Below are 57,671 nucleotides of genomic sequence, written 5' to 3'. Positions count from 1 at the left end.
TGAATGGTTCGCTGCACGACGTCTGCGGGTGACAAACGCAGTATTACCTGTTTCGGATCTTGTGCGGCTTTGCCGAGCAGCAATCGTCTAATTCCCGCGACCTCATCGGGCGTCGCACCCGCCCTCAGAATACCGAGGCGCGTTACCGGGCCGTTCGTCTTGGTGAAAATTTCCAACCCTTCCACTGTGTGAAAAAGCATGGTCCGCCACGGGCGCTCGGCCGTCCGCTTCGGCGTCAAGAAATTACTCAACTCGCGAAGCCATCGCGAATAAGCGCGGCGAATTCGGCTCTTGTGAGCGTCATCTCTCGTCATCGTGTTTTCTCCGCAGCCGTATTCGTCGTCGGCCACTTCGCCAGCAATCTGTAAGGAGCACGGGGGTCGATCCCGGTCGCGATCACGAAGGTTCTATCGGTGCTATAATTGTCGTCGGTTCGATGCGCGCGAACGGAGACGAGATACGCGGGGCCCTTTTGATCGGTCAGATAGGATTGGGCTTTCTGCATGAGGTCGGTAAGGGCGGTCTTGTCCGCGTACTTCACTTTCTCGATGTCGGCTCTGTTGAGATTCGGAATTGCCTCCAGAACCTCCGCAGGGGCGGCCACAGGATAGATCATTCCATCACGGCTATAGACGGTCAGGAATGGGGCTACGCGAGCAAAGACATCGCGGGGGATTCCGCCGGAACGGCCAAGCTGCCATACGTCGATGAACGCCGGGTGAGATCCCGGAAAGCTCTGCGAGCCTCCAGTCACCGTGTTGCTGACCTCGGTCTTTTTATCCCCGGAGGCAGCTTCGCGGGCCCGTAGGATAACATCGGTGTATTGTGCCGCCTTCGCTGTGGAATTTGTGAATTTCTGAAAGAAGGCGCGCAGCAACTTCTCGTCGCTCTTGTTCAGATCGATCAAGCCGTTTGCCTCTGTCACTGTGAGGGTCAGATCCGCGCCGGCAAAGGCTAAACGATGTTTCGATCCATCGCCGGGCCAACGGCGCTTTTCGTCCTGATCTATCAAATGCACAGCCGCAACTTCGAGACCCGCATCAAGCAATGCTTCCGATTTGGTCAATCCGATTTCGGATACGGCTGAAGCAGCGCCGCTGCGCACGGCGGCATTGAATGAGGCAACGAGCAGAACTGCCGAAGTGAGAACCCACAGAACGACCAACAGCACAAACCCTTGCTCGCGCGCCGGCTTCAGTTCGCCGTCACGCTCAAACAATTTCAGTGTCGTGCCGCTTTTCACCCTTTACCTCCCGGCTTGCCCAAGCATTGCATTCTGGGCGCCATCTTGGCTGATCTGGCCGCCAGTCTTCGCGCTGCACCTATCCGAACCCTCTGCCAAACAGCCGAACTCCGCATCGGTTCGAAGCGCGACGACAAAAGGTTGGAAAACATCGGTCCCTCTTTCCGCATCGATGATTTCGAGACGGATTAAGTCCGGCAGCCTGTTCTGCTTCCGCCACGATGCAAGCCATGGTCCATCCGGTGTCCCCTTCTGCGCGTAGGAGAACTGATATTTGAACCGGCCCTGCAGCAGCGGAACGATGTTGGCCGGTGTCGCTCCGGGAAAGGCCTGCATTTTTGTCTGATACGGAGCGCGGGCACGGACGAGATCGAACGCCGGTCCATTGGGGACCACGGAATAATCCACGAAATAAGCGCCCGGCGAGGTCGGATAGGGCGGCTCGATCGTTACGAACGACAGCCGATTTTGCGTTCCGGTAAAGATAAAGCGCGGCTTGTCGTTGGAGGTGCTGATGAGGCGCTGAAAACCGGAAACGTCTCTCGTAAAAATATCGAACGCACGCGAGACCATTTCCAGTCTCTCGATGCGATCCGCGTTCGCATTCCAATTTTGCGATAGCGTCCGCAGTGCGGAACTGAGGAGTCCCAAGACGACCGTCAATATCGTCAAGCTCACGAGCAGCTCGATGAGCGTGAACCCGTTCTCGCGGCCGGATGAACCAGACGATGGCGTGTTGCTAGCCATTCGTGCGACCGAGTTTCAAGGAGTCGAGTTCGATCTGGCGGCCGCCAGCCCAGCTCACGATCACGCGAACGCGCCGAAGCCTCCAATTGTCTTTCGTTTCGACTTTGGCCCACGACGCATCTTCCGGTGCGACATTGATCGACCAGGAAAAACCGTCGTCAGTTCCCGCTTTGGAGATGAGTTTTCCACTCCACCCTCCAACGGTGTCCGCGAGCAACCCCTGAGCAAAAATTCTCGCTCTCGCATAATTGGCCGCGGCTTCCGCGGTTCTCAGCGCGTGCGAATGCGCTTCAAAAAGGCTGACGAGGCCGATCGACATGACCAGCATAGCAGTCAGAGTCTCGAATAGCGTGAAGCCGGACTCCGTATCGACGACCGGCACTTTAATTGATCGAGGCTGTGGAGACTCGTCCCGTAAGCCAGTTGACGCGGATTTCATAAGCCCGCTCTCCCATTTTCAGATTTATAGTGGCGCCTGTTGAGCTGCCGTTCGGATAGAATCGGACGCCCGCAACCGAGGGGTCCTGCTTCTCGCTATCAGCCGCCGTCACCTCAATTTCCATCAATCGAGAAAATGCGATGGGCGCGCTGCCGTCGCTGAACTGCATCGTGTGGCGATCGACGTCGATTGCCGCGAAACTCTCGCTCCCGGAGGTCATTGCGTTGGAGCGCATATCGCGGAGGCGCGACGCAGCAAGAAGCGCGGCCGTCTTGATCTGAGCGCCGCCCGACGGCGAACGATAGAGCGTCGATATCGCGGCGGCGGTCATCGCGATGATAACCAACACCGCCAGCACCTCTATGAGCGTAAAGCCCGCACTTCCGCTCGCATCCGTTTGGCTACTGCCAGCTCGCAATGTCCTGATCCTCACCTTGCCCGCCCTCTTTCTTGTCGGCGCCAAGCGTCAAGATATCGAACGGTCCGTGCTGCCCAGGGTAACGATAGATGTAGGGTTGCCCCCACGGATCGAGCGGCACCTTGTCCTTCTTGAGATACGGTCCGTTCCAGCTCGGCAAATTGCCGGGCCGTTGGACGAGCGCGCTCAGCCCTTCGCGCGCGTCCGGATAGCGTCCGGTATCGAGCTTGTAGAGTTCGAGCGACGTACTCAGGCTTTCGATCTGCACCTTCGCCGATTTCGTACGCGAGCTGCCAAGGTAGCCGATGACGCGCGGCGCGACGAGGCTCGCAAGCAGAACAAGGATCACCATCACGACAAGAAGCTCGATCAGCGTGAACCCAGCTTCTCCGGCACGACGATTGGGTCCAGGTACCTTGCGCCCGCGTCTCAGCTTGTTTGTCATGCGTACGATGTCGTCGATATTCATTGATCTTGCACTTTCCGTCACATGGCCAAGTCGTTGATGCTGATAACGGCACTCAAGATCGAGACGATAATGAATGCGATAACGCCGCTGACGAGCAGGATGATCAGCGGCTCGAAAATCGTGAACGTACGCTCCACGGTTCTTTCCAACTTCTCTTCGAAGACCTCCGACATGTGGAGCAGGGACGACGACAGGCTTCCCGTTTCCTCGCCGACACGAAGCATGTTGATCAAGACGGGAGGGAAGAGACGGGACTGCGATAGCGGCTCGAGAAAGCTTCGCCCCTTTCTCAACGCGTCGTAGGACTGATCGAGCGCCGCGGCCGCCGGCTTATTGCCGATCACATCGCCGACGAGCTTCATCGCAGCGGGAAGATCGATGCCATTTTCGAGCAGCATCCCAAGGGTGCGGCAGAACCGGATTGTAAGATTCAATTGAAGAATATTGCCAACAAGTGGAACCCGCATCAGCAACGTCTGCACATCGCCGCGGATCTTTGGCCACGTCCCGACGACGAGGATCACCGCGCCGACGATGCTTCCCAGCAAATAGTCCCAGTTGGCAAGAAGCCAGTCCGAGGCACCGATCACGAAACGCGCCTGCTCGGGAATTTCGGTGCCTGCGTTCGAGATCATGTCCTTGAAGCGCGGAACGACGAACGTCAGCATGATCGTTACAGCCGAGATCGCCATCACGATTAGCAAACAAGGATAGAGCACCTCAGAAAGCGCCATGCTTTTGAGCTTTTGGGCCTTCTCCCGACCGTGTGCGATGCGTTCAAGAACCGTTTCAAGCGTTCCGCTCGCCTCGGCGACCCGTACCATTCTCGAGTAAATCGGCGGGAATGCCTCGCCCTGCATCTCGAGCGCCTCGCAGAGGCTTTTGCCGCCGCTGACCTCGTTGCCGATACGGCCCACTAGCCGCGCGAGGGACTTCGATCCTGCATCGCGCTCGATAAATCCCAATGCCTGATCGAGCGGCAGACCCGCCTTGAGAAGCATGCCGAGCTCGCGCGTAAAAAGCGTGATCTGGCGTGGAGACGGAAGGCCCGAGAATAATCCCGAAGCGACGCGTACGCCGCCGCCTGCGGAGCCGTTCAGCTCCGTCACTTCGATCGGAAAATGGCCAAGCTGGTGCAGGTCTTCCAGGACGGTCGCGCGACTAATCGCTTCCATCTCGCCGGAAAGACTGGCCCCCGCACGGCTGAGCGCCTTATAGCGATAGAGCATCGTCAGTCGGCCCGACGAGGGCCACCCAACCGATGCTCGTTGATCTCAGATTTCATGAACGCGTCCTCCACTTTTTTGTTTTTTTTGTCGTGACGGCGCTTTTTGAGCGTCGCTAAATATCGAGTGCTACGCGGCGAACCTCCTCTTGTGTGGTCACGCCCGCGCGGCACTTCGCGAGGCCGTCCAAAATCATTGACGTCATACCCTTGCGCCGTGCGGCCGCCTCGATTTCCGCGGTTCGCGCGTTCGGTTGTATCAGCTGGCGAATTTCATCGTCGACGCTCAGAACTTCCGCGATCACGATGCGTCCGCTGTAGCCGCTGCCAAAACAGCGCTCGCACCCGACGGCGCGCCAGTGACCTTTGTCTTCTCCCGTGTGGCTGTCTTGAGCACCACCCAACGATAGCTCCTCGTCGGAAGGTTGCTTGCAATGCGGACAGAGCACCCGGACGAGCCGTTGACCGACGACACATCTCAGCGATGAGGCGAGGAGAAAGGCATCAATGCCCATGTCGAGCAACCGCGGAATGGCCCCAGCCGCCGTATTAGTATGTAGCGTCGAAAGCACGAGGTGGCCGGTCAGCGCGGCGTGAATGGCTATGCTCGCCGTTTCGCCGTCGCGCATTTCGCCGACCATCAGAACATCAGGGTCGTGCCTGAGGAAGGACCGCAAAGCGTCGGCGAAACTCAGTCCAATGGACGGCTTTGCCTGTGTCTGGTTGACGCCGTCGAGCTCATACTCGATCGGGTCTTCGATGGTCAGGATCTTTCGATGAGATTTATTGAGCAGCGACAGGGAGGTGGCAAGCGTGGTCGTCTTGCCTGAACCCGTCGGCCCCGTTACCAACATCAGGCCATAGGGCGCCGAGAGATGGCTTCGTATTTCACGCTCGTCGCGCGGTCCAAATCCCAGTGGGGCAAAATCGAGCATTCTCCTGACGTTGTCGAGCAGGCGAATCGCGACCGCCTCGCCGTGAATCGTGGGGATGGTCGCGATACGAAGATCGAGCCGGTGCTCGTTCAGCCTGATGCGCGCGCGACCGTCCTGGGGTAAGCGCCGCTCGGCAATATTGAGCCCCGACAAGATCTTCACCCGCGATACGACGGCTTTCGACATCTGAGCAGGCGGCGGGGTAACGTCGCGGAGCATGCCGTCGACGCGCATCCGGATGGCGACGCGGCCATCGAATGGTTCGATATGGATGTCGGTCGCCCTCGCATGCACCGCATGCTGGATCATCTGATTGACAAATCGAACGACGGGCGCACCCAGTGCCATATCGCGCAGGTGTTCGACGTCGTCGCCGACGGCCGCCTCTTTAGATGTGTCCTGCCACATGGATGAGCTGCCGCGTTCCCGAGCGGCACGCTCGATGGCAGCCAGGATGTCTTCGGCCGAGGCAACGCGCGGAATGATTTCTCGCTGAAGGGCGATGCGGACCGAGTTTATTGCCTGGATGTCCGATGGATCCTCCATTGCCAGAAGGATTCCATCGTCAATGTCTCCGAACGGAAACACCTTATTCTCGCGCAAGAACGCGTATGAAATGTGGACCTGAGGCGGCTGATACTTCAGCCAATCGCTTTCTTCGACCTTCGGAACATTGTGGAAGTCCGCCACCGCACGGACGAGGACTTGCGACTGCACACCGGACGCCTTTCGCAAGGCCGAGAATATGGACGCGCCCGTCTCCTGGCGAAACTTGCCGACGCTGTCCAGATCGCTTCGCGAAATGAGCCGCTCACTGAGCAGGTACTCTTCGAAACTCCCACTCACACTGGCCGCCCCTGCCTTTGAGTATAAGCGTCCTAACGCCAAGAACTCCGGAGCATACCAACAAAGCTTGCCTCTATAAATCCCAATTTTTTTTACACGACGCTGTTAAGGCTATTTATCGGCAACCTTTTGCGCGCTCGTCCATTACGGAACCATTGCTCAAAATCTGCAACTACCGTGAATGAGTGCACTGTAATCCAATTTAGTTCTCTCTATGCGCATTCGCGACTATGGTACGCGTGAGCTTAAGTAACACGTGGGCAACAGAGAACGATTCAAAGACAGTCGGGCCGCCGAAATTTTGTTACGAAGTTCGTCCTGAAGCTATTGTCGCGACTCAAAAAATACTCCGTGCTTACCTGTGGATGCGGTGGGGACCGCAGTCGGCAACGGAGAAGCTTTCTTCGCAGCTGTGCATGCGAAGTCCAAACAAAAACAATGCCGGATAGACAAGCGTCCTAGGGGAAGTCGTTCATGATTCGCTGGTTGATTCTGGTAGCTGTATGGCTTGCGTCGCTTAGCACTTCGGGTTGCTCATCCCTTGATAAGCCGCTTATCGAACCTCCAGACGAGGTCGGAAAGCTTTCCAATGCGAATCTCGCGCCGGCCAGTCCGGAAAATTATCAACCGCAATATAATTCCAACGGCAATACCAAGGTTATTTCCGAAAAATATCTCGGAGATAATCGAGTAGCCGCTCCCCCCAGGCAATTAACACCGGGAATAAGCCAGAGCGAATCCGGATATGAACTCAATTTCAACGATACAGAGCTTTCAGAACTCACAAAGATCATTCTGAAAGACACTCTTGGAATTACATATGTCTTCGATTCTCACGTCGAAGGCCGCGTTACGTTATCGACCGGCGGACCGGTCTCGCGCACCGAACTGATTTCTATCCTGGAGAGTGTTCTGGCGACCTATCACGCCGCTCTCTTGATCGAAAATAACGTTTATCGAGTCGTTCCGGAGGCCGATGCGCACCAGCAAGGAATCTCCGCGTTCGACTACGTCAGGGAAAGCCGCGAGGTCGGAGCCGGCTATGGCGTTTCGATCTTTGCACTTAAATACGTTTCGACCGATTCAATCATGCGCATGCTCGATGGGCTGCTGGTCAAGCAGGACGATCTGCGTGCGAGCGTTTATAACAACCTCTTGTTCGTGCGCGGCACGAGCCAAGTACGGCAATCGGTCGTCGATATCATCTCTATGTTCGACGTGGATTGGATGAAGGGTCAGTCGGCTGGCCTGTTCAAACTCAACAACGCGCAGCCTGACGACGTCATCCGCGAATTGCAGCAGGTATTTCAGACCGATCGGCAAGGCCGGGGTCTGATCAAGTTTCAGCAGATTGCGCGCTTGAACGCCATCCTGGTCCTCTCTCCAAAGTCGCAGATGATCGATAAGGCTGCGGACTGGATAGCGCGACTCGATCACAGCGGCGCAGATGACGACAACTATTACGTTTATCGAGTGGAGAATGGCCGAGCGCGCGATTTATCGCGTCTGCTAATGGCGGCATTCTCAGGATCAAGCAGCGGCTCGAGTCGAGACGCCGAAGAAAAGGAGGTTGCGCCCACGCTCGGCGCCTCCCGAACGAGTTCGAGCAGCAGCACTGGAGCCGGCAGCTCTGGTGGTGGCGGTTTGGGAAGTGGCTTTGGAAGCAGTTTCGGTAGCAATAGCAGCGCGGGAAGTGGATCGGGTTTCGGCGGCGGCGGCGACTCATCTTCAAGTAGCGGTCCGTTGAAGAGTGCCTCCCCGACTTCGACTGCCGACGACACGTCATCGGATGATATTTCTACATCCTCGGTTTCGTCGTCATCATCGTCCGGAAACCAGGTGCGCGTCACTCCCGACGAGCGCAACAACAAGTTGCTCATCAAATCCTCGGAGCGCAATTACCGGAAGATTCTTCAAATCCTCCAGCGCATAGACCAGCCGCCTCTGCAGGTCCTTATCAATGCTACACTTGCCGAGGTAACGCTGAACGACAACCTGTCTTATGGCGTGCAATTCTATCTGCAAAAGAATGGCGGCAGGTCTGGGCTTCTGGGGTTCAGCACGGGTGATGCACTATCTATCAGTCCCGTCGCTCCTGGCCTCAACCTGATCGCCGGCAACATTGCCTCCAATCCGCGCGTCATCCTCGACGCGCTGGCGCAGGTGACAGCGGTCCGCGTGGTCTCGTCGCCATCCGTCGTTGTTCTTCACAACCAGCCAGCCACCTTGGAAGTGGGGGACGAGGTCCCGATCATCACTCGCCAGGCGCAAAGCGTAATCAACCCGGACTCCCCTACGGTCAATGAAATTGAATTCAAGAACACCGGGGTCATTCTCAACGTGACGCCGCGCATCAATAGCAACGGTCTCGTGACAATGGAAATTCAACAGGAGGTCAGTGCTGTCGTGAATCCTTCCGGCCCGAATTCGACGTCGACAACACTAACGCCGACGATCTCGCAGCGGCGCGTCACCAGCACGGTTGCCGTCCAAAGCGGTCAGATGGTGGTTCTGGGCGGCCTCATTCGAGAGGAAGTAGATCACTCAAAATCCAGCATCCCCGTACTCAACAAAATCCCATACCTCGGGGACGTCCTCGGCGGAAATACAAACAACACCAAGGTGAGGACGGAGCTCATCGTCTTCATTCGCCCAACCGTCATTCGCAACCCGGAAGATGCGAGCAACGCCGCCGAAGCATTGCGTGCTGGTATGCAATCTCTCGCGCCGCGGCCTACTGCCTGGGATGTAGAGGTTCAGGAACCTGGGCACGGCGGACGACAATCATCCATCAAATGAAGGCGGTCAGGTATTGCCGATTGACCGTTGTCAAGGCGTCGCCGCAAGAAGGTTAAATTTTGTGCCCACGGCCAGAAAATCGATGCACCAAATGACCCAAATCGAAGGAGCGAGAAAAATACCGAATGGCACAGCCGTCATCGCGGTGATGGATGATTTTTTATAGAACCTGAGCAGCACGACATAGGATATCGCCAGCACACACGCCAAGAGCAGAACGTTGCTCAGCCCTTGCAATCCCGTCCACGCGCCCGCGGCAGCCCCGAGCTTGACGTCTCCGAGCCCGAGCCCTTCGCGGTCGCGCCAAAGGTAGTAGCCTTGCCGAACTGCGTATAGGAGTCCGCAGCCAGCGATGGCCGCTGCAATGTGTTCGAGCACCGATGCTTGTTCGGCATCTGCACCATCCAGCAGCCACACTGCGATCAGGCCGAATGGGATTAACGGCAGCGATAGCACGTCTGGAATGATCAGGTTTTCTGCGTCGTAGACGGCGATCGCGAGCGCCGTCCAACCGAGTAGGCAGGATACCGCGGCGCGATACGGCTCAAACACGTAAAGGGACACTGCCGCAATGGCGCTTGCCAAGATGAGAAAAATCGTTAACGCGCGGCGTGACGTCATCTCATCCCAATCGGTAGCGAGTTCACATACCAGGCGGCGACCCGCTCGAAACAGCCTTGGTAATTCAAGAGACGGATTATGACCAGCAGCGGTCGAACGGTCCGAAGACTTCTACAGTGTCCGATCAGCCTCGACGTCGAACACCGTCAAAAAATTGAGTTAAATTCTTTCAAGATTCTCGCGATCGCCGACGTCAAAATTCTTGCATCGCAATGCGACGAAGGTTTTTTGTGCGCGCCATCGCGATAACAGTTCACTCAGTGCCAAGCGAGTCATGCAAGGTTCTGCTATACAGCCATGTCACAGTTCGTTGCGAACACGTTTCAATAATTTTAGCATCAACCACAAAATGGTTTTCTGCCGGCGCGCGGAGATGAAATGAAAAGCGGGCACTCATCAAAGCGGCGATAGAACCGTAGATGGGAGGAAAAAAATGTCGAGTATCTCGGTCGGCGCGCCCGCACGCGCTGCTCGACTTTTCGTTTGGGACAGCCGCTTAGGTCCGCCCACGAGAGCTTTTGGCATGTTTCGCGAGACGATCTGCAGCGAATTCATGCCGTGGACGCCCGAATACTCGGGCGCGGAGTTTCAAGGTCGCGTAGAAAGCCTCAGCTTTGATAACGGCACCGTCGGCCGCGTCAGGATGAGTCCGATCACCGCCACGAAGACAAAGTCGAATATTGCGAATTCGGTCTTTGAATGCATCCACGGCAACCTGATCATCGGCGGCGAACTCAAAGTCGAGCAGGCTGGGCGTACCAACATAGCGAAACCCGGCGAGCTTGTGCTCTATCAGAGCTATGATCCCGTCGTTTTGACCGAGAAGCCAGACGTCCCGTGCGATAATCTTGCGTTCATCATTCCAAGGTCGGTGTTTGCGGACGACAGCAATGTGGATGATCTTTTCCGCAACGTCGTCGTGAGTTCGGAAAGACTTTCCGGTCCCCTCGGCAGCTCCCTGAACCTTATGGTCAAGGGATTGTTGACATCGTCAGAGATTGAAATTTCCGGCCTCTTCGATGCCTGCATCGCACTGCTTCCTTTGGTCATCGGCACGGGCTTTGGCGAACACTTGGAAAGTGGAGCAGCAAAAGGCAATCGAAGACTGCGCGAGGCTCTGCGCTATATCGATCGGAACCTTTCAAACCCCGATTTGTCACCCGCGCTCGTCGCGGCGCATCTTGGCGTATCGGTTCGCTATATCCACAAACTCTTCTCAACCACCGCCGAGACGTTTGGTTCGTATGTCACCGGACAGCGCCTCGAACGGGTCAAGTGGGATTTGCTCGCCTGCTCCCAAAAGCCGCCGATAGCCGCAATGGCCTATCGTTGGGGTTTTGGAGATCTCTCGACATTCAATCGTGCCTTCAAATCCCGCTTCGCATGCGCGCCGAGCCGCTTCGGAACGCGCATTGATTCCTAGGCTCGATTCGTGGGGAAAAAAATTGGGCACTTCCGCAAACACGCAAGACGCGCCGAAAACATGCTTGTGGGACAGCCATTATGGACCCTCGACGGCAGCCTTCGGCGCTTTCCGACAATTCATCTGTGGCGCCTTTTTTCCGTGGTCGATCGAGCGACAATGCGACGATGCCTTTCATGGACGCGCGGAAGGTTTGATCCTGCCGACCGGTGCTATCGCTAAAACCAGGTCGAATCCCATTACCGCATCGCGGGACAGAGCCGAGCTCAACGGCTCACCGACAGAATGCATTTACGCAAATTACGTCATGTCTGGCGAACTGCATGTTCAGCAAGGCCAGCACGACCTCGTCGCAAAGCGCGGGGATCTCATCATTTATGAGAGTCGTCATCCCGTCATTGCGAAAGAGAAAAGTGATGGGCCGTTCGAGAACCTCTCGTTTCGTATCGATAGGGATCAATCTGCATCCCTCGAGAAGGCGGATGCCGATCTGAGCTGCGCTCTTATTTCGGCCGAGACTATGATTGCGCCACTGGCCGCATGTCTTTTCTATCTCTCGGAGAATTTGCTCGCCATTCCGACGGGCGAAGCTGCCGCGCTCTTCAATGTCTTCAGCTCTCTGCTCCCGGTCGCAGCGTTGGCCATTGCGAAGGATTACGGAACGCAACCGCAGAAAAACTCCGCACAGAGATCTTTGATGCGCGAACTCTTGGAATACATCGAGACGCACCTGAGTGATCCTGATCTTTCACCCAAGTCTGCAGCAGCCGAACTTGGAATCTCTCTCCGTTATGTCCATAAACTCTTCGCTGAAAAAGCCATGACCTTCTGTAGCTATGTGACGTCGAAGCGGCTGGATCATATCCGGAGAGATCTCTCCGCGGATGCGCTTCGCAACGAACCCGCTTATGCCGTGGCGGCGCGATGGGGTTTCGAAGATCCTTCGGCATTCAATCGCATCTTTAAAGAGAAATTCGGTGTGACGCCGGGGCGAGCGCGAACTATCGACTCCTGACATCAGGCGCTTTTGCATCACAATGGCGGCTGCACCTCGAAGGATGCAGCCGCTGAACTTTCCGTCTGTCTTCGATGGTTACATCGTTGGGTACACGATCTGCGTATCCCAGAAATCGCAATTGTATGCGGATCTGTATGCAGCTTCCGATTCCGTCGCGAGCGGTGTGTTCTCGTTCAAGAATTGGATCGATGAGCCGGCGACCTTCGGCCATGGCGAGTTGCCTGAGCCGTTCGGATTACCGTTTGCGGCAAAGTTCGTCCAAGCCGCAACGAGCGAATCAGACAGCCCGACCTCTGCACCCTGGATTTCGCGCGGTACGCCTGTGGTCTGGTCAAGATTCACACCCAACGATCCGCCATGCCAGTTCTGGAACAGAAATTGGATATCGATCGTGTGCGCGGCCAGAGCTTGGAAGCCCGGCATTTTCGGGAAGTAGTACGGCGCGTTCTGGTAAGTGAAGTCGTAGCCATAAGTCGGCATCTGCGGTCCCCACTCCTTCAGGACGTGCAGACCGCTGCACTTGCCGCGATCCGTGGAGACGCGATCATAGGCAAGCTGCGTGTTGCCACCGTAATTGCTAAGCGGGTACTGCTGGGCCGTCGCTCCTGTGACGCGGGCATTGTACTGATCCGCGGTCATCGGCACCTGCGGGGGGCCCGAGAAGTATTCCGTGATGCCGATGCTGAAGTTACCTTCATCCTTCACGGCGCCGCCCATTGTCGGCATCTTGTTGAAACGGCCCGTCGTCCAGGCGGCTTCGGGCTGTATCGGGACGATGGTGCCATCGACGAACGGTCCGGTGATGTACGGGCCGTTGGCATTCGGCGTTCCCTGCAGCTGCAGAATGCGCGAGGCAGGCAGGTCGCGCAGGCATTTTGCAACGTTTGAACCTGTGCATCCGGCCGCCGTTGCAAAGTTGTTACCGTTGGTCAGCGCAGTCGTCGCGTTGGCCAACGAGGCGAGAGGTGCGCTTTCGTAGATAGCCCGGTTGAACAATCCAGCAGCTAAGGGCGAAAGCTGATTGGCGCCTGTGTCCTGTGCACCGGCGGATTGGCCGCCGAGAGCAACTTTGGTCGGATCTCCACCGAAGGCTGCGGCGTTCCTCTGAACCCAGCGAAGGACCGCTTGAATGTCGAGGATGCCGTAGTTGCCCCACAAATGACCCTCGTTGTTGAGCGCGGCATGGGAGAGGAAGCCGAAAAGGCCCAGACGATAGTTGATCACGACGACGACGGTATCTTTTCCGTTGGGGCCGCCGGTCGCGAGCTTGCTCGCGTCATAGTCATTGGATTCGCCATCGACGTTGCCGCCGCCGTGGATCCAGACCAAGATCGGCTTCTTACCGTTTTTCTTGTTTGACGTGAAAACGCTGAGGTAAAGGCAGTCCTCGTTCACGCTCGCAGGACCGGCAAAGGCGCCGAGTTCGGTGACTTGCGGGCACGAGCTTTTATAATCTGTCGCGTCGTAGGTATCTTTCCACTTCTTGACGGCCTGCGGCGGCTGCCAGCGCAGCTTCCCGACCGGCGGCGCGGCATAGGGAATGCCGAGAAAGATGCTGACGCCGTTTTTGGTCAGCCCACGAACCGGTCCCTCTGCGGTTTTGACAACCGGACCGTTGTTATTGTCGTCAGAGTTATTGGCGAGCACCGGCACCGTCGTAAATGCTGTCGCTGCCAATAACGTAGACGCAAGGATACCAGTGCGCCACGACCTTGGTCGCGCGCTCGAACTTGGGACGGTTTGCATAAAAATCTCCTTGAGCTTTGTCTTTTTTGTTTTTGCGTCGATCGTATGCGTTACTCTTCCTCTGGAAGAGCAAATCCACCGCGCATGGCGTAAGCGAATGAGCGGTGATTGACGGCACACCGCCCGCTGACAAAACGCGGGAAGGAACACCGGCCGTCTTTTTCACGCGATCCGGAAAATAGCTCTACGGTGAGAAGGAACGGTTCTGGCTGAGGCGTGCACTGGAGCGAAATTTATCTCGACGATGGTTGATCCGCGTACATCTCGTGTCTCGGCCTAAGACGACTTGGGAGTTTTTCGCTTGCCTCATCGAGGCCACGGACCGCCAAGGAGATCGGCCCCTGGGATGATGATTATCATGGAGCGAGCAGAAACTACGGCCGAGAGGCCGCCTTTTCCGCTCGAGGTAAACCGTCCGAAGACGTCGAATTTTCCGACCTGCAATATGCTCAATCGAGCAATCGACGCGATTCAGGAGCAGCTCGAAAGAGATGTTATGGCTCGCAACGAGCTGCGCTGAGAAGCTTTGAAAAGAGCAATGGACGAGCCCGCAAGGCTTTCTTCCACATGAGTCGCGCCGGGCGTTACGGACCGCCGAATGAGTGGCAAATTCGGCACGCTTACCGGATCCTCTCGGGATAACCCCGCTTGCCGCAAGCAGATTCTATTGTCGGGAGCCACGCACTGAACTAGCTTCAACAATGGGGATGACTCATTTTTTTGGAGGGGCGAATGCGTTCTTTGAAACTAGCCTTAGCGGCCGCAGCGGCCTTCTGCGCACTTTCGGCAACGGCTCAGGCTGATTGCGTCAAGGTTGGAGCGCTCGGCCAAGCTGTGACCCACGATATCGCCGAACTCTTCTCGACGCACGGTCTCGCAAACGTCATCTATGGACAGGGCCGCGTGGGCAAGGGCCCGGTCCACACGAAATGCGACGAAGGCTCAGGTACGACGACGTGTCACTCCTCGCAGATCGCGTGCAAAGTGACGACACCCAAAACCTGCTTAGGCGCTTGGCTTTGCTTCCCCGCATAACTCCGTTGCTCGGCGCAACCGAAGAATAGCGCGACGTCGGAAGAGAGCTTCGATCCGTTTTATGAACGCATCTTTATTGCCTTCGACCGGACCGTTGGCTCTCGCCGACGGGACCGGTCTGTTATTGTTGTAGCGCAGCTTCTGCTGCGCGCTTTGCCCATTTTGCACAAATATCCGACCGCGAATTCCGCTCTCGAGACAGAAGCAGTACTCGATGGCCTTTCCCTCAAGTTTTGCTATTGACCCAAGGCGGACCTCTGCGGCCGGCGACGCGAGAGAGATCTAAAATGGTACCGCCCTTCTAAACGCACGACCAAGTGAGCCCGCACCTTTTGTTATGGCGCGACCCGCTTTGGTTGCTGGCTTTGCAACGATATCCGCCGTTTTCAGTCGCGGGATCGGATCGATGCGAAGGGCTTTACCAACAAACGGGAATGCGGTGCCAACCCCGAGCCCAGGGATCAGGCCGTTAGAAAATTTGAGAGGCGCCGAAAGGATCCCGCCGATCGTCGCGCGAACAATGCGGCCGACGCTGGTATGACGCCGACAAGTGTGCGTCTTCGTACAGATATCGACTTCACCTTCCTGCAGCAGCACCAGGGTGTCGCCATTGCCGTCGACGTAGACGTCGAACACCGTTCCGCGCACACCGATCGTCGCGGACGGCGTATCGATGCGATAGGCGTCCTTCTTTTCCGAGCCGGTGATAAAGCGAAACGTACCCTTGAGGAAATTAACACCGATACTCGTTACACCGCCAGCTTTACCAATCACGAAGTCATCGAGCTTCAGACCCGCATTGGGACCGAGGGCGAGCTTCGTCTGATCGTCGAGCTTCAACTCGGCTTGCGAATTGTCACCTGTTTCCAAATACTCGCTGCGATGGACCCGGCCGCCTTCCCTGAGATCGCGCTTTTCGTCTCCGAGTGTCGCCATGACCTCGCGCTTTATCGTAACAGCGGTGCCGATTTCCGGCGTGGTATCATCAGCTGCGACGTGCGGTTCAAACGCCAGTAACGCCGACGCCACCATAACCATCAAATGCCCGCAAGTCCCGAGCTTGGCAGACGGACGGTCTCCACACTGATGATCCAAGAATATGTTTCCCTCATTTTGAGCCATATGTAACATGCCCCTTAAAATGCACCACGGGCTTTTTATTCGACATGCCGCATGAGGGGACGCACCGCGATCGCCGGCCAGGCGTTCGCGCGGCTTATTGGTTTATCATCGCCAGCGTTCTTGCAGCAGGCATACTGCTGCGCGAGAAAGATTCGGATTTTATCGCCCGTTTGCGATTGCTGGGATTCGACGTGTTGCAGCAAACGCTGCCGCGAGCGTCTGACCCAGACTATCCAGTCCGCATTATCGATATTGACGACCCTTCGATAAAAGCATTTGGAAACTGGCCCTGGAAACGCGATCTCCTCGCTAAGCTGATCGACAAGCTCTTCGCATCCGGCGTTCGCGTCGTGGCGCTCGATATGGTTTTTCCCGACGCAACGCCGAGCGCGTTGGACCGATTGCCGGAAGCGCTACGGAAATCGCCTGAACTCAAACCCCTTCTCGACAAGTATGCCGAAGCACAGTCCCCTGATGATGTCATGGCTGCGGCGCTAAGCGGTCGACGTGTTGTGCTCGGTATTATCGGGACGTCTCAGGACGCCGGATCCACGCCACCAGCGAAGGCATCATTCGCGACGATTGGTGAAAACCCCTCGTCTTTCGTTCATGAATTTTTGGGTGCATCGGTAAATATCTCTGTGCTGCAACGAGCGGCCGCGGGTATCGGCGCTTTGAACTGGTTTCCCGATCATGACCAGATCCTCCGCCGCATCCCACTCGTCATGAGCCTATCGGATCAGCTCTATCCGTCACTCGCAAGTGAGACGCTGCGTGTGCTCATTGGGGCAAAGACGATCCGCGTCCGTACCGCGGGTGACGGTGGGTTTACGGGTAACAATGGCATCACGACGGTCGCCATAGGCGACGCCATCATTCCTACTGACGCCGACGGCCAGATCTGGATCCATTTCTCTCGACACGATGCGAAACGTTTGATTTCGGCGGCCGACGTGCTCCAGGACAAAGCTTTGCCTCATAGCCTTGAAGGTCGAATAGCGATCATCGGCACGACCGCCCCTGGTTTGCTCGATTTGCGCGCCACCCCTCTTGATCCCGTCATCTCCGGTGTCGAAATCAACGCACAAGCCTTGGAGCAGTTGATTGGTGCCGCGCCTCTCGTTCGGCCCGATTACGCGAAGGGGATGGAGATCGTTTTTACGGTGACGTCGACGCTCATTCTTGCGGCAATGATCTATGTGTGGGGAGCGCGCGTCGCGGCTGCGGTTGGATTTGCCACGGTGTGCGTGTTTGCTTTGGGAGCGGTATGGGCATTTTCCCACGGACTGCTCATAGACGCGGTGTTTCCCATCATGACGAACTCCGCCGCCTATATATTGGGGACGGGCTACCTCTATTTTGAAGCTGAAAGCGAGCGCAATCGAGGCCGCCTAACACTACGGCGCATAGCCCAGGAAATGGAGTCGGCTGCACAGATCCAGCGAACTTTCCTTCCCAGAGAAATCCCGACTGGCCCGTTCGATAGCAAATTCGACATTTTCGCAATCATGAAACCGGCCAAGTCCGTAGGCGGCGATTTCTACGATTATTTCCTGATCAACGATCGGAAACTTGGCTTCCTTGTCGGCGACGTCTCCGGCAAGGGCGTCCCAGCCGCGCTCTTCATGAGCGTCTCGCGGACGGTGCTACGAACAATCGCCTTCGATGACGAAGAACCCGGATGCGTACTCTCCAAAGTCAATTCCATTCTGTCTCGCGACAACACAGAAGGCATGTTCGTCACTATCTTCTATGCCGTTCTCGATCTCGAAACGGGTGTCCTGACATTCTCAAGTGCCGGACATGATGATGCCGTTTTACTGACTGACGCCCAAGGCTGCGAACCGATGGGTCACATGGGGCCTGCCATAGCGCTGTTCGATGTCGCGGAATATCCGACGGGCACGCGTAATTTATCACCCGGCGATACTGTGGTGCTGCTCTCCGACGGTATCACCGAAGCTTTCAACATCGACGGCCGCGTTTTCGGCTTGGAGCGGCTGGTGAAATGGCTGAACAAGCGAACGTCCGCGACATCCGCCGATATCGTTCACCACTTGGACGCCGAGGTTACGCGCTTTGCAGAAGGTACCGAACAGTCCGACGACATTACTTGCGTTGCGCTACGGTTCATAGGCTAATCCGCGCACACGATATCAAGACGGTTGAGATCTCCATCCCGCGAATAGTCAACCCGGCTCGCCCGTTCTCGAATAAGCCCGAGACCGAACCCGCCAGGCTCGCCGGACATCAAGTTCCGATCCTTGGGAAGCGGCCATTCCCAAAGATCGAAGTAATACCGTTATCCCTCACCGTCGCAGCCGCACAGCCCGGTTGAAGCCAGATCTCAATCGCGATCATCGGTGCGGCAGTATCTTTGAGGCCATAGCTAATGAGATTCGCGACGATCTCATTGAGGCAGAGCTTGAGATCGGCGGCCAACGATTTTTGGATTCCGCTCTCAACAAATGTTTGGTCGAGCCACGCATTCAACCGTGTAACATCGGGAGGCGTAGGTTGGAGGCTGATCTGACCTGCGAAGCTCATCTACCCTCAACGATCAGCCGCACGCTGTGATCGCGGTCGCTTCGTCCGCTACGACGCGAACGATTGTGTCGATGCCGGTGGAGCGAAGAACTTTCCGTGCATCGTCCGTGGCGCTGAAGACGACGAGGCGTCCGTTTCTTTTGGCAATATCCCGCGCGGCTTTAACGAGGAGCCTGATGCCAATCGAGGCGAGGAATGTAACGTCCTTGAAGTCGACTATGACCTTATTGTTCTTGCTGGAGATGGCGCTGAACGGTGCGTCGATTTCGCCTGCGCCAGCGATATCGAGTGGCCCAATGAGCTTTACCTTGAGGATGCCGCCGGGCAGTCCGACCTGGTCTAAACGCATCTTTTTCTCCCACGACTTTTAGCGCCGCTTCCTGGGCTTCTAATTCCATCAAGACCGTATGTGATTTTAGCTTTCAGCAGAGTCGGACGTGAAAAACGAGCTGACAAAGCCCGAACCGGTGTTCGTCAGATCGAAGGAGTGCAGACCAAGGCTATCCGAAATCATTCGATAGCTTGCGACACCCCGTACCGAATTGCCATTGCTATCGAGTCGTGGCGAATAAGTACCGATCCCAAGCTGCCTGTTCACCACACCAAGAATTCCGCCCCCAACGCCGCTCTTCGCTGGAATTCCAACCTCGTAGGCCCAGCCGCCAGAATAGTCGTACATTCCGCATGTGAACATCACCGACTGCGTATCGCGCACGGCATCGATATCGAAGACGTGTTCATTGGTGACGGGATTGACTCCAAGGTTGGCGATCGTAGCTCCGATACGTGCAAGGTCCGTCGCTGTCACCAGGATGGAGCACTGTCTAAAATAAAGGTCGAGTGCGGGCTCGACCGGCTCGTTCAGCGCCCCGACACTGAGGAGAAGATGACCGATCGCTCGGTTTCGATGCCCTGTCGCAGCCTCGGAGCGATAGACGTCCTCATTAAGCGTCAGTTGACGTCCAGCGGCTCGGGAAAATCTATCGAGGACAAGATCGAACGCCGTTTCTGGACCTAGGATGTCGCGCAGCAACCCCGATATCGCAATGGCCCCAGCGTTGACCATCGGATTGAAAGGCCGGCGTGTCACCGGACTGAATTCAATTGCATTGAACGGATCACCGCTTGGCTCGACGCCGGCGCGCGACAAAACCTCTTTGCGGCCCACGAGTTCGAGCGCCATGCAATAGGTCAGCGCCTTCGATGCCGACTGAATTGTGAATTTTAGATCCGCGTCGCCAATTGTATGGACTTTGCCGTTCGCGGTCGCGATCGCGATGCCAAAGGAGTCGGCCGGTACATTGGCGAGTTCCGGTATATAATCGGCTAGGGCCCCGTCATCGATGGGCCGCGTCTGCTCATACACATAAGCCAGCATCTGATCGACTTGCGAAGTGGAACTTGGTCCCTTACCCGCCGCGGCTGGTTCCACCGTCTTCGGTTCCGTGCTCGGGATGGCTCCGACTACGGAAGCCGCGAGGGGCAAGCTCCGCACGTCCTCCATTTTCGCAAGATCCGAGGATACCGTTGCGCCTTCGGGCCTAATCGAATTTTCCATTTGTTGAGATTGGCCCTCGACCGCCCGCTTTTTCCAGAACATTGTTTTTGTCTCGTTGAGTGTGCTCAATTCTTGTTCAAACTTTCTTGCGATTGCGCGGAAGGTTCGCAGAGATGCGAAGCACGCAACGGCCGCAACAAGCAATTTTCAGCTGCAAGCATCGGGAGGCATTGAATTTTTAGGAGGCCACCCCGCCGATGGCTATTGAATTGTCCGCAATTTTTGTGCCAGCCGGAGCAGCACGGCATCCGGAAGCTTATTCATTGGATGATGTCTGCCCGTTCCAACTGGACCGCCGCTAACTCCGATCGTGGAAGTGGCGTTTCATCCTGCGCCCAGTCGAACATGAAAGGTACGAACTTCTCGCAATATCAGCGCGCAACCCTTCGGCGAGTGGACATGGACCGATTGCGTGTTTATTCCGCCGACTGAACTCGGCTTCTATGATCGTCGACCCACTCGCCTCCAACCATAACTACGGACGTTCCGTAGATAATTCCGGCGCAAATATATTGTCAGCTGCAAATGTAAAACTCGCTGAGAAGCTATGCAGCGATTTCAATATAATGGTGGGTCATCACGGGCTCGAACCTTGGACCCGCTGAGTAGGAGACAACGCGATATCTAACAAAATAAATGAGGGTTACACTTCGATGTCGTCATGAGCGGCCGCAGAAGGTCATGGGTGTGAGGCACCAAATTCCGCTCACGATGCACAAGCGAAACTCTGAAGACCTAATACCCGGCCGCCGTTTCTGACCCACAGCGGACAGCACGACAACGAGCGATGTGATCGCGACAACCTAGCGATGGAGAGGCGTACGAGACCTGCGTCTTCTATGAGTCCTGTCTCACACCGGGCGGCTGCCACGTTCCTTCGCCCGGCGGCAGGATCGAAGGCGTCGTCGTCTTCGGCCAATACAGGCGCATCACGAGATAGATTTTGTCATCCGGGGCCGGAAGCCAATTTGCTTCCTTGTCCGCACCGGGGCTGTCTTTCTGGATGTACAGAGTCAGCGAGCCGTCCGCCTCCTTTTTCATCGCCGACAACATCGGAGAGTTGATGAGGTAGCGATTGATAGGGTTCTTGACCAGAAGCTGGCTCTTGCCGTCGTACATCGTAACGGACCAAAACGCATTCACTGGCGGCAGCTGCCCGGGTGCGAAGGTGATTGTGTACTTGTGCTTGCTGCCGTCGAGAGGCTCACCCGTCGCGTCCGTTCGGGTATAGGGGTACATCGCTTCAACGGCGTCGTTGCCCAAAAGACCGCCCTTTGCAGCCCCGGCCCGCATCAACCAGTCGCCATTGTAGAAAGCCTCGTCGCCAAAGAACGAACCGACGTTCCAGCCATTGATGTTTTTGTTTCCGCCGGCCAGCCATTTGTCGACCTTGTCGTCACCCTGCCTCATACCAACCAGGATTTCGGCTTTGTGTTCGAGAGATAGATCCTTGAACACGAAGGTCTTGCCGGGCCCGACGCCAATCCTCGCGAGTTTCGCACGGATCGCCTTGTCCCTTTGCGTCTCGGGGACGAATTGCAAGGCGGCGTCGAGATACTCGAAGAAGTTATTCTTGATCCCGGCCGTGGTGGCAGGAACGAACTCGATCTTGGGCGCGGCAGGCGGCGCCGGTTGTTTAAGGAAAGCAGAAAGCGGCTCCGCCTTGTAGCCGGCCTGAATTTCCTCGACATTCGGCATGTCACCGGGGTCGAAGAGTTGAGTGCGGATAAGCGCGAGCGGGAACGGCGTGGTCGATGAAAAGACCTTCTTGATCCCGGGCGGCGTTTCACCTTTCCAGCCGGGGCCAACCACCAGATAGTCTCCCGGCTCGGTCCCCGTGGCGCGAGTGCCGATGTAGCCAAAATTGTAGGTGTTGCCGTCGATGAGCTGGACCGCGAAGTAGCGGTCCTTTTTGACCATCGGCACCGAGATAACCATCGGTTCCGCGCGTAAATCCAGCCAGATGAACGAGTAAGGAGTGTCGCTATTCGGAGTGATAACTGCCGTATCCTCCGGCGTGGCGACATGGTGCAGACTTTTGATCTCGTTGAAAGGCGCCTTGAACTGCCCCGAGTTCTTGTCCACGGCGAACTCTTGCATAACCGCATAATACATCACCAGCGGCAGGCCGTAGATGAAGCCTTCCTCGGCGATGTCCTTGGCCTCTAGCAGGCTGGGCCATTCGGCTTTGTTCTGCGCTATTGCCGGGCTGCACATTGTTGTCGTGGCAACGAGTGCGGCCATCGCAGCAGAGCAAAGAAGATCGCGTTTCGTAAGCATCTGAACAACTCCTTGCGGTTCGTAACCTGTGGTCAAACGCGCGTAGCTGGCAAGGGAAGGATACTGCGATGGTTGAGAATGCATAAGCGGCCAATTCCGATCCGCCTTTGGCCCCTAAGCCGCCATTCCCAGAGTAAATCAGGTCGTCTCGTTTCCGAGGAAGAGCGGACCAACATTACGAGAGTCAGCGAAAATCCAACTAGCTTGCCAGCGGTCCGTCGTGGACCACCTAGGCGTCGACCTCTAGTACCGACTTGCAACAGTTATTGGCCAAACGCCAACCGTGCGGCGCGCAAGTTCCACCATAAGTGCGCCTTTCGAATTGTATCGTGGGCCACTGATAGGGTATTCTTACATACAAGCTCACGCCTGAATCAACAATGCTCGCAGCGAATTCAACCCCTCTCGGACGAGCAAAAAATAATCCCGCAACGGGAGGCGAGGTTGAACAAAAGAGCGCTCGATAAAGACGATCCAAGCCAGAAACTGCAAATTTGCGATACGGAGTATTATTCGACGCGCGAGGGATTTTCCGCTTTCCGCGAGGCGGTGGCAGGCGCGTTCATGCCATGGTCGATGAAACCCACAACAGCGCGTGAATTCGGCGGCAGAATTGCGAGTTTGTCGACAGCAGCGGGATCCTTTGCCCGCACGAGGATGACGCCGCTTACCGGCGAGCGAAACAAACATGAGATCTCAAGATCTCCAGAAGACTGTTTGTACGCGAATTACGTTCTATCCGGGCAACTTTTTATAGAGCAAGGGGATCGCATAACCACTGCCAACAAGGGGGATCTCATTGTTTTTGATAGCAGCCTGCCGTTGCGGCACGTGAAAGTTGGAGATGGAGTATTCGAAGATCTGACGTTCAGCATTCCCAAGAGACAAATGGAGAATTACCAGAAGATATTTGAAAACATTGCGGTCCCGAAAAGCAAAATTATGTTGCCATTGCTGAACTGCTTCACCTTTATCACAGAGAATATCTTCTCCGCTCCCCCCGAAGAGCTTGCAGCCATTGGCGCGGCTTGCGGAGCGCTACTGCCGCTTGCCGCACAATACTCCGCGGACCACCCTCAGCCTAACCGTATCGGTTCCGAGCCAAACCGTTACGACCGAGAGATGATGATATTTATCGATCATCATATTGCAGAGGAGACGCTGACTCCCGGCGCAGCGGCCGAGCACCTTGGAATTTCGGTTCGATATGTTCACAAGCGCTTTGCGAAGTTCGGCACGTCGTTCAGCAATTACGTAATGGCAAAACGCCTCGAACTTGTATGCCGCGATCTCGTGTCGGACATAGGTCGGCATCAACCCATTATTGCCTTGGCATTTCGCTGGGGTTTCAGTGACATTTCGACCTTCATAAGGGCGTTCAAGAAAAAATTCGGCTGTACGCCCAGGGAGTACCGGGCAAAATTTTAGCACGCGTTTTTCTGTCGTGTGGAAATCGAGATAATCCGCTGCGCATATTTAGGGGCTCGGCTGCGCCCAACGATGGGACGCAGCCGACGATCTTTCGATCTAGTCGGTGGGATAGGTCAGACTCGAATCCCAGAAGTCGCATTTGTAATTGCTTCTGTATTGGGCCACGGATTCATCCGAGGTGGGAATATCCTGCTGGAGGAGTGGTCCAGAGTTTGCCTTGAACTGTGCCCATTTAAGAGCCTTGGATCCGTTCGGGTTTCCCGTCGCGGCAAAGTTGGTCCAAGCCGCCACGAGCTGGTCGGACAGCTTGACCTCGCTGCCCTGCAATTCGCGCGGCTGCCCGGTCTGCTGATCGAGGTTTACGCCGAGTATTCCGCCCGAGAAATGCGGGAACACGAACTGGATGTCCGCCGTGTGGTAGGCGAGCGCCTGGTAAAAGCCAGTCGGAGAGTACGCGTTCGGCATCTGCGGGAAGTTGAACGGCGCCTTTGTATAAGTGAAATCGTAGGCGTAGGTCGGAATCTTAGACGCCCACAGATTCAGAACGTGAAGCGTCTGGCACTTGGTTGGATCGGTGCCGGACCGATCCGCCGCGATTTGCGGATTGTTGCCATACGCGGAGAGCGGATACTGAGCCAACACGGCGGCGCTGGTGCTAGCCGTATATTGCGCCGGAGTTGTCGCCACCTGGGGCGGACCGGAGAAATATTCGGTGATGCCAGCACCGAAATTCGCTTCGTCGGCGACCGTCCCTGACATCGTCGGCATGCGGTTGTATTGCCCCGTCGTAAAGGCCGTCTCCGGCTGGTGAGGAATGACGGTTCCATCCACAAACGGACCAACTGTGTAAGTCTGTTTGAGTGTCGGATCGACGGCATTTCCTTTGGCCGTCCCCTGGATCTGCAGGATGCGCGCGGCCGATAATTGGCGCAGGCAGACAGAGGTCGAACAGCCCAAGACAGCAGCGAAGGCGTTACCCCTTGCCAACGCCGTCGAGGCTGTCGGCAAGCCGGAGAACGCCGGCAAAGAGCTTTGATAGATCGCTCGGTTGAAGAGCCCTCCAGCCGCTGGCGAAAGGACGTTCGCACCAGTGTCCACCGCGCCAGCCGATTGGCCGCCCAGTGCAACCCTGGTCGGATCGCCGCCGAAGGACGCAATGTTGCGCTGGACCCAGCGGAGCACGGCCTGCTGATCCAGGATGCCGTAGTTGCCCCAAGTGTGACCCTCTGCGTTCAAATGCTGTTCTGATAAAAAGCCAAACAAGCCCAAGCGATAGTTGAAGGTGACGACCACGGTTGGAGTACCCAGAGGGCCACCGGTCGCAAGCTTGCTCCCGTCGTAGTCAGTGGATTCACCCTCGACGTTGCCGCCGCCGTAGATCCAGACGATGACCGGCAAGCCCCTGCCGCGTCCGCCAGCGCGCGTGTTCGTCGTGAAGACGTTGAGATAAAGGCAATCCTCGCTCATGCTTTTTGGGGCGCCAAACGACTGGAGTTCGGTCACCTCGCACGAACTGGCAAACTGTGTGGCATCGAGCGTGTCTTTCCATTTCTTAACAGCCTGCGGCGGCTGCCAGCGCAGTTTACCAACGGGCGGCGCGGCAAAGGGAATGCCGAGGAAGACATTCACGCCGCTTTTCGCAAATCCGCGGACCGGACCCTCAGCAGTATTGACTGTTGGTCCGCTGTCGTTACCTGAATCATTGGCGAAGGCAGGCGCAGAAGCTGCCGCGCTGGCAATCAGCGCCGTGCAAAGCGCCAACTTTTTACACCAGTGACGTCCGAGCATGTACTGCGATGGCATAGCGATTTTTCTCCCACAGGTCGGGGCCGACCAGTTTTTGTTATTGCGAACTCGGCCCCTGTTAGCCGTCATGCCGGCGGCAGTGTCAGTGCGAACGCGAGACTGGATTATCTGTGCGGGGCATGACCAACCGCGGTCCCGGATGCGGAACGATTGTCTCGAATGTTGAGAAAATGGACTACGGTGAGCGTGAACAGCTTTTGTCCCACAGCGCACTGCTTCAGCACATCAGCTCATGAATCACCACAAGACGCGTCGGTAAGTGTCCGACTTGACGCTTAGGAAGTCCGAACCAGAGGTGTCCGATGGTCGTCTTCCAATTCGCCCGACCGTCACTCGCAATCCGAAAGACGCCAGCAACGCGGCGGAAGCATTGCGCGCTGGAATGCGGCCTCTCGCGCTGCGGCCAACGGCTTGAGACATGCAAGTTCAAGATTACGGAGAGAAGAAGTCGCCAGAATACCGAGAGTCGCTCGGCTTTATTGAGGAGTTCATCTGGTGACGATTGGCAATGGCAGCGGTCCGGAGACATTCACTGCAATCGGACCCGCCGTGCCAACGATATTCACCGGGAAGGTAGATCCTCCGCTTACGACCGGCAGAGGCGAGGTGAGATCAAACGCCACAACGCGCACATTGGTGATCGCCTGAGCTTCGACTGAACTTGCAGCGAGCATCGGGCGTACGGAAAGCCAGACCAGTGCTATAGCGATGATTGTTTGCACAAACTTGCTGTAGGTATCCATCTGTCATAGCCCTTTGGCTGAGGTTCAATTTTTTGCACTTCAAAACAAAGACAACAAGTTCCGATCCTCTGGTCTCTACCCTCCGGTGCAAGTGCGGTACGGATGCCGTTGGAAGATTTACTTGGCCGCGACCTCTTTCAGCTCGCTGGTTTCGCCCTTCCGCGGATCAAATCGATCCAAGCTAATCCAGATCACTTTCAAACCCAAAATTGGACAATATTCGTGAACGCGTTTACCTTTGAGCTAACACGAAAAGCACCGCGTCTGCTTCCGCGCAAGCTCTGCAAAAAAAGCGCTAGGGTCAATTCATGCGACATAAGTCGCTGAATAAATTTTTCGCAACCAGCTTAAAAGCCAAATCAGCGTCAGGAGCATCATGCCACCGGGCGCGACATATAGCAGAACGTATGTAGTCCCTTTCTCCCAATCCAACGCGAAAGATGGACGAAGGTCGGCAAATCACTTATGGAATGAAGCGGGGACGGCATAGTGGTTGCAATTGACACGAGGTGTCCTATGCCCAGCTTTAATCCCGATATCCTCAACACTCTCCAATTGGCTTACAATAGAACAATCGCGGAGCTTTCGCGTGCGGACGAGGTCATTGGCGAGCATGTCTGCGAAGTTATCGCTCAAGCGGTGATGTCTGCTGCAATCGATGGCAACGCCGACGTTGATCAGCTCATTAGCCGCGCGACGATTGCGGGACGCCGGGTGCTTCAAGCCGAACGGTTCTGGCCCACGGCGGCATGAAGACGGAGACCTGCAATGCTGAGCAGGAGTGATCTATTTTATCTCGGCGCCGCGCGAGCGCTGACCACGAAAATCCGAGAATTGACTGAACGAGGACGCGACTTTTGTGTGCAGTGTCACGGCGACCGCCGACCACTTGCCGCAATCGCCGCGTCGCCTCGATCTCTCGAAGCTCGATCATGAAATGGACCGCAACCGCAAGCGACGCCGGCCGCGATGGGTGGTACTTTAGCGACGGTGCACCGTAGATGAACTCCAGCAAGTCACCCGATCCGCATCCAGCAAGTCGTACGTATCGCGATCGACGTTGTTTCGATTCCCCCGACGTTGCCCCGTATCAATCCCTCGACTACGCACCTCGATCGACGGCGGCAGTTTTATTCTTGTTTTCGACGACATTCACCGAAACCTCCATCCCCAGAAAATAGCCGGGATTACCTACGAAAGTACCGCTCAGTGGGAGTGCCTGGGCCGGATTGGTCGCGACTGCAATTCGGATAAGATCGCGGTTGCCGAAGATGCCATTCGTTGGATCGATTTCAAACCATCCGCATCCGGGAAGATAGACTTGGACCCATGCATGCGTAGATCCTGCACCTCTGCGGGGGACGCGACCTGCGCTAAAAAGGTATCCGCTGACAAAGCGTGCCGCGATGCCGATGGACCTCAGCGCTTCAATCATCAATACCGCGAAATCTCGGCAAGTGCCGCTCCGAAGTTCCAAGGTCTCGATCGGACTCTGCGTACCGGATTTGGGGCGCCCACGATAAGTGAAATCTGACCGGATAGACTCCGCCATAGAGGTCAACAAAGACAAGGTGACATGTCTGCTGTCATCGACAAACTTTTCAGCCCAGGATTTGAGTATGTGCTGAGGATCCGGAAACCGAAGTTCCATGACTGGTCGAATATCGCTCAGCTCTTGATCTGGATACGAGAAGGGAAATGTCTTTGCTGCGTCGGAAAGCAGGGAAGTGAGGTCCGTCTGCTCGTAGTGTAGGATAGTAATCTCACTGTGGAACGCCAGAATCGAACTGCGCACACTGCCAAATTCAGCATAGGCAACCGAATTCCCGAAAACATCGTACGCCCAACTAATCCGAAGTGGGCGCGGAATGATTGAAAGCTGTGTGTTGAGCAACCGCATCGAATGGCTATCGCGAGGACGAAACATCATGCGATGACGCCCGAACGCTACCGGCTCCGAATATTTGTATTCCGTGGTGTGGCTAACGGTTAGGTGTCGTGGCATCAAGGACTGCCCGATTATTCGCGTGGCATTGTGGATATCGACTGCATTCGTCTCATTCTTCTATTTGCGGACGGATAACGCCAAGGGCGGCAAGCTTCTCGCACCTCTTCTCGTATTCGCGTCGGCACATTAGCTGGAGGCGCAAGAAGCCGGCATTGGCCGGCTCGCCCTTTAAATCGTCCGAATACTTAGAGAACCAAGCTCTGACGTTTTCAGCTTCGTCCATGAGCGCTTTAATTTCAGTATCCCTATCCATTCAATCGTTTCACCGGATCATACGCTCTTAGACAATCGAACACCAACACCCAAGGGTAACGAGCAAGGAAGCGAAATCGTTTCGTCTGCGTACTTTCGACGGCCAGTCCAAAACCCGTTGCGCCACCTGCATAGAACGCATGGACGTCGCCAGTCAGTATCAAATCCTATCGCAGCCAGTTCAGGATTGATCAAATCCCACGTGAGTTGTATTTAGAGATATTCTTACAAGCTTATTGCTTACGAGGCTTCGCATGACATTCAAATGCTCAGCGGGACTTGGATTATTTATGCTTCTTCTGTTTCTCAGCCCAACAAGAGGGTCAGCTCAAGAACCGCCGCTGCCTACCAGAATAACAGACTGCAAAGAATATGTAGATAAAGCCATGAGCCAAGTGGACATGTACTGCGGACCTCCGACCGGCCGCTGGGAACAGGCTCCTTCAAATCATATGAACTGGTGCTTGGCCGTGACGCCTGAGGCTAGAGCGAGCGAGAATGCAGCGCGGAGCGGAGAGCTCGCCGAACCCGGTTCGTGTCGCCGTGATGCTGGTAGACGACCGATAACTGCATTTTACGGAGGAGGTCACGGTAGTCCTCCGCTACCGCCAGTGGACTGCCGCGTATTCGCTTGGCGAGCCCTTAGCCAGCAAGCGATCGCAAACTGGTTGAACAACCACGGACGCTGTCCCCCTGACTATTTTGTTTGCACAAAATTGACATCGGGTCGTTGGCTTTCCAATTTTGATGCGCTCTCGGGCTGGTGTACCGCGCAGCATGATGTGGCGAGAATTGAAATCGAGGACTGGGATCGCCGTAAGGAGTTGTCGCTAGTGCGCAGGTGTGCCCCTTGCCCTTCGCCAGGTTGCTCTTTTGGGGGCGGGTGCTGAATCGCCCTGCGAGCGATCCAGGTTACGCACGAAAGATCGGTACCGGCTCAGGTCCAGGCAATAAGACGGAAGACTAGTTTGACGCCAGCGGAGGCGTGACTGGCTTGCCGACAAAGGTTATAGGTGTTTATAGTATTTAGGACGCATACAAATCAACGCTATGACGTTGATTTTGGTGGGTGATCACGGGCTCGAACCGTGGACCCGCTGATTAAGAGACAACGCGATTTGTAATGAAATCAATGGGGTTTTACACTTCGATGTCGTCATGAGCGGTCATGGAGCGTCATGGGTGATCAAGGGCATCGCAAGTTTTTCAGATCTCAGGCACCAAGTTCCGCTCTCGATGCATAAGCGGAGCTTTGAAGACCTAATACCCGACCGCCGCTTCTGACCCGGAACAGACATCAGTCTGCGCCCTTTGCCTTACCCTACCTCAGAACGGTGCTGGGCTCGGCCGAAAACCGCCGATGACGTTGCCCGAGAGTGAGATGTCGTCCGGATTGAGGGTGCGCACGGGTTGTCCTGCCTCGACGTTCATGGCGCTGAGATCGGCCCAGATTACGCTTGGGCTGTTGGTGAGTTCGAAGTAATAGCGCTTTGCAGTGAGGTCGGCGGCGGTGCGGTACTCGGTATTGTAGATGCCGAAACCCTTGTAGGGCGCGCCGAATGGCACCGAGACGTTGCGCACGATGGCGAGGATGCTAGCCGCAGCCTCTCGCTCGGTCTTCGGCTTTGGCAGGAGCGCGTGGAAGTAGGTCGCCCGCTGAAAGCGGTCGACCGGGTTGACGTTGCCTGGTAGTGGCATATCGCTCGCTGGCTTTGAAAAGTCCTGTTTGTCCAACAGAGCGAGCTGCTGGTCGTAGGTGGGGTCGTTGGTCATGATTGTGTATTGACGACCGTGGTGGATCACGGGCTTGCCGCCGATGAATTCGATGATGGCGGAGTCGCCGGTCGCGTCCTCAATCGCCACGTGGACATTCGCATTATGCCCGTTGGCCTCTACTCTCACAATTTGTACGCCCTCGAAGAGTTTCAGTGCCTCCACAACTGTGGCGGCGTTGTCCAGAAGGTACTGCGCCCAGAGCCCGGCCTGCAGCCCTGGCTTCCCTGAATCGCGCGGGCCGAAGTCGGCTGCGTTGAGATAAAGCATATGTGCTGCGAGGCCCGCCTCGTTCATGCCGTCGGCTGTGCCGATGCCGTAGATGGTCGCTACGATGCTGCCGTACTTCGAGGTCCAGCGCGCCGGGTTGTCGGCCACCACCACATCGGCGCCCGCCTTACCACCCTCGCGCGCCAAACCGCGCGGGAACACTGTGAGGATGGGTTGGGTGGACTCCGGCCAGTCCATGGTGCGCCCCACCATCACGGCAAAGTCGTTGTCGTTCCACAGGACGCGCGTGCAGGCCTCAGCGATCCGGATCGTTGCCGCGAAAGCCATCAGCGCCAAAGTGAAGATGGGTGCCTTACTGAACAGGGTCATCGTGCTACCTCATCACGCGTTGATCTGCAGAGGAATGATGATCCGGTATTGATCATCGCGCAACTTAGATACACGAATGACTTGTTTTGGCCGTTCTCCAACCTCGGCCCCATTGCCGAACATAAGTCTGCTAGTGGAAGATTAGCGATTATCATTCGCAAGAGGGTTGACGCCCGCTGATGACCCGAAGCGGACCTCCTTCTTCCAGTCTGCTGTTAGAACGCATCAGACATCCGCCATTAGGCGGCACGTCAGTAAATTCATACAGTTATGTATTGTTTGGTTTAGATCAGAACATCCGCCCAAAAAGGAAACGGAGAAGATAGGATTATTAATCCTTATACGGCCTTATTGCATGGACTTTGCTTATCCGAGCCGGCGCCCACAAAAAACCCTATCCGAATCAATCTTGAACACAACTGGAATGACTTGCATGAAAAATTGGAAAATTCGCACCAGCTCAAAAATCGCTAGTGCCTTTCTGATTTTGGGTTGCTTGGTAATGCTTGCAACGACGTACGAGGCGCTCCGGACCCTAAAAGTCGGAGGTCCGATATATTCGCAAATCGTGTTGGGTAAAGACCTGCTCGCCGATATTCTTCCGCCGCCTGAATATATCATTGAACCGTACCTCGAAGCCACTCTCGCGCTAGCCGATCCCAAATCTGTTGAGATCCACCGAGATAGGCTTGCTGCGCTGCGCAAAGACTATGACGACCGCCACGACTATTGGATGTCCCATGACTTTGACAAGCAGCTACAGACGTCTTTGACGGTGGCGGCGCATAAACCTGCACTTAAATTTTGGAAAACCACCGAAGAAGTCTTCTTGCCGGCGCTGTCGCGGGGAGACATTCCGGCCGCACAAGCTGCTTACGCGAGCATGTCTCAATCTTATAAAGAGCATCGTGCCGAAATCGATAAACTGGTTCAAAGTAGCAATGCCTTCGTTTCAGACACGGAAGCTAACGCCGCCTGGTACGACCACACGATCATGACCATAGTCATTGTCGTATCCGGTGTGATGTTGTTGTCGGTGTTTGCTTGTGCCTTCGCCTTGGCAAGAGGGCTCGTCTCGCCGCTCGTGCGCATAACCTCAGCGATGCAGGAACTGGCAAAAGGAAATTTTGAGGTTGCGCTACCCGGCCTCAATCGTAGCGACGAGATCGGCGAAATCGCTCATGCGGTCGAGGAGTTTAAGCTTCGCGCCGAGGAAAAGGCGGCTGCGGAACGTTTTCGCCTTGCTCTGGAGGCACAATCCCAGCGAGAGGCCGAGCAAAAAGCTGCGGAACTGGCGGCGACCGAAAGCAGGCGCCTTGCTGGCGAAGTATTGGCCCGGCGAGATGCGCAGCGAAGAGCAGAGGAAGAGGCGATCGGCCGCGAACGCGACATAGTCTCCCAATCGATTGGCGCCGCTGTTGCCAAACTCGCCGCCAAGGACCTGTCGTTCCGCCTGGTAGACGAGCTGCCGGATGCATATCGATCGCTGCAAAAGGCATTTAATTCAGCGCTCGAGCAGCTTGAGGCAACACTAACGCATGTGATTGCGACTTCAGAGACAATGAAAAGCGGAACACACGAAATAGGCACCGCCGCTGACGATTTATCGCGTCGCACCGAGAACCAAGCGGCAAGCCTTGAGGAAACTGCTGCTGCTCTCGAACAGATCACCGCGACCGTCAAAAAGTCTGCTGAGGGGGCTGCACACGCTCGCGATTCTGTTGCCTCGGCGAAGAGTGCAGCCGAAGCCAGCCGCGAGGTGGTCCGCCAAGCTACCGATGCAATGTCCAACATTGAAAGGTCATCGAAGCAAATTGGTCAGATCATTGGAGTGATTGACGAGATTGCGTTCCAGACCAATCTGTTGGCCTTGAACGCTGGCGTTGAAGCAGCGCGTGCCGGTGACGCGGGACGTGGCTTTGCCGTCGTTGCCTCAGAAGTTAGAGCCTTAGCTCAACGGTCGGCTGCAGCGGCTAAAGAAATAAAGACTCTCATCTCCACGTCTTCGGAGCAGGTAGGGCAAGGCGCTCGGTACGTCTCGGACAGTGGAAAGACGCTCGAGCAAATTATCGAACATGTTGTCGGGATTAACCACATGATCTCTGATATTGCAAAAGCCTCTGAAGAGCAGGCCAGCGGATTGCAGCAAATCAATACTGCAATCAACGACATGGACCAAATGACTCAACAAAACGCGTCGATGGTCGAAGAGACAACTGCCGCTTGCCATTCGCTGACCCGGGAAACCTCTCAGCTTTCGGAACTGGTCGGGGAGTTCAGAGTCAATCGAAACATGCACGCCGCCAAGGTTCGCCGCCGCGCAGCCTAGTCGATAGAGGTTTGCCGGTTGTTGGCCTTTTCGGACTTCAAAGCCGCCGTCGCGAACGGCCGCCTTTGAGGAAACAGACTCAACTCATTGCACCTTCGGATGTCCGTTCCTGGCCCGAAGCCGACATTCGCAGAGCAGATCAGGTCGTCTCGTTTCGGAGTAAGAGCGCACATTTTGCGATCGATATTTCGAGAGTCAGCGGTAATTGTAAAACCAACCGAAGAAATTTCTTCGAGATTTCGATTACTTGGTGGGTGATCACGGGCTCGAACCGTGGACCCGCTGATTAAGAGGCAGCACGATTTCGAACAAAATCAATGGGGTTTTACACTTTCGTGTCGTCAGGGGTGGTCATCGAGCGTCAAGAGTGATCACTGGCATCGCTCTTTTTACGGAAATCGGCGACCTCGTCCACTCCCGGGGCACAAGCAGAACTCCGGCAGGCTGAGACTCAGGGTCTGCATTTGCCCCCAGAGCAGACTTTGTATTCACCTGGCACTCAATTTATGAGCGTGAACTGAGTCTTCGCCCATTCGCAAAGTTTGAGGCCAGCAAGGTCTAACCACCGATGTCCTTGGGCGATCCACACCAGCTGTCGAGGTTGGCCTGCTGAAGGGAATACGAGCAACGGCCCATTGCCGTAGTGAAGACAGTCAACCAAACCTATCGCAACTCTGAACCTCTCTCCGGAGTCAAAATTTTTGACTTGGACATCGACGCTCAGATCGTCGTTTTGCCCAGTTCCGGCAATACGAAACGTATCATCGTCACTCAGGTATCTTCCGTCTGACACGACAGCAAAATATTGCCAATCCTCCGCCGACGCCGGAGTGGCTAGCAAGAAAAGAGAGAATAAAATTGACTTCATCGTTCTGGTCTCGCGCAATCCCACACGAAAGTGGCGCGGAGACCGCCATTGCCTTTCGGGCGCACAACTACCGGGTTTTGTCCGGAGCGCTTCTCGGTGACTCAGATCATCCGCCATAGCCCTAAACATATCGGCTATGTCAAACATAAGGTCCTGAGTGGCCTCGTCCTGGAAGGTGAGGCCCTTTTTAATATAAGCATCGGCGCGAGAGCGAAAATGGCTAGGACTTGACATGGAACCAACATGCCATTTCAAAATCAAGTTGGATTGATTTCAATCAAGCTCATAGGAGCTAATTTATCGGTGCGGATTATCAGCCCCTCGGTGGTGCAGGAAGCAAGAATTACTTCTTGTCAGCATTCTGAAGCACCGCCAAGCGCGCTTCCAGATCTTTCAGAGTGGATTTCAGAAGCTCGAGAATCTGAAGTCCCGCTGATCTGTCCCAAGGCCTGCCATCGAGCTGAGGCCGCTCTTGCGCCTCAGCGATCCGGCGCTTCAAGTCTATAATACGCGAAGCGAGCAGGGCCTGAGCATGTTCCTTATTCCGCATAGTGAATTTTATTACAAGACAGGGCCGTGCGGAACATTGCGCGAGATCAACGCAGGATCACGGGCCCCGGAATAGTAATCGATGGTCAGCTCAGAAGCGCTTGGCGTAGCGCGCGCGCAAGGTCAGTCTGCTTATAGGGCTTCGAAAGTACCTTATACCGAGTGTCCGAAGTATTTTCTGGGGCGCTAAATTCGCCCCCGTACCCAGACGTTAGTAGGATTTTGATCATCGGAAAGCGTTCAACAGCCAAGCGCGCAAGTTCGTAGCCAGAGATGCGCCCAGGCATCACCACATCGCTGAAGATAAGATCAATCTTGGTCTCGGCCTCAAGCAACGCGAGGGCGGAACGTCCGCTGTCGGCAGCGACAACGCGATATCCAAGACGCATTAGGCGATCAAGCGATAGCTGCCGTAACTCTGGATTGTCCTCAACCACCAGCACGGTCTCGCAAACGAGCCCTAGGTTCTCTTTTATTGCAACCAGGCCAGCCGCAACGGGATCAGGATGCACTTTCGGAAGATAGAGTCTTATCGTGGTGCCGTGGCCTAGTTCGCTATAGATCGTGGCGTTGCCGCCGGACTGCTTCACAAACCCATAAATGCTCGCGAGCCCTAACCCTGTGCCCCGACCAGAAGCCTTGGTGGTGAAGAAGGGTTCGAAGGCACGGGCCACGACCTCGGAAGGCATGCCGGTCCCCGTGTCGGATACGGCCAAGCAAACGTAATCCCCGCGTGGAAGTCCGAATTCCCCGAGATCATCGTCGGCATGAAGACTGACGTTGCCGGTTTCAATAATAAGTCGGCCGCCCTCGGGCATGGCGTCTCGTGCGTTGATGGCGAGGTTGAGTACGGCATTCTCAATCTCACTGGGATCGACACAGACTTTCCACAACTGGTCTCCGAGAGACATCGAGACGTCGATGGTCTCGCCAAGCGAGCGGCCGAGCAGGTCCATCATGGCGTTGACGTGCTCGTTGAGCCCGATGACGACAGGGTCGAGCTTCCGTTGGCGGGAAAAGCTGAGGAGGCGGCCCGTAAGCCGAGCGCCCATCTCCGCCGCCTCTTTGGCGCGCCGGACGAGCGTTTCCGACTCCGCGCTCAGTCCTTCGTCAAGCAACAGCTCGTTGTTGCCTATGATGATTGTCAGCAGGTTGTTGAAATCGTGCGCAATGCCGCCCGTGAGTTGACCGAGGGCATCCATGCGCTGCGCCTGGCGGAGCGCATCCGCTTGTTTCGCCTGCTGCGTGACATCGCGGATGAGCTTCATGGTGCCCAGGGCGTTGCCGTCCCGATTTCGAATGATGGTGGCCGTGATCTCGGCCGGAAAAGTTTGGCCATTCTCACGACGGCAAGCGACCTGCAGTGGATCGACTGCGCCCCACTCGCCGGGTAGGGAATCAAAACCAAGCCTGAGGCCGCGCAGGCGCGCGCAATCTTCGTGACTGGCAAAAAGAATATTGGAGTCTTTACCTATCAGCGCCTCCGGAGCATGTCCGAAAATACGCGAGGCTGACGGGTTCGCCAGAAAAATCCTGTGACTCTGGTCGGATATTATGATGGCCAGAGGCGAGTCGTTGATAATGGCCTGGAGAAGCGTCTGTTGCCGCGTGCTTTCCGTTTCGGCGCGACGCTGCGCACTGAGGTCGTGGACGATCCCCGCAAAATGCCGGTTCCCGTCTATCTCGTATTCGCTGACCGACAGATGCATCGGGAAAGTCGAGCCGTCCTTACGGCACCCTAACACCTCGCGGCCACTGCCGATGATTTTATGCTGACCGGTCTCGCGGTAGTGGCGGATATAGTCATCATGCTGACCCCGGTAGGGTTCCGGCATTAGCATTTTGACGTTCTGCCCGACGAGTTCATCGGAGGAATATCCGAAGAGCCTTTCCGTCGCAGGATTGATGCTCTCGACGATTCCGGCCGCATCGATCGAGACGATCGCATCGACGGCGGATTGCAGCATTGCCGCAAGCTGAAGCAGCGAGCCTTTGAGGGGCGTTCTTTCGGACTCGAAACCACTCATGCGGACTCAAACTTCCTTATGACCCGGCGCGCGTTTGAGCACGGGGATCATGGCCCGATGTTTCGCGAGAATACGCCCTTGCGATCTGGCGTACAACGCTCATGTGATGAGATCAGTCATTCCGAATTAAAAGGCTCTTCTATCGTCGAGGATTGCTTTAGGTAGCTGTCACAATCGTTCTGCTCACAGCCCAACGGGATCATAGCGCTGTCGCAACCGTACCCAAGGCTCGGAAACTACCTATCCTTGCTGCTCTTCACTATCATTTCGTAAAGGCCGCTGCGTCGATTAGGGAGAAAAACCGTCATCTGCCTATGCTATGAATAGGCATCGGCAGTAACAGCGTAGGCTCTGCCGGCTGAGAGAACATAAACGAATTGCTCCCGCCTTAACCGCTGGGGAGAAGATGTGATGTCTCTCTTGTTTCACAATTGCGAAAATCTCGACAAGGCTACTCTGGACCACCTGACGAAAGCTTATGAAGCTGCGTGCGATGAGCTTTCTGCCGAGCATTATTTAAGTTCTTCAGAGCTTGCGGGACTGATCGACGAGATGGCTAACGCGATCCGTGATCAGCACATCGCAGGGCAACGGGTCCAGACTAAGCTCACGCGGCATGCGGTTACTTGCGCCCTTCTAAGCATAGAGCGGCAGCAGTAACTGAGCGCCAGGATTTCGGAGCCGACCACTAGGCGCGCCCGAGACAGAATCGCGTTGAACAAGCGATCAGTCATCCTAGACGCGTGGGTCGCCGTTGCGCAGATTGCCGGCACCAACATTGATGCAAATCATATGGAAAATTCTTTTCCACGCGCCTGCTGCACCCATAACTGGAAAAAAAGGATACGAGTCATGAGTAATAGAAGTTCCATCCATTCCTATCTGGATTGGGCCAAAGAGCGGCTCGACGAGATCGACGCAACGTTGGCCTCATTCGAGGATAATGCCGCGAAGTTGCAGGCCGACGCCAGTGCCAAAGCGCAGAAGGCTATGGCGGATATGCGCGCCGCGCGTGACGATTTTCGCAAGTCTATTAAGGAGAATGGGCAGGAGAGTGAAGCCGTCATCGCCACTTCGAAAAAGACATTGGAATCTCAATGGACTTCATTCGAGGAAGGCGTGCTAGCCTATCTCGAGGCGACCGGTCAGAAGGCTAAGGAGCAAGAAGCGGCGTTTCGCGCCTGCGCCGAGGCGCAACGAAAAGCATGGCACGACACAATCGACAGATTGCACAAGAGCGGGAAAAACCTCGTCGACAAGCAGCGGAACGAAATAGAGACCGCCGTGAAGAACCTAAAAAGCGAATCCGAAGCGGCAAAAACCAGGCTCGATAAGCTCAACAAGACTGGCGGCGAATCCTGGGCGGCAATGAAAGCGGCCCTGGCAGAAACGCGGGCGGCCTTGGACAAGGCCAACCAAGCTGTTCACGACTCGCTAAAGCGCGTCGCCTAACGAAACTCGCGGACTGAGACTGAAGACGCGTCTTCGGTCTTGGGCCGCAATCGTGCCGTTCAGTGAGGCGACCGTCTTTCCCCCATGCACTTCGAGACGCAGTCGCATTTTACGATGCCGGCGCCCCAGACTCCGTCGCGGTGCTCTGGTCATGTGCCCGCGTGCCGAATAAGATGTAAAATGACGTTGCCTATTGCAGGAGGCCGGAATTTCTCGTTGCTGCAAACATGTTATCGCAATTGCGTTTGCGTTGGCGGCCTCAGAACCCGCAGCGGCCGAGCCCTCGGACGTTAGAATCGATTCTGGCGCTGTGCGCGGAGCGGAAGCAGGCGGCGTCATCAGTTTCAAAGGCATTCCCTATGCTGCGCCTCCAGTCGGCAAGTTGCGCTGGCGAGTCCCGCAACCTGTCGAGCCTTGGCAACGCGTGCGCGACACCACCGCATTTGGACCGTCCTGTATGCAGACGGACGATTTGCCGAAATCGGAAGATTGCCTGACGCTGAACGTCTGGCGGCCAGCCTCGAAGTCAAGCGCGCCCTTGCCTGTGATGGTGTGGATTTATGGTGGTGCGCTCGCCCATGGAAATACCCCGCAGTATCCGGCCGACGCTCTTGCTGCACAGGGCGTCATCGTAGTCAGCATGAACTATCGCATGGGTCGGCTCGGCTTCTTTGCGCATCCAGCTCTGACGGAGGAAGCCCCTGACGATCCGCGCGGCAACTACGGCTATATGGATCAGCTTGCGGCCATCAAATGGATCAAGCGCAACATCGCCGCCTTCGGAGGGGATCCAGAGAAGGTGACTATTTTCGGCGAGTCAGCCGGAGGTGGGTCGATCATGGGGGACTATATACTTGACAGAACGCGGTCGATGTAGTACCTAGATGATCAAGGAGCAAAAGCCATGACCACCAACATCACCGACCCCGTCTTCCATGACGAAGAAAAGGCCCGCGAATTCTTAGAAGCGCAGCGCTGGCCCAACGGTCCGGTTTGCCCCTTCTGCAAGGAACACAAGAACGTCGTCCGCCTCGGTGGTGAAGCCGCCAAGAAGGGCCTCGTGCTCTGCCGCCCTTGCCGCAAGAAGTTTTCGGTGACAGTCGGCACAGTTATGGAGCGCTCGCACATCCCTCTCACGAAGTGGCTCATGGGCTTCCGCCTCATGGCTGCTTCCAAGAAGGGCATCAGCGCGCATCAGATGCACCGCATGATGGGTATCACCTACAAAACGGCTTGGTTCCTCAACCATCGTATTCGCGAAGCTATGGGCCTTCCCGTTTCGGCCGGTCCCATTGGCGGCGAAGGCAAGATCGTCGAAGCAGACGAGACGTTCGTCGGCGGCAAGGCAAAGAACGTCCACAAGGGCAAGCCCGCACCCAAGAAGCACCCTGTGGTCGCTCTTATCGAGCGTGACGGCGAAATGCGCGTGAAGCACGTTGCCAACGTGACCTCTAAAACCTTCCGCGAAACGCTTTTCAAGAACGCCAACCGCAAGTCCATCCTCATGACGGATGACAGCACATGGTCGCGTCAGGCCGGGAAGCAGTTCGCCCAGCATGAGACGGTAAAGCATTCTCTAGGCGAATACGTTTCTCAGGGCGGAATTTCACATATTCAGACCGCCGAGAGCTTCTTCTCTCTAATGAAGCGCGGCATCATGGGCTCGTTTCATTCCGTGTCGGAAGCCCACTTACAGCGCTACGCTGATGAGTTCGCGTTCCGCTGGAACCATCGTCAAGTTGATGACGAAACCCGCGCCAACGAAATCATCAAGGCGACGGCTGGAAAGCGTCTAACCTATCGGCCGACTGACGAAATCCCGCACTAATAAGCAGAAAGCTCGACGTTTTCTCTTGTGGAGAAAGCGCCGAGCCCGCCGTGACTCCGAGTAATCTGGCTCTGCAACGAATCAGAAACACGGAGTTTTTATGGACGATGATCTGAAAGCGCTTCTGCAAAAAACGCTGCAGAAGGCTCAACCACCTCTGAAGATAACCCTGACGGGCCCAGGACCGTTCGAACTCCCACCATCCGATACCGTATCGATTCAGATGACAGGGAATCTGTGCGTTCTGGAACTGCAAACAGTCGGAACTGGACAGATGCTTCGTGGCCCCCTGACAGCGGAGGCGAGAGACTCACTCCGGATGACACTGACGGGAATTTTCCACGCTGACGCGAGTGCAGCCAAGAAGAAAAACTAGCGCGCATCAGACTTCGGCTTTTTGGCCGCCGCCTTTTTTGGCTTCGGCGTGAACGGCTTCGGCGGCGTGTTCAGTGCGTTCGCTATCCCGCGCTTGAAGCGATCTTCTGCGCCGGGTTCGTCTTTTATTTCTTTTTTCTTTTGGTCTTTCACAATGCACCCCACTTTCAAAATTGAGGTTCCCGTTAGGTCCGCCTCGATGAATTTAGATGAAGCAGCTTACTACACCGTCGGGCGCATTATCAGATGGTGGGCACTAGTAGAGAACTCCATCGATTCTTCTATTCGCGATCTACTTTCGAGGCCTGACACCACTAAGATCGATACGTCACTCATAATGTCGTTTAAGCAGCGCCGCCAACTGCTCAAAGACCTATTAAGCGAGATCGTTGTAGACAAAAACGTCCTTCTCGGCGTTTTCCATCTCCTAGATCAAATTGGGAGTGTTCAACTTTATCGTGACCTTGTGGCTCACGGACTCATGATCAACGATTCTCGACGTCCAGATACCCACTACTATCTGTCGCGGACCCGGTGGAGTTCTCCGCCCGTCGTTCGGCGGTCTTACATCCGTAAGGAAAAGCTGGTCGAAATCGAGAACAAGATAGTGAAGCTTCACATGAAGCTCTTTATGGCGACGGCGGGTTGCCATCAACTCGGGTGGCTTCCATATCTCGATACAGACTGACGACGAACGCCGCTTCGGACGGCAATTTCCATCGGCGCTTACCTTCGATCCAATCTCGATAAACAGCGATCCCGGCCTCAATCATTTCAGGCGTCACCTCTATCTGAGTGACGCCTTTTTCATTGCCGCCCTGTCGGGATGAATCTGAGCACATCGGACTATGTTCCGTCAAGTATATAGTCCCCCGATCATGGCTCACTTGATCTCGCCACTCTCGCGCGGCCTCTTCCGGGGTGCGATCCTGCAATCGCCGGGCGTGCCGACGGCGCGTTCGAAAGTTTTGCCACTTACAGGCCTTGCCGACGCTGAAAAGAGAGCCGTCGCCTACGCGCGATCGATTGGCATCGGGGCCGATGGGTCAGAAGCCTTGGCTGCGCTCCGGGCGCTTTCCGCCGAAAAGCTGATCGAGGGAGCTTCGGCGCCCGAAGTACTCGCAGGTATGTCCAGCGGACAACCGGTCATCGGCATCTCTGGGGCGATCCTTGATGGGCGTTTCATAACCGAGACGCCCGAGGCGGCTTTCGCCGCCGGCCGACAGGCCAAGGTTCCGGTCATCGTGGGCGCGAACAATCGCGACCTCGGAATTGGCAACGCGAAGACCAAGGACGATCTCTTTACTCTATTCGGCGGGCACGTGATCGAAGCGCGCTCGCTTTACGACCCGAAGGGCGACGAGACATTTGATGAACTGAAACAGCAGGTACTCGCCGACGAAACGCTTGTCGAGCCTTCTCGGCACCTCGCCAACGAGACGGCAAGGGCCGGTCAGCCAACCTGGTTCTATCGCTTCTCCTACGTGGCTGAGGCCCTCCGCAATGATCCCAGGTGGAAAGGGACACTGCACGGTTTCGAAATCCCTTACACGATGAACATTCCAGCGGCGGTCGTGGGCGACAAGGTCACTGATGCCGATAAGGCAATGGGAAACTTGGCAAGCAGCTATTGGGTGTCGTTCGCCAAAACCGGTGACCCGAACGGCGGCGGCCGGCCCCAATGGCCGCGTCACGATTTTTCCGTCGACCGGCTGATTAATTTCACCGACGGCGGCGCCGTGATTGAGCACGACCCACTCAAGGCGCGACTCGATCTCATGGAGACGGTGTGGAGCGAAAGTGGGAACGGCGAGCCGGCTGCACAGTCACGGCCCTTGAAATGACTTAAAACTTCACGCAAGCACATGCTGGATGAATTTCCCATATCTTGCACATGTCCGTTGATGGCCCGGAGCTGAAATCCACAGTGGAGGATCGTTCCGTCCGATTTCAGAAGAAGAACTGATATTTCGTCATCGAAATTTCGAGAGTCAGCTGCAATTGTGAAACCGACCGCGAAAATTTCTTTGAGATTCTTATGCTTGGTGGGTGATCACGGACTCGAACCGTGGACCCGCTGATTAAGAGACAACGTGATTTCTAACGTAATCAATGAGGTTTTACACTTCGATGTCGTCAAGAGTGGTCATAGAGCGTCAAGAGTGATCACTGGTACTCAATCGTTTTACATCAATCGCAACGCAACCTCGAATTGGTCGACGTCCGTCCGCTACGCAGAAAGCGGAAGTTTGGTCACGCAAAGCGCGCGTTATCCCGATGCGTGTCAATAATGTCGGGAACGCACGCAGTAGCAGACAAACGCTACGCGACGAGATGGGCCATTAGCAGAAGTCGCACACCCCAAGGTTCGGCGATGCAGAGCCCGCCGCCGATTACGGCGGAGCTTGCTTCGGCCGGTCCACTGGACCTAACTCAAAATCGGTGCGGCCGCCGCTTCTTCGATGCCAGCAGCTGCCTGTGCTGCGAGGCCATTGTCCGCTGCTTGTGAGTCCTGGAATTCCTCAAGCGCATAAACCCTGCCCCATCGCAGTGTAAACGCGTGCAGTCCCCGGTTGATGTAAGGGGTTCCATTTTTGAGTGTCGCCTTCCCGTCCCACTGTGCAAATACCTGGGTGTTCCACGGCCAGCCCTTAACCGTCACCTCGGTGACAGTGATGCGTAGGGTCGGCAACACGCGGCCGAGACGCTCGAACCAGCGGCGAACCGAATCCTTGTCGTGACGTTCACCCCCGAGCGCGTGGTCGCCGGAAACGCGGTGATGGATATTGGGAGCAAGCGCTTCAGTTGCTTTATCCCAGCTATGATTGTTGACGTGGTTGAAGGTTTGCCGGATCTTCCGTTGAAGAGCAACTGAAGTTCTACGATGTGTGGGGCTCGGCGGACACTACGCCGCATATGTCGGTCGCGTGGTCCTGGGCGTTCGACACACCCTTCAAGTGGACCAAGCAGGTGGCGTCGTTCTTCGGCGGCACCCGTCAGGGCATGGTGATGTCGTGGCCTGGGCACATCAAGGACACAGGCGGCATCCGCACCCAGTTCCATCATGTGATCGACATCGTGCCAACGCTTCTTGAAGCCACCAGCATCCCGGCGCCGGTGATGGTGAACGGCATCGCACAGAAGCCGATCGAGGGAGTGAGCATGGCGTACACTTGGGACAAAGCGAACGAGAACGCGAAGTCCACACACGAGACCCAGTACTTCGAGATGTTCGGCAATCGCGCGATCTATCACGACGGATGGATGGCTGCGACGCCACCGCCGCAACCGCCGTGGCTCATGGGCACGGCCAAAATGCCGGAGGTGCTCAACGGCTACAAATGGGAACTCTATAACATTGACGAAGACTACTCACAGAACAACGATCTCGCGGCCAAATTTCCTGACAAGCTGAAGGAGTTGCAGGAACTCTTCCTCGTGGAAGCGCAGAAATACCAAGTGTTCCCGCTAGACAACTCCATTCTCGAACGCTTGCTCACTCCGCGACCGAGCTCAACCGCTGGCCGGAACGAGTTCACGTACTCCGGAGTCATGACCGGATTGCCGGAAGGCAGCGTGCCCAACACGCTGGGTAAGTCCTACTCCATCACCGCCGAGGTGGAAGTTCCCGAGGGTGGCGCCGAAGGTATGCTGAACACGAACGGCGGCCGCTTTGGTGGCTATGGTCTCTACCTGCTGAAAGGCAAGCCGGTGTTTGTTTACAACCTACTGGCGGTCGAGAGATTTCGTTGGGAAGGCAAAGACGCTCTCGCGCCGGGAAAACACACCGTCACCTTCGACTTTAAATACGACGGTCCTGGCATGGCCAAGGGGGGCACCGGCGTTCTGTCGGTCGACGGCAAGGAAGTGGATAGCAAAAAGATCCCACACACCACGCCGTCTATCATGACGATCGACGAATCCTTCGACGTTGGGACCGATACGCGCCTGAGCGTGGAAGACAAGGACTACCAGCCGCCGTTCCGCTTTACCGGCACGCTCGACAAGCTGACGGTCAATCTGGGGCCGTCGCAACTGACCGCAGAGGACCAGAAAGCGGTAGGCTCCGCTGTCAGAGCGAAAGACTAAGTACGACGACAGACAATGCGGCCAAGTACTGCGTCGCTGCGATATGCGGGAGATTCGTTATGAGGTTGAAAGCAGGGCTTCGCACGGCGTTGGTGGCTGGTGTTGCCGTTATGGTCAGCATCGGCGTCACGGATGCCCAGGCCGCCGACGGGCGGACCGCAACCTCGTAGCCGAATTTTCGGTGACCGGATCAAACACGCTTGCTTCATTGCCATCGAGAAGCTCTACGCCATGCTCGAAGAACTGACCGACGATGCAAAGCGCTGCGGCAAACTTAATTGAGATAGGCGTCGACAGCTGCAATTTCCCGAAAGTCATCTTTCGGAGGAAGGGCGGATCGGCGGCGCGAAGCACTTGCGCTCTACGGAACGGCCGGAACACGAACGGAGGGCGCAAGATACCAAACAACTGCCGACAGCACGATGGCACCGCCAGCCAGAACGGTTTCACCAGGTTGCTCTGCGAAGAACATCCAGACCAGGAGGGGGCCGAGCACGACGTCTAGCATTTGGATGAATCCAGATTCGCCGGCGGTAATGTAGCGGCCGCCGTTGAGCGCTAGAACGTAAGCAAGCCCGGACGTCAATCCACCGTACAAAGCGCAGGCCAGAAGTGCAGTCGGCGATGGAAGCCCGGGCTCCATGAAGGGAATGGCAATCAGGCCGCATGCCCCCGCAGCCAATGCCATGGCGACGTTCAAATCAAGCTGGGGATGAACCTTGGAGTGAACGATCTGCGAAGCAAAAGTTGCCGTCATGACGAAGGCCGCGATGATACCGAGGATATCTTTCGCCGTCGCCGCAGACCCGGCCATGATGGCAATGCCGAAAAAGGCCGCAAGCCCCGCGCCGAGCAGGCGCACGGTCACCCGTTCCCTGATCCAGACATAACTGATGAGCGCAGCGATGAATGGTAGCACCGCATACACAATCATGACGTTGGCAACTGTCGTCAGGTTCAACGCAAATATGTACGAGATCGTCGACAGAACGGAGATGGTGACCGCCACGACGCCAGAAGATCCCATTCCCGTTACGGCTTTTATCAAATTGGTCCGGTGTTCGTAGGCTGCAAACCCCGCCAGCGTCAGGAATGCAAAGAGAGAGCGCCACCCAATTAGTGTCCAAGATTCAACATTCGCCATCCTGACGAAGGGGCCGGCAGTGCTCCAAAAAATAGCAGACAAGATAACGAGCAAGATTCCATACGTCCGGCTCGCCATTGTAATCCTCGGGTGCTGCGCGGGTTGTTCGGATCTACTTTGCTCAGCCAATCAAACGAAACCATCCCAAAGGCGACGCGGACCAGAGCTTTGGTGCTTATGAGTTGCGAAGCGAGCGCGCCCTGGACGCGGGAGTGTCGGCAAGGGTCAATACGCGTTATTTGGGTGGTTCGGACGCCGAAGCGGGAATAGCGATCAGTTCTTGGCGCGATACGCCTCGCGTTCCGCGAGGCTCATGATGCTTTGCACAGCCGTGTTCGCAATGTACCCGAAGCCGACATTCGCAGAGCAGATCAGGTCGTCTCGTTTCGGAGTAAGAGCGCACATTTTGCGATCGATATTTCGAGAGTCAGCGGTAATTGTAAAACCGACCGAAGAAATTTCTTCGAGATTTCGATTACTTGGTGGGTGATCACGGGTTCGAACCGTGGACCCGCTGATTAAGAGGCAGCACGATATCGAGCGAAATCAATGAGGTTTTACACTTCGATGTCGTCAAGAGTGGTCATAGAGCGTCAAGAGTGATCACTGGCACTCAATCGTTTTACATCAATCGCAACGCAACCTCGAATTGGTCGACGTCCGTCCGCTACGCAGAAAGCGGAAGTTCGGTCACGCAAAGCGCGCGTTATCCCGATGCGTGTCAATAATGTCGGGAACGCACGCACTAGCAGACAAACGCTAAGCGACGAGATGGGCCATTAGCAGAAGTCGCACACCCCAAGGTTCGGCGATGCAGAGCCCGCCGCCGATTACGGCGGAGCTTGCTTCGGCCGGTCCACTGGACCTAACTCAAAATCGGTGCGGCCGCCGCTTCTTCGATGCCAGCAGCTGCCTGTGCTGCGAGGCCATTGTCCGCTGCTTGTGAGTCCTGGAATTCCTCAAGCGCATAAACCCTGCCCCATCGCAGTGTAAACGCGTGCAGTCCCCGGTTGATGTAAGGGGTTCCATTTTTGAGTGTCGCCTTCCCGTCCCACTGTGCAAATACCTGGGTGTTCCACGGCCAGCCCTTAACCGTCACCTCGGTGACAGTGATGCGTAGGGTCGGCAACACGCGGCCGAGACGCTCGAACCAGCGGCGAACCGAATCCTTGTCGTGACGTTCACCCCCGAGCGCGTGGTCGCCGGAAACGCGGTGATGGATATTGGGAGCAAGCGCTTCAGTTGCTTTATCCCAGCTATGATTGTTGACGTGGTTGAAGGTTTGCCGGATCTTCATTTTTACAATCGAACTGTAAATCATATGTATTTCTCGACTCTCAAATGCTGGCGTCACGGGTGGCCTGTTTGCTGACAGTCGTTCAATGCCAAGAATTGTCCCGATACCCAAACCGATCTTTGTCGATGTTCGTCACTAAGAACATCGCTATCTCCATTCGACTTGCCGCCCCGAGATGTCAGCGGTCCGCGTTAGATTATGATCGACATCTGTATATAGATGTCGTCAGAAATCTAAAGCGTCAAGCCTTTTTCCGCTAATGCATCGGCGAAGCAGTTTTGTCGCAGTTCTTTAGCGAGGAGCCGTCGCCAAGCATCGCGTCAATGAAAATCGATTGCGTTGTGGCGGGCAAACCGCCTCGCCCGTTTCCGCGAGAGCGATCTCCTGCGCCACATCTTCGAGCGTGTGGTCTGGTCGGCGATGGCCATGGGGCTCGTCAAGGGCGAGGGCTTCGCCGTGGACGCGAGCGTGCTCGAAGCCAACGCCAGCCGCTACCACGGTAAGGCTCCGGAGGAGCTGGAGTGGACCGAGAAGCAGCGCCAGACCCGTGCTGTCGTCGAGTATCTCGCCGCGCTCGATGAGACGGCCGAGCCCAATCCCGATCGCAAGATCCCCAAAGTGATCTCAGAACCTGAAGACGATGGCCCTTCGCCTCGTCAAGCCGCCGCCTGACCACCCGGCACGGGCGTGAGTTGCATCATGCGTTGGTGGCTATCGCGTACTTACGTCAGCGCCACCGACAAACTTGCTGAGGCAGGCTGCTCGGAACATGAGATCATCGCGCAGCTCGGTCACGTGACCCCGCAAATGGCGGCGCTGTACACGAAGGCCGCACGACGGAAATCGCTCTCCGCGTCGAATCAAGCTCTGTATTTGACCATTAGCTGACGAGTTCTACAGATCGATTCAATATCCGCAGAACCGTTGTCACGCTATGTGGTGGGCTCGTCTCATCATCGGTCATTGTTTAGGGTGGGCACCAGATCAGCTACGACGGCGTCCAGAGCATCCCCAGAGTTGGCGAGCCCATTGATGACGCCTTGGCGGTCTTCGGCGCTTCGATTTTGGCTCATTTTGCGTTTCCCATCGAGTCTCGTGATTGACATTCGCACGCCGACGATCCCGCGCAATTGGGACTGAACAAACTCGGTCGGCGCATCGGATACAGCCCATGGCATTGCCAATGGGCGTTCGTGGAGGTCGGTAAGGCGGGTGACGACGTCGAGCAGACGATCGGTATTGTCAAAGAACTCGACCGAGCCATAAGCGTGGACGGCGACGTAGTCCCACGTCGGAACCACTTTGCCTGTTTGCCGCTTCGTCGCATACCACGAGGGCGTGATGTAGGCATCGGGTCCAGAGAAGATGGCCAATCCTTCGCCAAGGGCGGCGATCTTCCACTGGGGGTTCGCGCGCGCCACATGCGCGTAAAGCGTGCCGTAACGGCCCTCGCTCTCGTCGAGGAGCATGGGCAACGGCGTTCCGATCATCCCCTCTTCGGTTGCAGTGACGAGCGTCGCTAAGCGCGCCTCTCGCATGACGCGATGCATCTCGGCTACGTCGTCGACGCGGAATACTGGCGGGATGTACATGTAGAAGACTCCTCGCGATCACCGAGGCGTCATACAACGTCGGTCGCCCTTGATGCCCGATCAAATACAAGGCAAACTGGCTTATAGAAAGAACCAGTTTTGAGTATTGTTGGTGGGCCAGTTGCGACTCGGCAAAAAATCCGCGCCCCATGGCGCCCAGCAAATCTGTGCGGCCTTGAAGTCGCAAATCGAGGACGGTGTATATGAGCCGGGGGAACTATTACCCTCGACCCGAGCGCTTGCTGCAGAATTCGGCACTTCGCGAACCACGATTACGTCCGCCTACGATCAACTTCTTGCGGAAGGCTTCATTGAGACGCGCCAAGGACGCCGATCGCGCGTTGCGCCGGCTTTGCGATCGCTTCGTTTGCCACGGGCTCGCAGCAATCTAGCATCAAAAACGCCTCGTCTATCTGCTTTCGCGCGGCGTGTTACCGAGTTGCCCGCTCCGCCGGTGGCGCTGGAGAGTATGCAAATCGACTTCCGCTATGGTGACATTGCCGCTGCTGACTTCCCGCGCCTGACATGGCGACGGGCTTTGATGAAGACCATGGCAACGTCTCGGGCCCGCAGTCTGCGCTATCAGCAGCCGGAAGGATCAAAAGAACTGCGAACCGCGCTGCAAGCATACCTGTGGCGTACCCGGGGCCTGAGCTGCAGCGTTGACCAGATCGTCATCGTCAATGGGTCTCAGCAGGGCCTCGATCTCTGTTCGCGAATATTGCTCGACAGCGGCGACCGGTTCGTGATCGAGAACCCCTGCTATTGGGCGGCCCGGCATATTTTTGAGAGCACCGGCGCCATCCCACAATTTGTCCCGGTCGACGACGAAGGTTTGCAGACAGAGGTTCTTGCGGACGTTAAGAAGGCGCGCCTTTGCTATGTGACGCCGTCGCATCAATTCCCGCTGGGTCACGTTCTCTCCGCTTCGCGCCGTGCTCAACTATTGGATTGGGCCGCTACGGCGGGCGCTTACGTCATTGAGGACGACTACGACGGCGAGTACCGATACGACATCCGTCCTATCCAACCGTTGCATGCCTTGGATCATTCAGGACGCGTAGTCTATCTCGGAACGATATCAAAGACGGTCTCGCCATTGCTACGCCTCGGATACCTTGTGGCGCCGACCGAGCTTGTCGACGCGTTCCGCACCACCAAGCGCCTAACCGATCGCCACTCCCCGACACTGGAGCAGGCCGCGCTGGCCAGCTTCATACAATCGGGTGCTTACGAGCGGCACGTGAAAAAGCTTCGGCGAAAGAATGCGCAGCGGCGCGCGGCGCTGCTCACCGCACTTTCAGATCATTTTGGCGACGCGATCGATGTTCAAGGATCGGACGCCGGCCTCCATGTGGTCACCTGGTTCAACGACTTTGAACCGGCCCGGGAAAACCACATTGCCGGGCTGGGCAGGCAACGAGGCGTTGGCATCTATCCTATTTCCGGTCTTTACGGTGATGGCCATGGCCCCGCCCCGAAACGAAAAGCCGGCTTTGTTCTCGGGTACGCCGCCCTTGAGGAAAGAGAGATCCGCATTGGCGTAAGCCGCCTCGCGACCGCTCTACGATCGAAATAGCAATTTCTGTTTCCGGCCCCAGCTGACATCTACAGCGGAGGATGGTTCCGTCCAATTTCCGAAGAAGAGCTGACATTTCGCCATCGAGATTTCGAGAGTCAGCTGCAATTGTGAAACCGACCGCGAAAATTGCTTTGAGATTGCTTATGCTTGGTGGGTGATCACTGGTTCGAACCGTGGACCCGCTGATTAAGAGGCAACGGGATTTCTAGTGAAATCAATAAGGTTTTACACTTTGATGTCGCCATGCGCGGTCATACAGCGTCAAGAGTGGTCATGGGGCGTAGCAAATTTCACAGATCTTAGGCGTCGAATCCCGCGTCGGGAGGCATAAGCCGACCACTCATGACTTTATGTCCACCACCGCCGCTTCTGACCCATTTGCGAAGTCACCCCGACAGCGCAAAAAATGGTGCAATACTGACGATCCAGCCCCACGAGAGCAAAGCCGGTGGTTAGCGAATTCGCCTCTGTGAACTGCTGCTTACTCGGCAGCGGCGGCTCTCCTCCCCTATTCTCGACGTTTTAGAAAGTGGCGGCAATTGCCGCCACTTTCAACGCTTCGGTTCGATTGCCGATCAGTACCCTAGCACCGAGTCCCAGAAGTCGCACTTGTAGTCGCTGCGTAGCTGAGAAACCGTGATTGTCGAAAGAGGCATGTCTTGCACGAGATATTTCGCATTACCGCCGCCCGTGAATTGCGGCCAGGGGGAATTGCCCGAGCCATTGGGATTTCCGGATCTCGCGAAATTTGTCCAAGCGGCCACCATGGCATTAGACAGCTTTGTCTCTTGCTCATTGAGCTCGCGGGGTTGTCCTGTTTCCTGGTCGATGTTCACGCCTAGATTTCCGCCGTGGAACCCAGCAAAGAGATATTGAATATCGATGGTGTGCGCAGCCAACGCCTTAAAGCCCGGCATTTGTGGAGCATAGTACGGGCTATTTTGATATCTGAAATCGTAAGCGTAGACCGGCACATGGCTAGCCAGGAGTTGCACGTTGTGAAGTTCCGAACATTTCAACTGATCCGTCTTGGACCTGGTAAACGCAATGCCGGGATTGTTGCCGTAGTTGCTGATCGGATATTGAGCCAAAACGTTGGCCGGGGTTAAAGCCTCGTACTGTGCCGAAGTCATCGGTGCCAGGGGATCCGTGAAGTACTCCATGTTGCCAAGATTGAACGTACTCTCATCTTTAGTCGACCCTCCCAGTATCGGCATCTTATTGAACCGGCCGGCGGCAACGGCCTGCGGATCTGCAGGAATAATCGTGCCGTCGATGATCGACTGACTGAAGTAGGAATTGGCCGCGTTTGCCCGCCCCTGCAATTGGAGGATGCGTGCGATGGAGAGCTTGCGGAGGCATTTAGCGGCGGCGGCGCTAGAGCCTGGGCATCCGGCTGCCTCGGCGAAACTTTGTCCCCTGCTCGATGCGGTAGCCGCAGGTACGACACCCGGAAAGATGAACGATGGTGAACTCTGTGCTATCGCGCGGTTGAACAAGCCATTGCTCAAAGGAGAAACCACTTGAACGCCGACGTTGTGCGCTCCTCCAGATTGCCCACCGACGGCCACACGGGTCGGGTCACCACCGAACGCAGCAATGTTCCGTTGCACCCATCGAAGCACCGCATTTACATCGAGAGCCGCATAGTTCCCCCACAGGTGCCCTTCATTGTTGATCGCCGGGTGGGAAAAAATGCCCAATAACCCAAATCGATAGTTGAGAGTGACGACAACGGTAGGCACGCCATCGGGTCCGCCCGTCGCGAGCTTGGATGCATCGTAGTCGGCCGATCCACCGGCGTAGTTGCCGCCCCCGTGAACCCAGACGATGACGGCTTTTTTGCCACCCTTGTTTGGGGTGAAGACGTTGAGGAAAAGGCAATCTTCATTCGTGCTCGTTGGTCCCGCGAATGTAGCGAGAGTCGTAACCTGCGGGCAATGGCTTCCAAATTCCGTGGCATCAAGCGTGGACTTCCAGCGCTTGACCGGTTGAGGGGGTCTCCATCTCAAATCACCCACCGGCGGAGCCGCGTAAGGGATTCCCTTGAAAATGCTGACACCGCTTTCGGTGTAGCCCCGCACCACGCCTTCGACCGTGCGTACGACTGGTGCGCTTCTGGCGTTTTCGTCATCGTTATGTGCCGAAGCCGGCCCCGCCAGAAAAATGGCGGCAACCGAGCACGCGAGAAGCGTCAGTCCAAATTTGCCTCCCCTTAAGGCAAACGAACCCGCGCTTTCGCGGCATGCACTTCCTGCTGCGCTTGAAGTGAGTTTCCGTCCCATTGCTATTTTCTCCTTGAACACGTTTCTCGTGCTCGCTTGCTCTTATTGGTCACGTGCATCTGTGCGGTGATCTACGTCCCGGCAGAAGCCGTGCAGGGCACCATCCGTGCGCACGCTGCGGCGGTCTTGGGCCCGGCTGAACCTTTCGGGCATTCGCCCAAATTTCAGGGTCTCGGAGTGATGTCAGTGCTTAGAATGTTCAGTCGGCGCCCAGTCAAAATCTGGGAACACGAGCAAGAGCGCGCGTGCCCCCAACGAGGGATTGGCGCTTTCCTGATTAACGCGCTGCGCGCTGTTGACTGGCGGCGGCGGCGTAGTAGCCTCAAGAAAAAAGGAGAAATATTATGGGGAGAGAAAAGCCAGATAGTGCTGACAAATCGGCTCCTGAATTGAGGGTTTGGGATACGCAGTATTGTTCGCCAGCGGAAGCCTACACATTTTTTCGGGATACAATGCGAGCTAACGGCCTTCCATTTACACCAAAGCAAATCGAAGGATCATCTTTCCGTGCACGCGCGGAAAACATCACGCTCGGCCGGGGCTTCATGGGTCGGCAGAAGAGTGTGCCAACCGAGTACATAAGAACGAAGTCCGACGTCGCGCATTCTTCTGACGAATGGTTTTGCGCGTTCTATATCCTATCGGGGTCCATGGTTTTCGAACAGCAGGGCCGTACTAACATCGCACGTAAGGGCGACCTGCTTTTCTTCGACAGTACTCTACCTGTAACGTTGACGAGTCTGGCCTCTGAAGGTCAGTCTTTGACCGATACGATGGGCTTTCGGTTTCCTAAAGATCTATTTAGCGACATTCCCGTCCCCGAAGATTTTCTTTTAAACATGCGTTATCCGCGCGAAAGGCTTCTTAGTCCGCTCGCAACCAGCCTGTCGTACGCATCGAATCGGCTCGTCTCTGCCTCGTCTGCGGAATTGATGGGGTTATTTGACGCGATTGTTGATCTTATCCCCCTCGGTGTGGGTGCCCTTGCCGATAAGCACGACAGCATTTTGCAGTCAGCGGATGCTGCATCGCTGCGTGCCGTCGTATCCTTCATCGAGGACCGCCTGACCAACTCGACTCTCTCCGCAGCTTATACTGCGAAGGAGCTGCGGATTTCCGAAAGGTACGTGCACAAGATGTTCGCGTCAGCTGGCACGACGTTTAGTGCGTACGTAACGGCCAGGAGGCTGGATCACGTCCGTGTCGATTTGCTCGCTGCCAGACGCGCACCCATCTCAACCATAGCCTATAATTGGGGATTCACGGACCTTTCGACGTTCAACAGGTCATTTAAAAGGCGATTTGGCTGCACCCCGAGGACATTGAGAGATTAGATTATAGGATCACTCTATTTTGTTGGCGCGCATACAGCAGCCGTTGCGCCTAGATGCGATATTGCCTAGCGAATTTTTCAGCGGTGAGCACAGGCATATTGGCCTAGAAGTGATTCTCGGCTCAATGCTCGCAGTTCACCAGCGTCGGGCGACCCCGGAGTCCGCTCTTGAGACGGAAGCTGTCATTCGCAGGACAGATCAGTTCGTTTCAGCGTAAGAACGAGCATTACGCGATTTATGCTTCGAGAGTCAGCGGTGATCGTAAAACCGCCTGCAGAGATTTCTTCGAGATTTCGGACATTTGGTGGGTGATCACGGGCTCGAACCGTGGACCCGCTGATTAAGAGTCAGCTGCTCTACCAACTGAGCTAATCACCCGTACCAATGACCGTCCCATCGACGAAGGCACTTGGCCTTCAAGGACGGCTAAGGGCCCGAACGGGCCCTGAGGATGGAGCGCATAGCATCGCCATACGGCTCTGTCCACCCCCATCGTCCGCATTCGCCAGCCAATTGAGAAAATTGCGATTTTTCGACGCTCTCACAATGCAAATACGGCGGCGATCGACCGTTTGGACCCGGGGGATTTTCCTTCAATGCCGTCCGTCGCGCCCGTGAACGTATGCCGACATAGCAATGCCGAGCCCTAGCATCAGCGTCGTCATCGAAGTGCCCCCATACGATACGAGTGGTAGTGGAACGCCGACGACCGGGACAAGCCCCGTGACCATCGCCAGGTTGATGAAGACGTAGACGAAGAACGTCATCGCTGATCCCGCGATGGCCAGCCGCGCGAACCGGTTCTCGCATCGCTGGGCCATCAGCATCATCATCAGGATGAGGGCGGCGTAGATCGCGAGGAGCACCATCATGCCGGTGAAACCCCACTCCTCGCCGATAATGCTTGCGATGAAGTCCGTGTGCTTCTCCGGAACGAAGTTGAGCTGGCTCTGCGTTCCCTGCATGAACCCTGTCCCAGCGATGCCGCCCGCTCCCAGCGCGATTTTCGATTGCGTGATGTGATAGCCCGCCCCAAGCGGATCCGTGCCGGGATTGAGAAAGACTTCGATGCGCCGCTTCTGATAGCCGTGCATACCCGACCAGATCGCCGGCAGCGCCGCGATCGCCACGATCGCACCAAAAGCGAAGTAGCGCATCGGCACTCCGGCGAGGAACATCAGCGATAGCCCGAGCGCCACGAACAGCGCCGCCGATCCAAGGTCGGGCTGCTGCAACGTCAACAGAACAGGTACGCCGATCATCGCCAATGGAATGAGGACATTGCGCAGTCGACCGACCTCGTCAGAGCGGAGGTGCACGTAGTAGCGCGCGAGCGCCGCGACCAGCGCCAGCTTCATCAGCTCGGACGGCTGGAACGAAATGACCCCCGCGCCGATCCATCGCTTGGCGCCGAGCGCCTCGACACCGACGTACGGAACGAGCGCCAATGTCAGCAGCGCCACCGCATAGACCGGATAGGCGAGCTTCATCCAGACTTCGAGACGCACCGTCGCCATGAAAACGACGACCGCGAGCATGACCAGAAATCGCAGCGTGTGACGCTCGGCCCAAGGCAGGAACGAGCCGCCGGATACGGAATAGAGCGTCGCCGTGCCAATGCCCGCCAGAATGCAGGTCGTGACGATAACGGGCCAGTGGACGCGCAACAACTTTGCGCCGATCCGAAGCGGTTGCCCGGTATTCCACGCAGAATAGACGGCTTTCATCATCCTGCCTCGTCGCGTCCGGCGCCAACGCCGGGCACATTTCCGCTGTCGCCGCCCGACCTGCGGCGTTCATCGGAAACACGATCGGTCGCGAGCGCAAGGATGTCGCTCGCCAGCGCCGCGGCGGCTTCACCGTCACCGCCGTGCTCGATGACGGTCGCAATGGCATAGCGAGGCGCGTCCGCTGGTTCGTAGCCGATAAACAGCGCATGACTACGCTTCGGCCATGCCATCCTCGTCGCCGTGCTTTCTCCGCTCCAAGCACTAGTGTCCGACACGCCCGTCTTGCCGGCGACTAAGGGCTTGCCCTCAGCGAGCTTGGCCTTCGCCGCCGACCCGCCAGCGTCGTTGACGGCAGCTGTCATGGCGCGCCGCACAGTTTCGAAATGCGCGGCTTGAAACGCGAGTTCTGCAAACGCCCCCGATCCCGCCTCTGGCACCGCGGGTTTGCGCAATACCGGCGCGACCGCACGTCCGCTCGCCAGACGCGCCGCCACGACCGCAAGCTGCAACGGCGTGGCCTGAACGTAACCCTGTCCGATCCCGGTCAACAGCGTTTCGCCGCCAAGCCATCCTGCGTAAAGATTGCCCCTCTTCCAATCGGGATCGGGAACGACGCCCGGCTTCGCTTCCGATAGGCCGATATCACTCACCGCGCCCATGCCCATGGCCCGCGCCGCTCCCGCGATCCGGCCGATGCCGAGCCGCAACGACATCGCGTAGAAAAACACCTCGCACGACGACCGAATAGCGTCATGCAGCGTGATGCTGCCATGCCCCGCGGAATTCGAGCAGCGATAGATTTGGCCGCCGTATTCGTATCGGCCGTTGCAGACGATGCGCTCATCAAGCGAAACGACCCCGGCGTCGAGCGCCGCAAGAGCTGTAACCACCACGAACGTCGAGCCCGGTGCATAGAGACCTGAAATCGCGCGGTTGAGCAGCGGCTCGTCTCCCGATCCCAAGAGCGTCGCCCAATCGCTTTCCGATATGCCTCCCGCAATATTCGTCGGATCGAAGCCCGGCACCGATGCCATCACCACGATGTGACCCGTGGCGATATCGAGCAAGACAGCCGATGCTCGTCGCTCGCCCTGCATGCGCTCGACGACGCGACGTTGCAGCTCGGAGTCGATCGTGAGCGTAACGTCGCGGCCCGTCACGGGATCAACTTTTTCAAGCTCGCGCACGATGCGTCCGCGCGCATCAACTTCCGATTTCAGCGTTCCCCCCGTGCCGCGAAGATCGGCATCGAATCCAAGCTCGGCGCCGCTCTTGCCGACGCGAAAATCCGGAATACGGATCACCGCATCGTCATCGATGCCGAAATGCTCGACGCTTCCAACAAAGCCGACGACATGGCTGAGCGCTGCGCCGTCTCGATAGCGCCTGCGCCAAATAAGATCGGTCTTGATGCCTGGAAGGCTCGGCGCATGGAGATTGAGTTTCGCCACCTGCTCGAACGAAAGATCGGATGCGATGATCGTCGGCAGATTTCGATTTTTCTTGCGCGTGCGCGTGACAATTCCCGCGATCTCGTCATCCGTCAGCGGCACGATATGGCCGACGCGCCGCAGGATAGCACCGACGTCGCGCGCGAGCGACGGCGTGATCGTCACGCGAAAGACGTCGTCATTGTCGGCGATGACGCGGCCGAACGCGTCGAGAATTCGTCCCCGCTTCGGCGGCAGAACCTGCAAATTGATCCGGTTGTCCTCCGCGAGCGGCGCATAGCGGTGGGCGTCGCGCACCTGTAAATCGAACAGGCGCAAGCCGATGAGACCAAATCCCGCCGCCTGCGCGCCTCCGAGCATCAAGCATCGCCGCGTGAATTGATTCCGCCGTCGCCGTTCATCGTCCGGGGGGTCCGCCATCAATCGCCCCGCGTCAGCCGGACGGGTCGGACGGATTTGCCCGCGGTTCCGAAGGCGCCGAACGCGAGCGTGACGATAACGGCCGCGACGACGGCAAACCCGGCGCCACGCGCATAGGGCCGGAAATCAAGGCTTTCAAGAAAATAGAACGACGCCACAAACCAGGCGAATACAGTCACCGAGACAATCGCCCCGGCAAAAAGCACCAATGTCTTCGCCGTCCCCTCGACGTCTA

Annotated in this window: 47 protein-coding genes, 1 tRNA gene and 4 pseudogenes (2 of these 52 running past the window's edge); 21 read left to right on the top strand and 31 right to left on the bottom strand. The window is 56.4% G+C overall.

The genetic code is table 11. The features are described from left to right. The 8 genes from WC811_RS18765 to WC811_RS18730 all read right to left on the bottom strand — a co-directional run. Positions 1-314, bottom strand: the 5' end (the start) of a protein-coding gene (locus WC811_RS18765; RefSeq protein WP_372646936.1) for a PilN domain-containing protein. 790 nt of this gene lie to the left of the window's left edge; the window shows 314 of its 1,104 coding nt (coding positions 1-314); it begins with the start codon at positions 312-314; its stop codon lies beyond the left edge, outside the window. Further along, positions 311-1,243: a hypothetical protein gene (locus WC811_RS18760; protein ID WP_372646934.1), complete on the bottom strand. Its 933-nt coding sequence runs from the start codon at positions 1,241-1,243 to the stop codon at positions 311-313. The genes WC811_RS18765 and WC811_RS18760 overlap by 4 nt, the downstream gene beginning before the upstream one ends. 3 nt (positions 1,244-1,246) lie before the next feature. After that, a complete protein-coding gene (locus WC811_RS18755) occupies positions 1,247-1,990 on the bottom strand; it encodes a prepilin-type N-terminal cleavage/methylation domain-containing protein (RefSeq protein ID WP_372646933.1) in 744 nt (247 codons plus the stop codon). Further along, on the bottom strand, positions 1,983-2,372 hold the full coding sequence (locus tag WC811_RS18750) for a hypothetical protein (RefSeq protein ID WP_372646932.1): 390 nt from the start codon (positions 2,370-2,372) through the stop codon (positions 1,983-1,985). The genes WC811_RS18755 and WC811_RS18750 overlap by 8 nt, the downstream gene beginning before the upstream one ends. A gap of 1 nt (position 2,373) precedes the next feature. Further along, entirely contained in the window at positions 2,374-2,847 is a 474-nt protein-coding gene (locus tag WC811_RS18745; protein ID WP_372646931.1) for a prepilin-type N-terminal cleavage/methylation domain-containing protein, read from the bottom strand. Continuing rightward, a complete protein-coding gene (gene gspG / locus WC811_RS18740) occupies positions 2,831-3,316 on the bottom strand; it encodes a type II secretion system major pseudopilin GspG (protein WP_372646929.1) in 486 nt (161 codons plus the stop codon). The genes WC811_RS18745 and gspG overlap by 17 nt, the downstream gene beginning before the upstream one ends. 17 nt (positions 3,317-3,333) lie before the next feature. Further along, on the bottom strand, positions 3,334-4,545 hold the full coding sequence (locus WC811_RS18735; protein WP_372646927.1) for a type II secretion system F family protein: 1,212 nt from the start codon (positions 4,543-4,545) through the stop codon (positions 3,334-3,336). 112 nt (positions 4,546-4,657) lie between these two features. Next, positions 4,658-6,322: a GspE/PulE family protein gene (locus WC811_RS18730; RefSeq protein ID WP_372646926.1), complete on the bottom strand. Its 1,665-nt coding sequence runs from the start codon at positions 6,320-6,322 to the stop codon at positions 4,658-4,660. A 474-nt stretch (positions 6,323-6,796) separates the two neighbouring features. Between WC811_RS18730 and gspD the strand changes: the two genes are divergently transcribed. Then, a complete protein-coding gene (gene gspD, locus WC811_RS18725) occupies positions 6,797-9,121 on the top strand; it encodes a type II secretion system secretin GspD (RefSeq protein ID WP_372646924.1) in 2,325 nt (774 codons plus the stop codon). Between the two features lie 30 nt (positions 9,122-9,151). Here the strand turns inward: gspD and WC811_RS18720 are convergent, their stop codons facing one another. Further along, positions 9,152-9,742 (bottom strand): A24 family peptidase, encoded by a 591-nt coding sequence (locus WC811_RS18720; RefSeq protein WP_372646922.1) that lies wholly within the window; start codon positions 9,740-9,742, stop codon positions 9,152-9,154. A gap of 433 nt (positions 9,743-10,175) precedes the next feature. On the opposite strand from WC811_RS18720, the gene WC811_RS18715 reads away from it, so the two are divergent. Both WC811_RS18715 and WC811_RS18710 read left to right on the top strand, forming a co-directional pair. Further along, complete coding sequence (locus WC811_RS18715; RefSeq protein ID WP_372646921.1) at positions 10,176-11,165, top strand: helix-turn-helix domain-containing protein; 990 nt, start codon at positions 10,176-10,178, stop codon at positions 11,163-11,165. Then, positions 11,104-12,180 carry a helix-turn-helix domain-containing protein gene (locus tag WC811_RS18710; RefSeq protein WP_372646920.1) on the top strand — a complete coding sequence of 359 codons (1,077 nt, stop codon included), beginning with the start codon at positions 11,104-11,106 and terminating at the stop codon, positions 12,178-12,180. Before WC811_RS18715 ends, WC811_RS18710 begins: the two co-directional genes overlap by 62 nt. Positions 12,181-12,258: 78 nt before the next feature. On the opposite strand, the gene WC811_RS18705 is transcribed toward WC811_RS18710, so the two are convergent. Then, entirely contained in the window at positions 12,259-13,929 is a 1,671-nt protein-coding gene (locus tag WC811_RS18705) for a carboxylesterase/lipase family protein (RefSeq protein ID WP_372646919.1), read from the bottom strand. Between the two features lie 732 nt (positions 13,930-14,661). On the opposite strand from WC811_RS18705, the gene WC811_RS18700 reads away from it, so the two are divergent. Beyond that, positions 14,662-14,964: a hypothetical protein gene (locus WC811_RS18700; RefSeq protein WP_372646917.1), complete on the top strand. Its 303-nt coding sequence runs from the start codon at positions 14,662-14,664 to the stop codon at positions 14,962-14,964. A 282-nt stretch (positions 14,965-15,246) separates the two neighbouring features. Here WC811_RS18700 and WC811_RS18695 read toward each other — a convergent pair whose 3' ends face one another. Beyond that, the gene (locus WC811_RS18695) at positions 15,247-16,002 is read right to left on the bottom strand and encodes a FecR domain-containing protein (RefSeq protein WP_372646915.1); all 756 of its coding nucleotides are present in this window, start codon (positions 16,000-16,002) and stop codon (positions 15,247-15,249) included. 128 nt (positions 16,003-16,130) lie between these two features. Here WC811_RS18695 and WC811_RS18690 point away from each other — a divergent pair, with 128 nt between their 5' ends. Next, positions 16,131-18,227, top strand: coding sequence for a CHASE2 domain-containing protein (locus WC811_RS18690; RefSeq protein WP_372646913.1), 2,097 nt, complete (start codon positions 16,131-16,133; stop codon positions 18,225-18,227). 109 nt (positions 18,228-18,336) lie between these two features. Here the strand turns inward: WC811_RS18690 and WC811_RS18685 are convergent, their stop codons facing one another. The 4 genes from WC811_RS18685 to WC811_RS18670 all read right to left on the bottom strand — a co-directional run bounded on the left by WC811_RS18685 (position 18,337) and on the right by WC811_RS18670 (position 22,471). Further along, complete coding sequence (locus tag WC811_RS18685) at positions 18,337-18,633, bottom strand: ATP-binding protein (protein WP_372646912.1); 297 nt, start codon at positions 18,631-18,633, stop codon at positions 18,337-18,339. 13 nt (positions 18,634-18,646) lie between these two features. Next, the gene (locus WC811_RS18680; RefSeq protein WP_372646911.1) at positions 18,647-18,982 is read right to left on the bottom strand and encodes an STAS domain-containing protein; all 336 of its coding nucleotides are present in this window, start codon (positions 18,980-18,982) and stop codon (positions 18,647-18,649) included. Positions 18,983-19,048: 66 nt separating this feature from the next. Beyond that, positions 19,049-20,233: a glutaminase A gene (gene glsA, locus WC811_RS18675; RefSeq protein ID WP_372646910.1), complete on the bottom strand. Its 1,185-nt coding sequence runs from the start codon at positions 20,231-20,233 to the stop codon at positions 19,049-19,051. A gap of 795 nt (positions 20,234-21,028) precedes the next feature. Continuing rightward, positions 21,029-22,471: a DUF1254 domain-containing protein gene (locus WC811_RS18670; protein ID WP_372646908.1), complete on the bottom strand. Its 1,443-nt coding sequence runs from the start codon at positions 22,469-22,471 to the stop codon at positions 21,029-21,031. Between the two features lie 444 nt (positions 22,472-22,915). On the opposite strand from WC811_RS18670, the gene WC811_RS18665 reads away from it, so the two are divergent. Further along, entirely contained in the window at positions 22,916-23,899 is a 984-nt protein-coding gene (locus WC811_RS18665) for a helix-turn-helix domain-containing protein (RefSeq protein ID WP_372646905.1), read from the top strand. Positions 23,900-23,998: 99 nt separating this feature from the next. Here WC811_RS18665 and WC811_RS18660 read toward each other — a convergent pair whose 3' ends face one another. Then, complete coding sequence (locus WC811_RS18660) at positions 23,999-25,705, bottom strand: carboxylesterase/lipase family protein (protein WP_372646904.1); 1,707 nt, start codon at positions 25,703-25,705, stop codon at positions 23,999-24,001. A 491-nt stretch (positions 25,706-26,196) separates the two neighbouring features. Beyond that, positions 26,197-26,451, bottom strand: a complete 255-nt coding sequence (locus tag WC811_RS18655) for a hypothetical protein (RefSeq protein ID WP_372646903.1) — start codon at positions 26,449-26,451, stop codon at positions 26,197-26,199. A 516-nt stretch (positions 26,452-26,967) separates the two neighbouring features. Between WC811_RS18655 and WC811_RS18650 the strand changes: the two genes are divergently transcribed. Continuing rightward, on the top strand, positions 26,968-27,204 hold the full coding sequence (locus tag WC811_RS18650) for a hypothetical protein (protein ID WP_372646902.1): 237 nt from the start codon (positions 26,968-26,970) through the stop codon (positions 27,202-27,204). Positions 27,205-27,553: 349 nt separating this feature from the next. On the opposite strand, the gene WC811_RS18645 is transcribed toward WC811_RS18650, so the two are convergent. The 3 genes from WC811_RS18645 to WC811_RS18635 all read right to left on the bottom strand — a co-directional run bounded on the left by WC811_RS18645 (position 27,554) and on the right by WC811_RS18635 (position 31,084). Beyond that, the gene (locus WC811_RS18645; RefSeq protein WP_372646901.1) at positions 27,554-28,456 is read right to left on the bottom strand and encodes a transglutaminase domain-containing protein; all 903 of its coding nucleotides are present in this window, start codon (positions 28,454-28,456) and stop codon (positions 27,554-27,556) included. Between the two features lie 52 nt (positions 28,457-28,508). Further along, the gene (locus WC811_RS18640) at positions 28,509-28,712 is read right to left on the bottom strand and encodes a hypothetical protein (RefSeq protein WP_372646899.1); all 204 of its coding nucleotides are present in this window, start codon (positions 28,710-28,712) and stop codon (positions 28,509-28,511) included. A 1,325-nt stretch (positions 28,713-30,037) separates the two neighbouring features. Beyond that, on the bottom strand, positions 30,038-31,084 hold the full coding sequence (locus tag WC811_RS18635) for a linear amide C-N hydrolase (protein ID WP_372646898.1): 1,047 nt from the start codon (positions 31,082-31,084) through the stop codon (positions 30,038-30,040). 433 nt (positions 31,085-31,517) lie between these two features. On the opposite strand from WC811_RS18635, the gene WC811_RS18630 reads away from it, so the two are divergent. Continuing rightward, positions 31,518-33,413, top strand: coding sequence for a methyl-accepting chemotaxis protein (locus tag WC811_RS18630; RefSeq protein WP_372646897.1), 1,896 nt, complete (start codon positions 31,518-31,520; stop codon positions 33,411-33,413). 1,211 nt (positions 33,414-34,624) lie between these two features. On the opposite strand, the gene WC811_RS18625 is transcribed toward WC811_RS18630, so the two are convergent. Both WC811_RS18625 and WC811_RS18620 read right to left on the bottom strand, forming a co-directional pair. After that, positions 34,625-34,831, bottom strand: a complete 207-nt coding sequence (locus WC811_RS18625) for a hypothetical protein (RefSeq protein WP_372646896.1) — start codon at positions 34,829-34,831, stop codon at positions 34,625-34,627. Positions 34,832-34,916: 85 nt separating this feature from the next. After that, positions 34,917-36,857 (bottom strand): PAS domain S-box protein, encoded by a 1,941-nt coding sequence (locus WC811_RS18620; RefSeq protein ID WP_372646895.1) that lies wholly within the window; start codon positions 36,855-36,857, stop codon positions 34,917-34,919. A 411-nt stretch (positions 36,858-37,268) separates the two neighbouring features. Here WC811_RS18620 and WC811_RS18615 point away from each other — a divergent pair, with 411 nt between their 5' ends. From WC811_RS18615 to WC811_RS18585, 7 genes and pseudogenes are all read left to right on the top strand, one after another. After that, positions 37,269-37,517, top strand: a complete 249-nt coding sequence (locus tag WC811_RS18615) for a hypothetical protein (protein ID WP_372646894.1) — start codon at positions 37,269-37,271, stop codon at positions 37,515-37,517. A gap of 54 nt (positions 37,518-37,571) precedes the next feature. Then, positions 37,572-38,309: a hypothetical protein gene (locus WC811_RS18610; RefSeq protein ID WP_372646893.1), complete on the top strand. Its 738-nt coding sequence runs from the start codon at positions 37,572-37,574 to the stop codon at positions 38,307-38,309. A 232-nt stretch (positions 38,310-38,541) separates the two neighbouring features. Continuing rightward, positions 38,542-39,183 (top strand): annotated as a pseudogene (locus tag WC811_RS18605) (carboxylesterase family protein); the annotation flags it as partial. A gap of 30 nt (positions 39,184-39,213) precedes the next feature. Further along, positions 39,214-40,137, top strand: coding sequence for an IS1595 family transposase (locus tag WC811_RS18600; protein ID WP_372646892.1), 924 nt, complete (start codon positions 39,214-39,216; stop codon positions 40,135-40,137). Between the two features lie 100 nt (positions 40,138-40,237). Then, a complete protein-coding gene (locus tag WC811_RS18595; protein ID WP_372646891.1) occupies positions 40,238-40,513 on the top strand; it encodes a hypothetical protein in 276 nt (91 codons plus the stop codon). A 21-nt stretch (positions 40,514-40,534) separates the two neighbouring features. Next, positions 40,535-41,200, top strand: coding sequence for a hypothetical protein (locus tag WC811_RS18590; RefSeq protein ID WP_372646890.1), 666 nt, complete (start codon positions 40,535-40,537; stop codon positions 41,198-41,200). Between the two features lie 187 nt (positions 41,201-41,387). Further along, positions 41,388-42,356, top strand: a pseudogene (locus WC811_RS18585) (carboxylesterase family protein); the annotation flags it as partial. A 584-nt stretch (positions 42,357-42,940) separates the two neighbouring features. Here the strand turns inward: WC811_RS18585 and WC811_RS18580 are convergent. Next, a complete protein-coding gene (locus tag WC811_RS18580) occupies positions 42,941-43,366 on the bottom strand; it encodes a nuclear transport factor 2 family protein (protein ID WP_372647134.1) in 426 nt (141 codons plus the stop codon). A gap of 5 nt (positions 43,367-43,371) precedes the next feature. On the opposite strand from WC811_RS18580, the pseudogene WC811_RS18575 reads away from it, so the two are divergent. Continuing rightward, positions 43,372-44,601: pseudogene (locus tag WC811_RS18575) on the top strand (arylsulfatase); the annotation flags it as partial. Between the two features lie 361 nt (positions 44,602-44,962). Here the strand turns inward: WC811_RS18575 and WC811_RS18570 are convergent. Both WC811_RS18570 and WC811_RS18565 read right to left on the bottom strand, forming a co-directional pair. Beyond that, positions 44,963-45,823 (bottom strand): DMT family transporter, encoded by an 861-nt coding sequence (locus tag WC811_RS18570; protein ID WP_372646888.1) that lies wholly within the window; start codon positions 45,821-45,823, stop codon positions 44,963-44,965. A gap of 787 nt (positions 45,824-46,610) precedes the next feature. Continuing rightward, positions 46,611-47,066, bottom strand: a complete 456-nt coding sequence (locus WC811_RS18565; RefSeq protein ID WP_372646887.1) for a nuclear transport factor 2 family protein — start codon at positions 47,064-47,066, stop codon at positions 46,611-46,613. Between the two features lie 315 nt (positions 47,067-47,381). Here WC811_RS18565 and WC811_RS18560 point away from each other — a divergent pair, with 315 nt between their 5' ends. Next, positions 47,382-47,714: a hypothetical protein gene (locus WC811_RS18560; RefSeq protein WP_372646886.1), complete on the top strand. Its 333-nt coding sequence runs from the start codon at positions 47,382-47,384 to the stop codon at positions 47,712-47,714. Positions 47,715-47,741: 27 nt separating this feature from the next. After that, entirely contained in the window at positions 47,742-47,930 is a 189-nt protein-coding gene (locus WC811_RS18555) for a hypothetical protein (protein WP_372646885.1), read from the top strand. Positions 47,931-47,995: 65 nt separating this feature from the next. On the opposite strand, the gene WC811_RS18550 is transcribed toward WC811_RS18555, so the two are convergent. Continuing rightward, positions 47,996-48,634: an FMN-binding negative transcriptional regulator gene (locus WC811_RS18550; protein WP_372646883.1), complete on the bottom strand. Its 639-nt coding sequence runs from the start codon at positions 48,632-48,634 to the stop codon at positions 47,996-47,998. Positions 48,635-48,746: 112 nt separating this feature from the next. On the opposite strand from WC811_RS18550, the pseudogene WC811_RS18545 reads away from it, so the two are divergent. Then, positions 48,747-48,965: pseudogene (locus WC811_RS18545) on the top strand (GntR family transcriptional regulator); the annotation flags it as partial. Positions 48,966-49,103: 138 nt separating this feature from the next. Further along, complete coding sequence (locus tag WC811_RS18540) at positions 49,104-50,213, top strand: PLP-dependent aminotransferase family protein (protein WP_372647133.1); 1,110 nt, start codon at positions 49,104-49,106, stop codon at positions 50,211-50,213. A gap of 578 nt (positions 50,214-50,791) precedes the next feature. Here WC811_RS18540 and WC811_RS18535 read toward each other — a convergent pair. Beyond that, positions 50,792-52,501: a carboxylesterase/lipase family protein gene (locus WC811_RS18535; RefSeq protein WP_372646882.1), complete on the bottom strand. Its 1,710-nt coding sequence runs from the start codon at positions 52,499-52,501 to the stop codon at positions 50,792-50,794. A 344-nt stretch (positions 52,502-52,845) separates the two neighbouring features. Between WC811_RS18535 and WC811_RS18530 the strand changes: the two genes are divergently transcribed. Beyond that, positions 52,846-53,835, top strand: coding sequence for a helix-turn-helix domain-containing protein (locus WC811_RS18530; RefSeq protein ID WP_372646881.1), 990 nt, complete (start codon positions 52,846-52,848; stop codon positions 53,833-53,835). Between the two features lie 302 nt (positions 53,836-54,137). On the opposite strand, the gene WC811_RS18525 is transcribed toward WC811_RS18530, so the two are convergent. The 4 genes from WC811_RS18525 to mreD form a co-directional block, all read right to left on the bottom strand. Continuing rightward, positions 54,138-54,213 (bottom strand) — tRNA-Lys (locus WC811_RS18525). A 215-nt stretch (positions 54,214-54,428) separates the two neighbouring features. After that, positions 54,429-55,562: a rod shape-determining protein RodA gene (rodA, locus tag WC811_RS18520; RefSeq protein WP_372646880.1), complete on the bottom strand. Its 1,134-nt coding sequence runs from the start codon at positions 55,560-55,562 to the stop codon at positions 54,429-54,431. Further along, positions 55,562-57,376, bottom strand: a complete 1,815-nt coding sequence (gene mrdA, locus WC811_RS18515) for a penicillin-binding protein 2 (RefSeq protein WP_372646879.1) — start codon at positions 57,374-57,376, stop codon at positions 55,562-55,564. Before mrdA ends, rodA begins: the two co-directional genes overlap by 1 nt. 59 nt (positions 57,377-57,435) lie before the next feature. After that, positions 57,436-57,671, bottom strand: the final stretch of a protein-coding gene (mreD, locus tag WC811_RS18510) for a rod shape-determining protein MreD (protein WP_372646878.1). It continues 277 nt past the right edge of the window; the window shows 236 of its 513 coding nt (coding positions 278-513); its start codon lies beyond the right edge, outside the window; it ends in the stop codon at positions 57,436-57,438.

It is taken from the genome of Hyphomicrobium sp., from assembly GCF_041659645.1.
Taxonomy (GTDB): Bacteria; Pseudomonadota; Alphaproteobacteria; order Rhizobiales; family Hyphomicrobiaceae; genus Hyphomicrobium_B.
Note: the sequence above shows the minus strand (reverse complement) of the source record. Positions and strands in the feature narration are given on the sequence as shown.

Bases quoted from the DNA above. Each gene is read 5' to 3' on its own strand.
- WC811_RS18755 (WP_372646933.1), bottom strand. From the start codon at position 1,990: ATGGCTAGCAACACGCCATCGTCTGGTTCATCCGGCCGCGAGAACGGG.
- gspG (WP_372646929.1), bottom strand. From the start codon at position 3,316: ATGAATATCGACGACATCGTACGCATGACAAACAAGCTGAGACGCGGG.
- WC811_RS18735 (WP_372646927.1), bottom strand. From the start codon at position 4,545: ATGCTCTATCGCTATAAGGCGCTCAGCCGTGCGGGGGCCAGTCTTTCC.
- gspD (WP_372646924.1), top strand. From the start codon at position 6,797: ATGATTCGCTGGTTGATTCTGGTAGCTGTATGGCTTGCGTCGCTTAGC.
- WC811_RS18720 (WP_372646922.1), bottom strand. From the start codon at position 9,742: ATGACGTCACGCCGCGCGTTAACGATTTTTCTCATCTTGGCAAGCGCC.
- WC811_RS18715 (WP_372646921.1), top strand. From the start codon at position 10,176: ATGTCGAGTATCTCGGTCGGCGCGCCCGCACGCGCTGCTCGACTTTTC.
- WC811_RS18705 (WP_372646919.1), bottom strand. From the start codon at position 13,929: ATGCAAACCGTCCCAAGTTCGAGCGCGCGACCAAGGTCGTGGCGCACT.
- WC811_RS18700 (WP_372646917.1), top strand. From the start codon at position 14,662: ATGCGTTCTTTGAAACTAGCCTTAGCGGCCGCAGCGGCCTTCTGCGCA.
- WC811_RS18695 (WP_372646915.1), bottom strand. From the start codon at position 16,002: ATGGTTATGGTGGCGTCGGCGTTACTGGCGTTTGAACCGCACGTCGCA.
- WC811_RS18690 (WP_372646913.1), top strand. From the start codon at position 16,131: ATGCCGCATGAGGGGACGCACCGCGATCGCCGGCCAGGCGTTCGCGCG.
- WC811_RS18685 (WP_372646912.1), bottom strand. From the start codon at position 18,633: ATGAGCTTCGCAGGTCAGATCAGCCTCCAACCTACGCCTCCCGATGTT.
- WC811_RS18680 (WP_372646911.1), bottom strand. From the start codon at position 18,982: ATGCGTTTAGACCAGGTCGGACTGCCCGGCGGCATCCTCAAGGTAAAG.
- glsA (WP_372646910.1), bottom strand. From the start codon at position 20,233: ATGTTCTGGAAAAAGCGGGCGGTCGAGGGCCAATCTCAACAAATGGAA.
- WC811_RS18670 (WP_372646908.1), bottom strand. From the start codon at position 22,471: ATGCTTACGAAACGCGATCTTCTTTGCTCTGCTGCGATGGCCGCACTC.
- WC811_RS18660 (WP_372646904.1), bottom strand. From the start codon at position 25,705: ATGCCATCGCAGTACATGCTCGGACGTCACTGGTGTAAAAAGTTGGCG.
- WC811_RS18655 (WP_372646903.1), bottom strand. From the start codon at position 26,451: ATGGATACCTACAGCAAGTTTGTGCAAACAATCATCGCTATAGCACTG.
- WC811_RS18650 (WP_372646902.1), top strand. From the start codon at position 26,968: ATGCCCAGCTTTAATCCCGATATCCTCAACACTCTCCAATTGGCTTAC.
- WC811_RS18645 (WP_372646901.1), bottom strand. From the start codon at position 28,456: ATGCCACGACACCTAACCGTTAGCCACACCACGGAATACAAATATTCG.
- WC811_RS18640 (WP_372646899.1), bottom strand. From the start codon at position 28,712: ATGGATAGGGATACTGAAATTAAAGCGCTCATGGACGAAGCTGAAAAC.
- WC811_RS18635 (WP_372646898.1), bottom strand. From the start codon at position 31,084: ATGACCCTGTTCAGTAAGGCACCCATCTTCACTTTGGCGCTGATGGCT.
- WC811_RS18630 (WP_372646897.1), top strand. From the start codon at position 31,518: ATGAAAAATTGGAAAATTCGCACCAGCTCAAAAATCGCTAGTGCCTTT.
- WC811_RS18625 (WP_372646896.1), bottom strand. From the start codon at position 34,831: ATGCGGAATAAGGAACATGCTCAGGCCCTGCTCGCTTCGCGTATTATA.
- WC811_RS18620 (WP_372646895.1), bottom strand. From the start codon at position 36,857: ATGAGTGGTTTCGAGTCCGAAAGAACGCCCCTCAAAGGCTCGCTGCTT.
- WC811_RS18615 (WP_372646894.1), top strand. From the start codon at position 37,269: ATGTCTCTCTTGTTTCACAATTGCGAAAATCTCGACAAGGCTACTCTG.
- WC811_RS18600 (WP_372646892.1), top strand. From the start codon at position 39,214: ATGACCACCAACATCACCGACCCCGTCTTCCATGACGAAGAAAAGGCC.
- WC811_RS18595 (WP_372646891.1), top strand. From the start codon at position 40,238: ATGGACGATGATCTGAAAGCGCTTCTGCAAAAAACGCTGCAGAAGGCT.
- WC811_RS18570 (WP_372646888.1), bottom strand. From the start codon at position 45,823: ATGGCGAGCCGGACGTATGGAATCTTGCTCGTTATCTTGTCTGCTATT.
- WC811_RS18565 (WP_372646887.1), bottom strand. From the start codon at position 47,066: ATGATTTACAGTTCGATTGTAAAAATGAAGATCCGGCAAACCTTCAAC.
- WC811_RS18555 (WP_372646885.1), top strand. From the start codon at position 47,742: ATGCGTTGGTGGCTATCGCGTACTTACGTCAGCGCCACCGACAAACTT.
- WC811_RS18550 (WP_372646883.1), bottom strand. From the start codon at position 48,634: ATGTACATCCCGCCAGTATTCCGCGTCGACGACGTAGCCGAGATGCAT.
- WC811_RS18540 (WP_372647133.1), top strand. From the start codon at position 49,104: ATGCAAATCGACTTCCGCTATGGTGACATTGCCGCTGCTGACTTCCCG.
- WC811_RS18535 (WP_372646882.1), bottom strand. From the start codon at position 52,501: ATGGGACGGAAACTCACTTCAAGCGCAGCAGGAAGTGCATGCCGCGAA.
- WC811_RS18530 (WP_372646881.1), top strand. From the start codon at position 52,846: ATGGGGAGAGAAAAGCCAGATAGTGCTGACAAATCGGCTCCTGAATTG.
- rodA (WP_372646880.1), bottom strand. From the start codon at position 55,562: ATGAAAGCCGTCTATTCTGCGTGGAATACCGGGCAACCGCTTCGGATC.
- mrdA (WP_372646879.1), bottom strand. From the start codon at position 57,376: ATGCTCGGAGGCGCGCAGGCGGCGGGATTTGGTCTCATCGGCTTGCGC.